Consider the following 57,671-nt stretch of genomic DNA (forward strand, 5'->3'; position numbering starts at 1 on the left):
TGAGAGTTAAACCCTCAAATACAGATTCAAATCCAGCCTCAAAACCCGACATCTCTATCTAGCCAGCCCCCGACGTTTCAATCTGGCCTCGACATTGGATGTAACCGCCAGGTAGTAATGTCATACCTGAGTCAATCCTTCAATTACAAAATCTCCCCACCCAAGCCTCACACAATAAAAATGTAAGCCACACGCGGCGCGTGACCAACTCGCTGTGTCCCTCTGTCCATCAGCGATCCCCACACATTGCCAATGCGGTGAGGCGTCGGCCCGAATCCCCAAACACATTACCGCCACCTTGCGTCCAGATTCATGTCAGTGCGTCAGCGCACTGACGGTAATGTTTGCCATGCGCCTAATGCGAAAAAAACCGCGAGTGAGATCCCCGGGAAAAACGAACAAGGAGGCATCAGTCCATGAAAACAGCAATACGGCGCATTCTCTCCGAATCAGGTGGTCTCGACGTACCCGTAGACTCACTCACAGACAAGTCCGACCTCTATGCGGCCGGGCTTTCATCGCTTGCGACCGTACATCTGATACTCGCGCTGGAAGCTGAATTTGGCATCGAATTTCCGGCGTGCGTGCTCACACGCCGGCTCTTTTCGAGTATCGACTCGCTCGCCACAGCAATCGGTCCATTGCAAGTAGCGAAGGCGTCGGCATGAACGGCCCGGTCCTGCATGAGACGATGACCCGCGGCGATACCCGTGCGCCTGTCATGGTTGTGCCCGCATCGGACTGGCGTGCGGCCGCCCAGCGCGTCGCCGCTGTCGCCGCGCAATTCGCGGATGCGGTGGATCGCGAGGCGCGCTTCCCAGCCGAAGCCGTCGCGGCCCTGCGTGACGAACGCCTGCTCTCGGCGATGGTGCCCGCCGCCTGCGGTGGCGCGGGCCTCGGCGTCGTCGAAATCGGAGCGATCTGCGAGATTCTCGCGCAGGCGTGCGCCTCGACGGCCATGATCTACGCCATGCATCAGATCGAGATCGCATGCATCGATAAACACGGCGGCGCTCTGGAATGGCAACGAGGCCTGCTCAGGCAGGTGGTCGAGCGTGAGTTGCTGCTGGCGTCGGCGACCTCCGAGGAAAATATCGGCGGTAGTCTGCGCACCAGTTCGTGTGCCGTCGAGATCGAAGGCGGGCGTTTTCGGCTGGAAAAACTGGCGCCGACGATTTCATACGGCGCCTACGCCGACGGCATTCTGGTCACGGCACGCCGTACGCCCGAGTCTGCTCCAGGCGATCAGGTGCTGGTCGTCGTGCTGAAGGATGACACGCAGCTCGAAAAGCGTGGCGCATGGGATTCGATGGGCATGCGCGGAACCTGCAGTGAAGGATTCCGTCTGATCGCCACGGGCCTCGTGCAACAGATCATCCCCACGCCGTTCGCCGATATTGCCGACCAGACCATGCTGCCGCTCTCGCACACGCTGTGGGCCGCGGTATGGACCGGCGTCGCCAGCGACGCGGTGAATCGGGCCAGCGCGTTTTTCCGTGCGCAGGCGCGTGCCAAACCCGGCTCCATTCCGGCGGCGGGCCCACGGCTGGCTGAGGCGGTGGCTCTGCTGCACATGATGCAGGCTCGCCTCACCACAGGCCTTGCGACCGCGCAGCGCGTCCATCAAGAGGTGGACGGCGACTGCCAGGCCGACATGCCACTCGCCGCGATCCTCGGTTTCGCCACCGACATGAACACGCTCAAGCTGAGTATCTCCACCACGGCGCTGCAAGTGGTACAGGAAGTACTCCTGATCTGTGGCATGGCCGGTTATAAAAACGGCACGCCTTACAGTGTGGGACGTCACCTTCGCGATCTGCACTCGGCGCCGCTCATGATCAGCAACGACCGCATCGTGCAAAACACCGCGAATCTGCTGCTCGCGCAGCGGCCGGTGTGACACGCGTGCATGGCTGCAACACTTGCTGGAGAAGTGCCCCGGTGGCACGGCGACGCGACACTGGGGCGATAGTTATACTTCACGCATTGCAAGGACGTCGCCGGACGCGCGTGACGCGTGGAACTCCCCTTCCCTGCGCCTCACGATCCCAAGAGAGTAAGCGTGCAGGAAACCGAGTGATGGCAGTTCAAAATTTCCGGTCCGCAAAACGGGAGCAACGCGCTGAGGAGGCTGCGCACTTTGCTTCTGCAAGTCTCTTGCCGAGCTTCTCCCTTGGCCTCTAGGGCGTCGTACTGTACCGGCTGATCGGCGGCCGCCCTTCTAGTTCGCGCAAGGTTGCGAAACAGCGGTTTCAGGGCTGCCATGAAAGGATGTGCCACCCGCGCCGCGTTGTGTGACTGCTCCCATCGCCGCACTGTGTCGATCGGTATATTGAATGCCTTGGCGAACTGCGCCTGAGTCTTTCCTAAAGCGAGACGAAACTTTCGCATCTCTTTCCCAGGCGGTTGATCCGGCTTGGTTAGCAAACCTGACTTTGAAACGACTATTTTTGCATGTTTCATTCGCTCTTTCTCCTGATGGTAGCGGGTTATGGCGCGAAGCCTTTAGGCAATTGACGACCGCCACAGCCTTCGGCGGTCGCGCCAACCGCCGTTAGCTATCCAAACCTTGCGCCGTGTCACTGGACTTTGACCCGTCCCGATGCGCTCGCTGCGGGCGCGCCCAGCAGCGGTGCAGAGGCATGCGGCGGGACCGCAGCGTCAGCCACGCGCACCACTTCGATGCTCCATGGCAACTCATGCAAGAGAAATCCTCCTGCGGTTGCAACTGCACCCGCAACGGCGAAGACCGCCCTTAACTGACCAAGACGGTGCACCGTGCGCCAAAACCACCCTTCTTTTTCTTCGCGTTCTTGCAACTCGAAAGGCGCGAAGACGATTTTTCGCATGGTCAATACATTCTGGTACCGCGTTAAGCGGCAGATCATGTAACGGCGGTCAAGTTCGATCGTTATCAGGATCGTCTCGCCGGACGCCAAGGCGTCTGGTGTCCGCTCGAGCTTGTGCCAACTGCTCCAATATTCGGAGGGAGTGAGCGTTGCAAGTTGACGTTGAAGTTCTGGTGCCCCAGGATCGAGCTTGGTGAAAAATCCTTGCGCTTCGGTCTGCATTTTTGCCTCCGGTTTCCGGAGCTTCGCCGGGTGACGTCGCGAGACCAAGGTATCAAAGCCTGGCAGGCGAATCACGACGGTTCGAGCAGGGTATCTGCGGACGATACGGATGCAATCGAACCCAAAACGTCGGCCATCGTTCGGGGGACGCTTTTTATCCGCTTTTGCGAAAGGTGGCGGCTATGGATGCTCGCTGGAAGCAGATCCCTGTATTCCAGATCGGAAATCGCCAGGACATTCAACCGTGGCAAACCGATCCAAGAAAAGTCCTGTTGAAAAGGCACAAGGTCGGGCTTGTCATGGTTCCTCCGGTCGATCTGGACGACTTCCTGTCTCCAGATCAAGTTGAGTCCTGCCCCACCCATTTCGTACATGGCTTGAAAGGCTCTGGGAAAACAAGTTTGTTGCTCGCCAAGCGGGCGTTACTCGATGGCGAGGTTGCCGCCAGAAAACTGCTTTGTGTTCCAAGTGGGTTTCCGTATGTTTTCTCGCCGTTCATGGATGCAACAACCATCAGCTTTTCCTCTTGGGAAGCGCTCGGCTTTCATACCAAAGAGGCGTGGAAATACGCATGGCTGATACTGCTCGGCGCCTACCTGCTCAATTCAGTGGACCGCGATTCGGAGCATCTGGATCCGCCGGCACCCCCGGTGTTGAGCGACAATTTGATCCGTATTCTTGGCGCATCGGCGTCAGACTCAAAACTCGATGAAAGAAGATGGGTTGCCTGTTTCAAGCATCTCATCGAGACCACGCGAGGTAACGCTGAGGACACTTTACGAAGAATCTACGAGACCGAAGTGCGTTCCCGCCTGAAGTCAGTCGTAGATAGATTTCAGCGCCCAATATTTATATTCGTGGACGGGATCGATGAAACGTTTTACGGCCCGGGCGGCTCCCCTCTTTTGAAACTTGCAAAAGACCGGGAAATGCAACGACATCTTCCTCAGGATGAACGCGGTACGGGACTGGATCCCAACATCCTCGCGCGTGAAATATGGGTAAATGCCCAGACTAGCCTGCTCGCAGTCTCGACCGAGTTCCTCGTTGAGTTTGACGGTTGGATAAATCTTATCGGCTCGATGCGATCTGAAGCGTATCTCGAAACGACACAGCAAGGTGCGCAAGGGGTGGGTCAGCGCTCAGACATCGTTCAGGCTATCACCTACACTCATGATCATCTTGAAGCCATATTTCGGGCCAATCTGCGGGCTACCATGAAAGTCCACAGCTACGACAAGCCTAGTCGCGATGACGAGATTGTCCGGTTTTTTGGAGTCTCCGAACTCCGCAACAGCGTTACGGGGATTGACGAATCAATCTTTCAATATGTCCGTCGGCACACTTTCGAGGAGCCTCGGGACTTGATGCTGATTGGCGGCCGACTTTCGCATCTGCCGGAAGATGCCCGCGGCGAATTTCAGGAAATTTCCGAAATTGTGATCGCCAGCACTTCAGTGATCCTCTATGACTATTTTAAATTCATGGATGAAGAGTGGGATCACGATTTCGAAAACATCGTGCTTCAGCACATTCCCCGGAACATTTTCACGGATAGTGACGCCAGGGAGCTGAAACAACGGTTCTCTCAGTCAGAGAATATCAATGCGCGGGATCCGTTGACATATCTGTATCGACGCGGACTGATCGGGGTCGTCTCTGAAAATCTGATCCAACGATTTCATAATCAGGTGCGGGTAAATGGCGCGGACAAACTGTCTGCTCCGAAATCGAGCATGTATTTGACTCACCCCGCGTTGGATCCGTTGATAGCCCGTTCGCGGGAAGTAGCCGGACTGGAGAAATTCCAGAACACGACCGGTATCGCGATTGGTAACCGGATTCCCTGGATTGCCGGAATGCGACTCAAGCGGATTCAGCTACATCTGGACGGAATGGCTGTCAGACTAACCATCGATGGGATGGACGTTTCTGAACCGGGGCGTGAGCGTGCGTTGCAAACATTTCATACGCTCTCAGATATTCCCACCGCTCTGTTTGTCGCCTGTCTGCGACAGATGGTCAAGCTTAGTCTGGACGAGCCGTTGATATCATCGGTCGTCGCCCAGATAAAGGAAATGGTGGCCGCGGGCGTGGTGACAAAGACACAACAGCGCAAAGGCCGAACCATCGAGACCGTGGAATACATCGAAGACCTGCTTCTGGACCCTGAAAGACAGCCCGCACCATTTGAAACGATCCGGAACCGGTTGAAGGAATACAACATTGACAATGTGAATCCACATCGATCAATGAAAACCAGGCGAATGGGCTTTCACGGGATAAACTGGAAAGATATTCACCTGATTTCGTTTGAAAAATGATCAATCGTCGCGTGCGCCGGTATGTGAACGCGACTCTCTGATCGAGGTGCCGCCCAAATCCGCTCCATCGGGTTTGGGCGCGAAGCTTCAAAGGCTGACGTACGCATCCCGCTCCGCAGCTAGGCCCCCAGTTCCTGGAAAGCATGACCATTGGCGTCGAGCTCCTTCAGAAGCCCTGGCGCCAGCTCGCTTTCCCATTCGTGTCCTTCGAATTGCCAGTCGCTGGCATCGGCGAGATCAGGCAACCCTGCTCCCTTGCGCACGTAGAGTCCGAGCGTCGGTTTCTTCAGGTTGATGTAGAAATCGAATTCCTGCATGTCGTGCACCTCACGCAAACCGGAAACCAGATCACTGCTTGCGCAGACGCGCTTCGATTTCACCGGCACTGAGTCCGGCCAGATCTTCGCTGATCTGCTCGAAGATCATGCGACGCGTATCCTCGCTCAAATCGGCGCGCACCATGCCCAGAAACCTGGGCTCGATAGCGAGCCGCAGGCGGTTGTAGCGTTGATGCAGCCGCCCTTTCTCGATGTACTCGCCCACGCGTTTGGCAAACTTCTCGCGGTCCTTCTCCGTTAGCATCGTCCCGGTGTATTCATCGTTGACGAGTTCTTCGACCGCCTGCAGGTCGAGCGTGAGTCCAGGCATCTGGAAAACGCGCGCTCGGCCACCGTCAGCCACCACCAGCCAGGTCACTTCGACCATCATGCACCTCCTGCAGGAAACGTTTCAACGCATGCATTCGCACCGCTGCGAATGCATGCGCGCCCTCCTCGCTCATCGTCGCCAGGCCTCGCTGAGGCTCCACGCCAGGCCTCGCCAATGCTTCGCTTCAATCAGCCAGACCGCTGAGAAACTTGCGGGCCGGCGCGAAGAACGTGACCCCGGCAACCGCTTTCGAAAAGTCGAGGATCCGGTCGTGCAGCGGCGGCGGATCACCGACGAACATCCGCTCCAGCATCCTGTCGATCACCCACAGATGACGGCAATAGCCGATGAAGTAGGTGCCATACTCGCCGCGGCCCGGCACGGCGAACGGCATGTTGTCGCGCAGGATGTCGTGTTCCCCGTCTGCATCCTCGATGGTGCAGAGCGTCTTGTGCGATTTCTGGCCTTCGGTCGCGTCGGGCAATTCGGTGTTGTCGAACTTGTTGCGGCCAATGATCCCCTGCTGCGTTTCCACGCTCTGCGCGCGCCAGGCCGAGAGGTCGTGCAGGTACTTCTGGATCACCACATAGCTGCCGCCGGCATAGGCGGGATCTTCGCTGCCTACGATGGTCGCTTCAGGCAGATCGAGCCCATCGGGATTCGCGGTGCCGTCGACGAATTCGAGCAGGTCTCGGCCATCGAAGTAACGAAACCCGGCCACGTCGTCGATGGCCGTCGCTGCATCGCCGAACGCCTCCAGCAGCAGCTTCTCGAACTCGACGATCACGCCCGTGGAATCGGCGCGGATGTGATACAGCAGATCGCCCGCCGTGGCCACCGCCGTGTGTTTCGCACCGCGTACCTCCTTGAACGGCGCGAGTTCGCGAGGCGCGGGTTTGCCGGTCAGCGGTCCCCACGCACGATGCGAGATGCCCACGTTGCAGGTGAACACGCCACCATTGGCGCGAATCCGGACATCCTTGACGAGATCGTCGGTGCTGCCCACCACGTCGCGCGCCGTGGCGAGCGACGCCTCATCGTCCTTGACCACGAGGATCAGGAACGCGGCGGCGGCCGAGAGCGGCGCATCGATGGATTGCGGCTCGGCATCGAGCGCCTGCTGCGCGGTGGCGATGGGCGAAGGGATCGGCGAAGGTGTTGGGCTCAAGATGTCTCCTGCGGCGCGCTAGGTCGCGACCTCTGTGGAATCCGTGCCTGAATCCGCGCCTGAATCCGTACGTGAATCGAGCGATTCGCGCAGTGCGTCGTCCACGGTTGTCAGCAGCACGAAGCGCAACTGGCTGCGTGCATCGGCGGGAATGTCCTCGAGGTCCGCCGCATTGCGCGCGGGCAGCAAGACCGTTTTGATGCCCGCACGCAACGCCGCGAGCACCTTTTCCTTGATGCCGCCCACCGGCAGCACGACGCCGCGCAGGCTGATCTCGCCCGTCATCGCGCAATCGCTGCGCACGGCTCGTCCCATCAGCAATGACGCAATTGCAATGAAGAGCGCCACGCCGGCACTGGGACCGTCTTTGGGAACCGCGCCGGCCGGCACGTGAACATGAATATCGCGCTTGTCGAAATTCACGCAGTCGATCTGCAAGGCTTCGCACTTCGACTTGACCAACGTGAGCGCGGCCTGCGCGCTTTCCTTCATCACGTCGCCCAACTGGCCCGTCAAGACCAGTCTGCCGCCGCCCGGCGAACTGCTGGCCTCGATGAACAGCAGCTCGCCGCCCACCGGCGTCCACGCGAGCCCGGTGACCACGCCCGGCAAACTGGTGCGCATGGCCACCTCGCTTTCGAAGCGATGATGTCCGAGTATCGACGGCAGGCGTTGCGGATCGATGCGTTCACGCGTCGCGGCATCTTCGGCGACACGCAGCGCCACATAACGAAACACCGAGCCGATCTGCCGTTCGAGGCTCCGCACCCCTGCCTCACGCGTGTAGTCGCGAATGATGGCGCGCAGGGCGTCGTCGCTCAACTCACACTGATCGGCGGTGAGTCCACATGCCTCCAGTTGCCGCGGAATCAGATAACGCTCGGCGATCTGAAACTTCTCGGCCTCGGTATAGCCCGGCAGATCCAGCACTTCGAGACGGTCGCGCAGCGGCCCAGGAATGCCTTCGAGTTGATTGGCTGTAGCGACGAACACGACCGCGGACAGGTCGAACGGCACGCCGAGGTAGTTGTCCCGGAAGGACGCGTTCTGTTCCGGATCCAGCACTTCGAGCATCGCCGCAGCCGGATCGCCATGCGTGCCATGGCCGAGCTTGTCGAGTTCGTCCAGCAGCATGACGCAGTTGCGCGCGCCCGCCTTGCGGACGGCCTGAACGATATTGCCCGGCATGGCGCCAATATAGGTACGCCGATGGCCGCGAATCTCCGATTCGTCATGCAGCCCCCCCAGGCTCACGCGCACGAAGGGGCGTTCGAGCGCCCGCGCGATGCTCTGCCCCAGTGAGGTCTTGCCCACGCCAGGTGGCCCGAGAAAGCAAAGAATGGGCGCCTTGCCGAGCGGATTGAGCTTCTTCACGCCGAGATATTCGAGGATGCGGCGCTTCACCTTGTCGAGGCCGAAGTGCGCTTCATCGAGAATCTGCCGTGCGCGGGCGATGTCGATGGGCGCTTCGGGCGGCAACGGCCACGGCAGTTCGGTCAGCCACTCGAGGTAACTCACGCTGATCGAGTATTCGGACGAGGCCTCCGGCATCCGCTCCAGCCGCGCGAGTTCCTTGCGCGCGTGCGTCTCGATCTCGCTCGGCATATGGGCCGCTGCGATCGCGTCGGTCAGCTTGCGGACTTCTTCGCCGGTTTCGCCGCTTTCGCCGAGTTCCTGCTGGATGGTCCGCAGTTGCTCGCGCAGCATCATCTCGCGTTGCCGGCGATCGAGCCGCCCTTGCGTCTGCTCGCCGATTTCGCGCGACAGACGCAGCACCTCGATACGTCCGGCAACCGCATCGAGCACCTTGTCGAGCCGCTTGCAGATATCGAGCGTTTCGAGGATGTCCTGCTTGCGTTCCGCTGGAATGTCGAGCAAACCAGCGATGGTATCGGCCAGCAACCCGGGCGCCTCGATGGCGTCCAGCGCCCTCACCAGTTCCGCTCCGGCATTGGGAAGCAGCCCGATCATTTCGCCGGCACGTTGTCTCAGGACCAACGCGCGCGCGTCGATGGCAGAGTCGTTGGGTGTCGGCTCGGGCAGCATTTCCACCTGGGCGGCGCGAAATCCAAGCCCATCTAGCGGCGCGATCAGGCGGAAGCGCTCCACGCCCTGGCAGATCAGATGATGTGCGCCGTCGTCCGCGCTCGTGACGTAGCGCAGCACGTTGGCGAGTGTGCCAATGCCATGCAGGCCATCGAAGGGTGGATCCTGAACCTGCGGATCGCGTTGCAATACGATCCCCAAAGGCTGCTGGCGTTTGACGGCCGCCTGCACATCTTCCTTGGACTGCCCACGGGTGGCCGTCAGCGGAATCACCATGCCGGGAAACAGCACCGCGTTGCGCACCGGCAGCAGGATCAGACCGTCCTTGGGCACGGCGGGCAGTGATCCGGCCGCGGCCCCAGGCGTGGCAGCAATCGCAGCGTCACGCGCCGATTCGTTGGCGGTCTCATTCGGAGACTCGACTGCGGGACCCGCAGAGCCCGACTGAGGGGCGTCGCTTTCGTCATCCGTGCTCATCTTGGTTCCTCGATTCGCCGGTGCGCGCCGGGCTCAGTCCAGTCTCTCGAAGTCCAGCAGCAGGCAACCGTGTTCGAAGTCGCGCCGTGCCAGGCGGTAGCGCCCGGCAGGAAGCTGGATGCGCCGCTCGAAGCGGCCATAGGGAATTTCCAGGCAATGGACCGCGCCACCGGCAAGCACGCGCGGCAAGGTCCGTTCGGCGGCCACGATCAGCGTGGCGCCGTCGAGATTCAGATCCACCTGTTCGGGAGGCACGCCGGGTAACGCCACCACGATCGTAAGCAGGCCGTCGTGCTCGAAGACCTCGATGGGCGGCTCCCAGAGCGGCACTCTCGCATGTTGGCCGGCCAGCCGGAAGAACTGCCGATGCAGCCGCGCCGCGCGTTCGAGCGTGTCGATGGCGGTGTCCCACATGATCGTATGGCGCGTGATTGACACGTACGGCTCCCTGCCCTGTTCGGTCAGCCCAACGCTGGCTGTCCATCCATCAAAGGCGATCAGTGCGCACCTGTCAAGTTGGGGAAGGCGAATGTAAAGTGGCGGGCGTGCGTACCCGTGGTTGCCGCTGCCCGAGTGCGCCGCGGACATTTTTCCGATTCGCAGTTTTAAGTCGAATTTGCAGGGCCATTTGCGTTTCGACGCATCGCGAACGCGGCAAAAATCATTCCCATCGGCCCATCGCGTTTGAGGTATGAACATTACCCGCGAGCTGGCGCGTGCGCGCCTGTGCCGCGTTTCAAAACCGGTGCACGAGGCCGACTCCAATGCCGCGCGTGTCGGCGCCGGCCGGGACCGTCAGGCCCGAATACGCGGTGCCTGAGAGCGTGTATTTCGCCTGATTCCTGTTCTGGATGAAGCCGGCCGCCGTGTAGAGTTCGGTTGCCTTGGACAGGGAGTATTCGTACAGCAGGCCTAGTTGCTGCGCGTTGTCACCATGTCCCGTTCGGTCGTACAGATAACCGTACATCACCGAGATCAGCGTGAAGGGCGACAACTGATACGAGTCCGAGATCTGGTAGACATCGTGCTGCATGTACTTCGGCGTGTTGGTGAGATTCTCCGTGTGATACGCGAGCCAGATACGGTTGGCGCCGATGGCATACGAAGCGCCCGCATTGAACACGTTCAGCACCGCGCCGGGACCGGCCGCGGCGCCGCCCGTTATCGTATAGCTCCCGCCTGCACCTACACTGGGCTCGTCACCTCGTTCGTAGCCGGCGGCCACATTCAGTGGCCCGTTGTTGTACTGGACGAGCGCGTTGTAAAAGCCAATGCCGTTGCCCGAGCCATTGGACGAATCGCGCAACGCCACCATGAATTTCGCATTCAGGCCGCCATATGTGGGCGTGTAATAGGAAATGCCATTGTTGGTGCGGATGATCAGCGCATTGAAGTTGTTCATGGGTGATGCAATGCTCTTGACCCAGGACGGGTCCATTGCGGCCTGGAGCACGTCGTATTGCGGCGTGTTCTGCAGGCCGAAGCGCACTTCACCAAAGCCGCCGGACAAGCCCAGATACGCGAGACGATTGAAGGCATCAGCCGGGTTGGTTGCGGCGCCTGTCTGCCCCGAGAACGCCTGCTCCAGTTGAAAGTTGACGTGCAGGCCGTCGCCGATATCTTCGCTGCCCTTGAAGCCGTAACGTGTCGCGAAGAGGCCGCCCGGCACCGCACGGATAGCCGAATTGCTGCCGCTCGAACTCTGATAAACGAAACCATTGTCGAGCACACCATACAGCGTGATGGTGGACTGCGCGAACGCGGGGCTCGCGGCGGCCCACGACAAAGCCGCACTGCACGCGAGAGTGCTGCATCTTTTCATCCGGGAAATCTCCATTTGCACGCGCATCGGTGTGCGGGTGCTTTTATAAATGCTTAGTATCGCTAACGTTTAATTAGCGAAATGCACAGTTGAGCGCGGCGTGCGAGTGACGTCACGGAGCCAGCAAACCGCGCCGCCCTGCTGTGCTACGTCTTGATGGAACAAGATTACTGGCGTGGACGATGCGGGGTCTATGGATAAAACATAGATTGAATGGGACTTTTTGCTTGCAGCGCGGTAACCACGGCAAGCAGCGCGTGCCACGTAAGGATTGACAATCCCCGATGGACTGGCGCACCTTGAACGCCCACCCCTCAAGGAGTTGTGTCGTGCGTCCAGTGACAATGCTTCTACTTGCGGTGCTTTTGCTGACCACGCTGCAAACGGCGTGGGCCACCGACGTCGGCTTTCAGGCCATCGCCGTTCCCGACGGCGACGAAAAGCCCCTGAGCGGCGGTGTCTGGTACCCCACCGACGCCGTGGCGTCGCCGCAGCCGCTTGGCCGGGCATCGCAAACGGTCGCGTTGAATGCGCCCATCGCGGGCCACGACCTGCCGCTCGTCGTCATATCACATGGTTCGGGCGGCTGGTACGGCGGTCACTACGATACCGCGCTCGCGTTGGCGCGGGCGGGCTTCGTCGTCGCGGCCGTGACGCATCGCGACGACAGTGCCGCTGATCACACCCGTGCGTCGCCGCTCTGGCAGCGTCCCGTGCAACTCAAGCGGCTCGCGGACTACATGCTCGCCGTCTGGCCACAGCATGCGTCGCTCGACGCAAGCCGGGTAGGCGTGTTCGGCTTCTCCGCAGGCGGATTCACCGCGCTGGTCGCGGCTGGCGGTGTGCCGGACCTGAGTCGCATCGGACCCTACTGTGTCGCGCACGCGGACACCGAGCCCTGCGTCGCGGTGCGCGCTGAGCCAGGGGTAATGGAACGGCTCGCCAGCGTGCCGGCGTCGATCTGGGTGCACGACGAGCGTATTCGTGCCGCTGTGGTTGCGGCTCCGGGTGTGGGCTTCGTCTTCACTCAGGAAGGACTTGCCAATGTCCACGTCCCCGTTCAATTATGGCGCGCGCAATCCGATCACGTGGAGCCCGCTCCCGACTACGCGGACGCTGTGCGCGCCGCGCTGCCTGCCGCACCGGAGTTTCACGTGGTGGACAACGCCGATCACTATGATTTTCTGCCGGCGTGTAGCGCCGCACTCGCGAGCGCGGTGCCGGAGATCTGCACGTCCCGTCCGGGTTTTGATCGCGTGACGTTTCATGCTGGGATGAATCGCGACATCGTCACCTTCTTCGAACGTACGCTTGGCAAATGACGGGTAGCGAAGAGAGCGTGCGTATCCGCACCACTCGCCTTACGGTCGAAATGATGAAGTTACGCAGGTGAGGAGGATGCGGTGACGACAGGCAGGCTCGCCGTCGTCACCGTCTGGGTTGACGTGCTGGGTTGACGTGATTCGGCCAGCGACCCGTCGCAAGCCGGCAAAGCCGTCGTGGTTGCCGCGCGAAGGCGGGTGCCCTTCTTTAGTGCCCTTCTTCGCGGATGCTCAGATTGTTCGACAAGGACGTAACGCCGCTAACCTTGCCCGCAATTTCCGGCGCCTTGGTTAGCTGGTCCGAGTCGGGCACGGTTCCGTCGAGCGTGACCACACCGCTCTTGGCGAGAATGCGCACGTCATCCACGTCGAGCTGCGCTTTTTCCAGCGCCCGGCGAACGTCGTGCGCCAGTTTCCGGTTCGCCTTGCGTTGCGTAGTCGCACTGTCCTGAGCATACGAGACCACTGGCGCCATGACGGCACCACCCAGGGCAATCGACAAAATGGATACACCTGTCAGGCGCTTGAGCAGAAGGTTCACGTTCAACTCCGTTAAAAAAGTGTTAGTCGACTTTTAGTTTCACTGCTTAACGTTGGTTCGAGAAAAACGCACTACAGCATCCGAACCGGATTGCGCCTGCACTGACACGCAGGTGTCAGTTCCCTTCCTGTTGCAGAGTGAGATCATTCTTCAGCGACGTCACACCCGGAACCTTTTGCGCGACCGAAGGAACCCGCGAAAGCTCGTTCTGGTCGTCTACTGTGCCGTCCAGGCTGACGACACCATCCTTCGCGCGGATGCGGACGTCATCCACGGCGATATGCGCCCTCTCCAGTGATTTACGTACCGAATGTGCGAGCGCCCGGTCGGCCTTCGGGCCGGAAGTGGTTTGGGCGGATACGGGGAAAGTGGCCGCAATGGTGCAGGCGATTAGTGCTGACTGGGCGAGTGTACGAAAAGGACGGTTCCAGCGTGAATCCATTTTTCGACTCCATTTTTAGGGTCAAGCAAGAATCAGATAAGCCGGAATAGCAGTGGGACCCGTGGCGATCTCATCTATTTCGACGATTCCGCAGATGAATCCCCATCTCCTCATCCCGACCCTGCACAATTTATACCGTGCACCCTTGAATCTCAACCTCAATCTGCATGATTGAGGTGTTTGTTTAACCCAGGATAGTCTTGGCAACTTCGCCTGGCAACTTCGACGATCCCATCACCTGGGCCGCCCCGGCATTGTGTAGGGCAAATAGAAGCTAAACCTCGACGCCCATAAGTCATCTACCTCATGCCCTTGCCACTCATTGCCCTCGCAGTTGCCGCGTTCGGAATCGGTACCGGCGAATTCGTCATCATGGGTTTGCTGCCCGACGTTGCGCGCGACCTCGCGGTGTCCATACCCGCGGCCGGCTTGCTGGTGTCGGCCTACGCGCTGGGTGTGACCATCGGCTCGCCGCTCGTCGCCATCGCGGTCGCGAATCTGCCGCGCAAAAAGGCCCTGTTGTGTCTGATCGCGATGTTCATTGCCGGCAACCTGTTGTGCGCGCTTGCACCGAACTACGCCGTGCTGATCGTGGCGCGCGTTCTCACCGCGTTTTCGCATGGCGCTTTCTTCGGCATCGGCTCGGTGGTGGCCGCGGGTCTGGTGGCAGCGGATCGCCGCGCGCAAGCCATCGCCCTCATGTTCACTGGCCTCACGCTGGCGAATGTACTCGGTGTGCCACTGGGCACCGCATTGGGGCAAGCGGCAGGCTGGCGCGCTACCTTCTGGGCCGTCACCGGCAGCGGCGTGCTGGCCGCGACCCTGCTGGCCGTTTTTCTTCCGGCGCGGATCGAGATGAAGAAGGCCAATCTGCTGCACGAGTTCAGCGTGTTGAAAAATCCGCAGGTGTTGATCGTGCTCGCCATCAGCGCGATGTCGTCGACCAGCCTGTTCTCGGTCTTCACCTACATCACGCCGATTCTCGAAGACGTGACCGGTTTCACACCGCACGCCGTTACGCTGGTGCTGCTGCTATTCGGCCTGGGACTGACGGTTGGCAGCACGCTCGGCGGAAAACTGGCGGACTGGCGTCTGATGCCTTCCATGCTGGCGTTCCTGCTCGCTATTGTCGTTGTCCTTATCATTTTCGCAGGCACCATGCGCGCCCCTATCCCTGCGATGGCGACGATTTTCGCCTGGGGCGTGCTGGCCTTCGGTATCGTGCCACCGCTGCAAATGCTGATCGTCGATCGCGCGAGCCACGCCCCCAATCTGGCGTCGACGCTCAATCAAGGCGCTTTCAACCTGGGTGATGCAAGCGGCGCATGGCTGGGCGGCATGGCGATTGGCGCGGGCGCACCGCTCACGACGTTGCCGTGGATCGGCGTCGGCGTCGCTGCCGCGACGCTTGTTTTGACGCTGTGGTCAGCGTCGCGAACGCATGCCACCTGACGTGCCACTCAATGTGCTACCAACGTTCCGCGAGGAATGGATCTTGCTCACGACGTGACAACAGCGGGAGAGCGCCACCATGATGAATACACAGACACACACCTCGCGCATCGTGCGTTTCAGCAAACGCCTCGCGTGGTTTGCGATTGCGTGGTCGAGCCTCTGGCTGGCTACGCCAGGCTGGGCCGACGACAACGCCGCTGCGTTGAAAGACAAGTATGAGACGCTGGCGCCACAACTCAAGTCGAACGCTTTTCATCGCCCCATCTATCTGGATTCGCAGGAAACCCAGAACTCGTTGCAGGGCGATATCTATGCCGTGGTCGACTATCCGTATGCGACCGTCAACGGTGCATTCAACGATCCGCAAAATGGCCCGGCCAACTGGTGTGAAGTGCTGATCCTGCATCTGAATACCAAGTACTGCCACGCCACCTCAGGCGCGAATGGCGCAGTCATCAGCATGAACGTGGGCAAGAAAACCGAACAGGAACTCAACGATACCTCGCGCGTCCAGTTCAACTACCGTTCGGTGACGACGCGTCCCGACTACTTCGAAGTGGATCTGAGCGCCGCGGAAGGACCGCTCAGTACGAAGGATTACCGCATCGTGCTGCAGGCCGTCGATCTCGGCAATGGACACACCTTCCTTCACCTCACCTACTCGTACGGATTCGGCATGGCCGGCCGCCTTGCGATGAAAACCTATCTGGCCACCATTGGCAGCGCGAAAGTGGGCTTTACGAAATCGCCGGGCGGCGATTACATAGGCGGCGTGCGTGGTCTCGTCGAGCGCAATACGATGCGCTATTACCTCGCCATCGATGCGTATCTGGGCTCGCTTGCCGTGCCCGCCGCGACACGCGTCGATCAACGCTTCGCAACGTGGTTCGATGCCACCGAACAATATCCCCGTCAGCTACACGAACTGGACCGGCAGGAATACCTGCAGATGAAGAAGAACGAGTATCAACGGATGCAGACGGCGCAATAGGCACGTCTCATGGCATGCAACGGAACGGCCTCCGTGTTGCTGGAGGCCGTTTTGACATGACGATTACTCAGGATGACTGAGTGGTTTCGAACATCTCTTTGCTTCAGAATGCCCCGGTCTGCGGCAGATCCCTGCGCGCCTCGGCCGTCAGCGAATTCGCGGCAAACAGACTTCTCACGCGTTCGTCACGCAAATAGAGCGCGCCCCATACGCAAGCGCCCAGCACCAGGCTGATGATCTGCGGCGGCGAGCCGATTTCGCCCAGCCGAAAGTGCGTGCAGATCGCGCCGCCCAGAAAGCCTGTCAGCAGGATCGCCCCCACCACCGCCGTTCTCGGGGTAGCGTAGGCAATCGTGCAGATCAGCAGGATCATGCCGAGCATGGGAGCCGTGGCGTCCGGAAAGCCGGTTGCGGCGAATTTCGCTTGCATGCTCGGGGGGAACATCAGGATGCTCACAGCGTCGGCGAGCAGCGCCAGAACGACCACGGCGCTGATGATGCGGCCCGTCCATTGGGCGGCTGAACCAGTTGAATCTCGATGCATGGCTTGCTCCTCGATCGTGTCTGAAAAGCGTGACGATAGGCGCGAAGAATGAGGTGAAAGTTACGAGGAGCATCATCGGCCAACTTTCGGTGATAGCACTCTGCGAAGCGTTGCGATGAGATTGAGATTTAGACGCCGCTCGTTATAGACTGCTGGCCAGCACCGGCCGCCCACTCTTCCCTTCAGGACGTGATTCATGTGCTCAACGCCGCGCACCGAAAAATACGCCAAGGAAGCACAGGAGATCGTGACGCCCTTCGTCCGCGGCGACCTCTTTTCTGGCGTCGTTCTGGTCGCGAAACAGGGCGAGGTAATCTTTCGCGAGGCTTTCGGTTTCGCCAATCGGGAATGGGCCATCCCGAACACGCCGGACACACGCTTTCGCATCGGTTCAATTACCAAACAGTTCACGGCAGCCGCCATTCTCCGCCTCGCGGACCGCGGCAAGCTGAGCGTTGCCGACCGCCTGGGCCAGTATCTTTCCTATGTGCCGGATAGTTGGCAAGACGTCACCCTCCATCAATTACTGACCCACACATCGGGCATTCCGTCCTATACGAATCTGCCGGATTTCTCGAGTCGCATTTCGCTGGAAGAACGGACCCCGAGAGCGGTCATGGAGCTGACCCGCGATCAACCACTAGAGTGTGTGCCAGGCGAGCAGTTTCGCTATAGCAATACCGGCTACACGTTACTCGGCAGCGTGTTGGAGAGCATCACGGGTCAAACCTATGCGGACTTCCTGCACGACGAATTCTTCGAGCCCCTTGGCATGCGCGACAGCGGCTACGAGCATACGACGCAGATCATCGAGCGTCGGGCGGACGGATATACCTGCGTCGACGGTCGGTGGCGACACGCGCGGTACATTGCCATGTCTTTGCCTTACGCCGCCGGTGGCCTCTATTCCACTGTGGACGACTTATATCGCTGGTCACAGGCCCTCATGAAAGGCGATGTCATCCGTCCCGACACGCTCGAAGCAATGCTGCGCGATCACGGACAGGGTTACGGCTATGGCTGGTTCATTGCGACCGCCGACGAGCGCCGCTTCATCCATCATGGCGGCGCCATAAACGGATTTCTGGGCACCCTTGACCTGCGCCCCGACGACGACCTGACGACCATCGTTCTTGCGAATCTGCAGGCTTGTGAGGTGCCGATGATTGCGACGCGCCTCGCGCGAGCGAGCCTTGGTCTGTATCAGCCACCTCGCGAGCTTGTGCTGGACACGTCGAAACTCGACGAATATGTGGGCGCTTTTCAAATTGGGCCAGGGCATTTTCTGGAAATGTCGCGCAGCGGGGACCAGATTCTGTGCGCTCATCTGACGGGCCGCCGGCCTCATACGCTAGCCTGTTCCGCACCCGACTTGTTCGTTTCGAAAACCAGCGACGTCGAAATGACCTTCAACCGCACGACAGAAGGAACGGTGTCGTCCGTCACGGTTCGCGAGCATGGCGCGACCTTCAACGGGCAACGGACCGACAAGGCAGTCGGACAGAAGCTGGATGAAACTGCGGTTGAAAACGATCTGGACATCGCTGCCGATCCTCCGGCCCTCTCCCAATATGTTGGACGCTATCGCCACCCGCGCATGCATTTCGAGGTGACGCTGTCTGGCGACCAGTTGTTGGTGCAAGCCACGAAGCAGCCGAAGCTGCGGGCTGTGTTCGAGAATGATCGAACTTTCGTGATTGAAGAAGCTCAAGCGAAGATTACCTTCGAGCACACGGACAGGAATGGCGTGTGGGCGCTGATGCTGCTGCAAGCTGGCGCACGCTTGCGCGCGTTCAAACTGTTTGATATGAGCGCCGCGTGATGGCTCGAGTGTTGAAGGCGCGCCATTCGTTCCCAGCCAATCTGGAGAGGTCCAATGCCGATTGCCATGTCCAGGTTGATGCTGTACGTCCATGATGTCGAATTGCTCAAGTCTTTCTATCAAACCCATTTCGGGTTCGGGGTGGCCGAACACATCGAAGGCGAATGGGCGGTGCTCAACGCTGGCGCGATGGAGATTGCTTTCCACAGAGTGGGTGAGCCGTATCGCGAGCTAGAACATCACTCCAATAGTTCGAACGCGAAAATGGTCTTCTCGGTCGAATCAGGGCTATTAGCGTTGCGCGAAAAGCTGGTGAGCGCGGGCGTGCAGATGCGCGGCCTGAAGCGCTATGACGGCTTTCCGCAATTGATGTGTGACGGAGAGGATCCCGAAGGAAACGTCTTTCAACTTTGTCAGGCTGATTAGAAGCGGAGCGATTTGCCGCAACCTTGCATTCGGCGCATGTTCTCTCCATACTTGCCGCACACAGCGCCAGTTTAATGCTGTGATTGATCGTTTTTTCAAAACAACGGCTTATTCAAATCAATCCTGACGGGAGATGCCGAAACAATGGAAAACAATCGCGGTAGCGCTATAACAGCATTAAAAAATGCCCCCGTCTTTGTTAAAACGGCAATTTCGCTCTACGCGCTCGCCGTTTTGCAATATCTCGTCGTGACGCTGGGTGGGTTGATCTTCATGATGCGGCCTGTTTCCAGGCCTGCCGTCCCACTCGACGCGCTCTTCGGCATTGCCGCCCTCCTCCTGGCGTTCGGCGTTCTGAAAGCGTTCCTGGCCTTCAAGTTATTCAGGCGTAAAAACTGGGCACGAATTGTCGTCGTGATTGTGTCGGCGCTGGTAGCGGCATTGCTGATCCAGGGCGCCATCGTCGTGTCCAAGGTCGATCCGCATGCCTCCTTCAATACGTTGACCCATAACTATGGGCTCGTTGCGGAAATAGCGGCCGCCTTGCTGTTATTGCTGCCGCAAAGCAAAGGCTGGTTCGTACCGAAGCGAGCCAGCGCCTGACAGAGGCCGCCAAGGTCATGCGCGGTTTCGCACCGCGCAGCATGCCGCAGTCGAAACGTTTCGATTCTGGCGCACAGCGTTTTTGCAAATATACAGTCGAAAGCCGCTTTTGAAGGTTTCTAATCTCAAACACTTCGTCATCCGAATCAAATCTGAAAGACAGCCGCCACGTGATCGATAAACGCCCGCACCACGGGCGGCAATCCGCGACGTGTCGTGAACACGAGGTGCACGATGCCGCTGGCGGTTTTCCAGTCCGGAAACACATGAACCAGTTCGCCATTGGCAAGCTGTTCGCGGCAGGTATGGTCTGGCAGCAGCGCCACGCCGAGCCCCGCCACCGCCGCATCCCGTAACGAAATATAGTCCGAGCAGGTCATGCGCGGCTCGCTGCGGTGCACGTGGGTGACGTCGTCCGGGCCGGTGAATTCCCAGGCAATCTCGCCCATCTGATCCGTGGTCGCCAGGGTGGGCAATGCAGAGAGCGCCGCAAGATCGTCGCCAGTGCAGCGCGCCGCCACGGTTGGCGACGCCACGAGTATTCGACTCGACGACCCTAACGTGCGCACGATCAACGACGCATCCGTATCCAGCCTCAAGCGCACGCGAATGGCAATGTCGATGCGTTCTTCGATCAGATCGACCGGCCGGTCCAAAGCCAGCACCTGGAGTTTCGCTTTCGGGTAGCGCGCGAGAAACGTGCTGTACGCGCCGGAAAGCACCGGCATCAAACCGAGGGGACAACTGCAGCGGATCACGCCACGCGGTTCGCCGAGCGCTTCGGAGACCGCCGAGTCGGCGCGCTGCACGTCCAGCATGATGGCCCGGCAGCGTTCATAGAACGTCTGGCCGATCTCCGTCACCCTGAAGCGGCGCGTCGAGCGCTCGATCAGCCGCACGCCGAGCCGCGCTTCCAGTGCGGCAATCCGGCGGCTGATGGTGGACTTCGGCGTGCGCAGCATACGGCTCGCCGCAGCAAAGCCGCCATGCCCGACAACCTCGGCAAACAGGATGTAGTCGTTGATATCCGCCATGCACGCCCTTCCATTGACTCATTTTTGGAACGATCAAACCCATTTTCGCAGTCTACCGCGTTGATTGGCCCATTGGCATCATCCTTTCAACGCGACGCAATCTGCACCGCGACACTCAAGGAGAGATGAAATGAGCGGCAAATTCGCAAACAAGGTAGTGGTGGTAACGGGCGGGACGAGCGGCATTGGCTATGCGACGGCAGCACGCTTCGCCGCAGAAGGCGCATGGGTGTACATCACCGGCCGCCGGCAAAACGAGCTGGACAAGGCGGTGACGGCACTCGGCCCGCGTGTGGTCGGGGTGCAGGGCGACATGTCCCGGCTCGCGGACATCGACCGGCTCTACGACGCCGTCCAGCAGAAACACGCGCAGATCGACGTGCTGTTCGCCAATGCCGGCGGCGGCTCCATGTTGCCGCTCGGCGCCATCACCGAAGAGCACTATGAAAGCACCTTTGGCAGCAACGTGAAGGGCGTGATTTTTACGGTGCAAAAAGCGGTTCCGCTGCTGCGCGACGGCGCCTCGGTCATTCTCACCGGCTCGACCACGGGCAGCATGGGCACGGCTGCGTTCAGCGTCTACAGCGCGTCCAAGGCCGCAGTGCGCAACCTCGCTCGGAGCTGGACGCTGGATCTGAAGGACCGTGGGATTCGCGTGAATGTCGTGAGCCCTGGACCGGCAAAGACGCCGGGCCTGGTCGAGCTGGCCGGTCCGGACAAGGATCAGCAACAAGGCCTGCTCGACGCGCTGGCCACGCAGGTGCCGCTGGGCCGCGTCGCCGAGGCGGACGAGATCGCCAGTGTCGTGCTGTTCCTCGCCTCCGACGAAGCGAGCTACGTGGCCGGCGCGGAAATTTTCGCGGACGGCGGCATGGCGCAGGTCTGAGCGTCGCTTAACAGGCTGGCCGGCTTGAGACGTGCAGGGTTCAGCGTTTCAAGCCGGTGGCCCGTCATGCGTCAGGAACGCGAAATCGCAGCCGTCATCGGCTTGCAGGATTTCGCGTTCATACAGCTTCGCGTAGCCGCGTTTCGCGGGCGCCACGCTTGACGCTGGCAGCGCCGCGCGACGCCGCTCCAGTTCCGCCTCGGACACCAGCAGTTCCAGCGCATGCCGCGCCACGCTCAGCCGGATGCGGTCGCCGTTCTGCACCAGCGCCAGCGGGCCACCTGAGGCAGCGTCCGGCGTGATATGCAACACGATCGTGCCGTACGCGGTGCCGCTCATGCGCGCGTCGGACATGCGCACCATGTCCTTCACCCCCGCTCGCGCGAGCTTGCCGGGAATCGGCAGATAACCGGCCTCGGGCATCGCCGACGCGCTGGTCGGCCCGGCGTTGCGCAGCACGAGAAAGTCCTCGGCGGTCACGTCGAGGTCGTCGCTGTCGATGCGATTCGCCAGGTCTTCGAGCGAATCGAACACCACCGCGCGCCCTTCCGTTTCGAACAGCTTCGGGTCGGCCGCCGAGCGCTTCATGATCGCGCCGCGCGGCGCGAGATTGCCGAACAGCGCAACGAGGCCACCGGTCTCGCGCACCGGGTCCTTGAATTCGCGCACCACGGAGTGGTCCACCCAGGTCACGTCGTGCAGACGGTCGCCCAGCGTTTCGCCCGTCACCATGCGGCAGTCCAGATGCAATAGATGCTTGATCTCACGCAGAATGGCGGGCACGCCACCCGCTGCATACAGGTCTTCCATATAGTGCTCGCCGGTGGGCTTGAGATTCACCAGCACCGGCGTGGTTTCGCTGAGTTCGTTCAGACGCCGCAGATCGAGCTTGAGGCCAAGCCGCCCCGCAATGGCGGCAAGATGGATTACCGCATTGGTCGATCCGCCAATGGCCAGCAACACGCGCAGCGCGTTTTCGACGGAGTGCGCCGTGATCACCTCGCTCGGCCGGATCGGATGGCTGATCAGTTGGAACGCGGCGCGGCCCGTGTCTTCGGCAATCCGCAGACGATCGGCGTCCACCGCCGGACAGGCGGCGCTGTTGGCCGGCATCATGCCGAGCGTTTCGGCGATGATCGCCATCGTGCTCGCCGTACCCATCACCGCGCAGGTGCCGGCCGTCGATGCCAGCCGCCGCTCCACGACCTTGATCTCCGCGGCGTCGATTTCGGTGGCACGAAAGCGCGCCCAGAAGCGGCGGCAGTCCGTGCACGCACCGAGCCGTTCGCCGCGATGACGGCTCGTCGACATCGGGCCCGCCACCAGTTGAATCGCGGGAATATCCGCCGACGCCGCGCCCATCAGTTGCGCGGGCACAGTCTTGTCGCAGCCGCCCAGCAGCACCACTGAATCCATCGGCTGCGCGCGGGTCATCTCTTCGACATCCATCGACATCAGGTTGCGAAACTTCAGGCTGGTCGGCGTGAGAAAGGTTTCGCCGAGCGAGATGGTCGGAAACTCGATCGGCAAGCCGCCTGCGGCCAGCACGCCGCGCTTCACCGCCTCGATCATCTCGGGAAAATGGCGATGGCAGTTGTTGAAGCCGCTCGCCGAATGCGCAATGCCGACAATCGGCCGGTCGAGCATCTCGCGGCTATAGCCCATCGAACTGGCAAAGGTGCGCCGCAGATAGACGCTGAACTCGCGGTCGCCGTAGTTCGTGAGGCCCCGCGCAAAGCCCACGGGTGTCGCTTTTGTTGACCTGATTTCGCCTTCGTCGCCGGTTTCTCTGCCCTTCCCACCCTTACCACGCTCATCACTTCGATCGCTCATCGTGCTCACTCACTGAAGTCGATACTTGATGTACTTCGGTTCGAGATAGTCGCGCATGCCCAATTGTCCGCCTTCCCGCCCGAGGCCGCTTTCCTTCGCGCCGCCAAACGGAATCTCCGCCGCCGCCAGCAGCATGTCGTTCACCCCTACCATACCCGATTCGAGCGCTTCGCTGGCGCGCATCGCGGTGCTGAGTGAATGCGTGAAGACGTAAGCGGCGAGCCCGAACGGTACGTTGTTGGCGCGTTCGATCACCTCGTCGAAGGCGGTAAAGGTCGCAATGGGCGCGACCGGCGCGAAGGGTTCGGTGGTCATGATGTCCGCGTGTTCCGGCACATCGGCGAGGATGGTGGGCTGAAAAAAGAAGCCGCTCTTGAACTGCCCCGGGATGCGGCCGCCTGCGCGCAATGTCGCGCCTTTGTTCACGGCGTCGTCGACCAGCGTGAGCGCGCGGGCACGGCCACGTTCATTGGCCATCGGTCCAAACTCGGTTTCGGCCTCGAGACCGTTGCCGATCCGCAGGCCGTTCGCCACCTCGCTCATGGCCTGTTCGAAAGCGGCCTTGACGTTTTGATGCACATAGAAGCGGCTCGGCGAGATGCACACCTGGCCGGCATTGCGAAACTTTGTACGCGCGCACAGCGTGCCTGCCGCCACCGGGTCTGCGTCCTCGAAGACGATTACGGGTGCATGGCCGCCCAGTTCCATGCTGACGCGCTTGATACCGTCCGCGCACAGACGCAGGATTTGCTTACCGACCGGCACCGAACCGGTCACGCTCACCTTGCGGATAATGGATGAGGCGATCAGGTGCGTCGAGATGGCGGGTGGATCGCCTGTCACGACATTCAGGATACCTGATGGTAAGCCAGCAGCCTGTGCCGCTTCGACGATCACGTAGGTCGCCGAGGGCGCTTCTTCGGATGGCTTGATCACGATCGAACAGCCCGCGGCCAGCGCCGGGGCGATTTTGCGCGCCGGTAACAGGCCGGGAAAATTCCACGCGGTGAACGCTGCCACCGGGCCGACCGGATCGAAGCGCACCTGCAGACGGCTCGCGGCGTCGCGCCCGTCGAGCGTGTGCCCGAACACGCGGCACGCCTCGCCCGCGTACCAGTCGAACTGATCGGCCATTGCGTTGAACTCGCCTTTGGATTCGGCGAGCGGCTTGCCGGTCTCCAACGTCATGCGGCGCGCGCCGTCCTCGGCGCGGCGGCGGATCTCGTCGGCCATTCTGCGCAACAGCGCCGCGCGATCCCAGCCGGACACCGCGCGCCAGACGCGAAAGCCACGTTGCAGTGCGGCGAGCGCATCATCGAGGTCTGCGCTGCTTGCGGACGGAATCTCGCCGAGCGGCGCGCCGTCGAAAGGATTGAGCACCGGCATCGTCGCACCGGAGCGCGCACCACGCCACTCGCCGTCGATAAACAAACCGTGGTTGCTGTACACGTTGGGGTCCTCGGGTTGATGGCTTCGAGCCAAGGGTTGCGCACGGCGCGCGCGGAGATCCACCACGTCGACGTGAAAACCTCACTCGCCATTAAAGCGTCTGGTCACCGTAGCGCTGCTCGACGTCCGCGACCCACGGTCCGACGTTCCAGCGCCCATACGCACCCATGCCGCCTTCGTCGGCCGCGCCCCAATACACGGGGACGTGCACCACCGACAGGCCGTCGTGACGATGCGCTTCATCCAGCGCGGCTTCCAGTTCCGCCGCCGTCCAGCCGCCGAATACGCCTTTCACGCCGCGGACGGCATTCGCCATCGCGACGAAGTCGATCTGCACATCGTCCTGCGTGCCGAAGTCGGGGCCATACTGCGCGACCTGCAAGGAGGAGATCGCCCCCATGCGGCGGTTGTCGAACAGCACCAGCATGCCCTTCACACCGTGCACCACGGCGTCGATCAGGATTTGCGGATTCATCATGAACGAGCCGTCGCCGCTAAACGCGATCATGTAGCGGCTGTGCCGCGCGAGCGCGCTGGCGAGCAGTCCGCTCGCGGCGAATCCCATGTACGAGGCCCCGCTCTCGGTGAAGGTATCGTCGGGACGGTCGTCCTCGACGATCTGAAAACCGTTGGCCTGCACGTCGCCCGCATCGAACAGCTTGATGGCGTCGATGCGCTTCGCAAACGCGGCCGCCGTGTGGATCGCGCTCGGTTGCGTCAGCACTTCCCTGCCCCAAGCATCGTCCATCAAGGTCACGCCGTTCACGCGGGCGTGCTTCAACGCATGCCACTCCAGCTTTCTCGCCACGCACGTGTCGAGCCAGTTTTGCGTCTCGCGATCTTTCTGCTGACCGCGGCGCTGCAAGGCCAGCAACAGCCCTTCGATGACCGCGCCAATGTCGCCGGTCAACGCCACTGTGTGGTTGTAGTGGTTCGCATCGTCGATGTCGCCGTTGATGTTCACCACCGCTTCTGCGAGCGGGTAGCCCGTTCCCGAACAGTCGGCCTGACACACCGCGCGTGAGCCGACCGCGATCAGCAGGGTGGCGTTTTCCATGGCGTGATTGCCCGACAGCGAGCCTTTGCTGCCGCCCACGTGCATGTTGCGTGGATGCGCATCGGGCAGCACGCCGAGCGCGTTGGGCGAGAGCACCACCACGGCGCCGGCGGCTTCAGCGAGGCGCGCGAGTTCGGCGCCGTAGCGGCGCGCGCCGCCCCCGGCCTTGATGACGATGCGCGCATGGCGCTCGATCAATTCACACGCGGCGTCGTAGGCGTCGTTACGCGCGGGAGCCAGCACGGGCATCAGCATGCGTTCGGGCAATGCGTCGATGCGCAGTTGCACGCGCCGTGGCTGCACGTTGATGGGCAGCATCAGAAAGAACGGTCCCGCGAAATACGGGCGATGCACGGTCTCCGTGCCGCGCCGCATTGCGTCGCGCAACGCCTGCGGGGTGTGCAGCGTGTAGGCGCCGCCCATCGTTTCGGTCAGGCGCAGAAACTGGTTTTGCCGATGCCCGGGAATCTGCTGCATGTTGTAGCCTTCGCCGTGCGTGGTCTCGTCGCCATAGATGTGATAGACCCCCACGCCATTCGACGCCGCCGCGAGCGACCCCGCAAAAGCCTGCAACGCGCCCGGCCCGATCGAAGTCACGACGGCCGGCGTTTCACCGAACACCCAGGCGAGCACCGTGGCCGCGTGCGTCATGGCGACTTCGTTGCGGCACTGGAAAAAGTGCGTCGCGCCCTGCTGCGTATAGATGCGCAGAATATTGCCGAGGTCAGTCGTGCCATGGCCGAGAATGCCGAGATATTTGCTGACGTGCTGGCGCAGCAGCGCAAGCACCAGCGCCTCGGAGACACTGACTTCGAGCGACGCGTTCAGCGTGCCCGCTGCAATCGCATTCATCAGGCCGCCGGCGCGGGCAATCGCACGGGCGCGCTCACGCACCTCGGCCGTCGCGGCGTCTTCCAGTGGCGCATCCTGGCGCGGCTCCACCGGAACCTCGGTGCTGGCGCTCGCGGCCGATTTGCGGGCGGTGTTCATGCGCGGCTCCGCTTGCCCGACATGATCATTTCGACAATCTCGCCCTGGGTGGTTTGCGCGGTCACCAGTTCACCCGCTTTCTGGCCGCGATACATCACGGCGATCCGGTCCGTGACGGCCAGTACGTCGCTCATGTTGTGCGTGATGTAGATCACCGCCACGCCCTGCTTCGCCAGCGAACGCGTCAGTTCGAGCACCTTGTTCTGCTCCGGCACGCTGAGCGCAGCGGTGGGCTCGTCGAGTATCACGAGATTCGCCTTCCAGCGAATGGCGCGCGCAATTGCCACCGCCTGGCGTTGCCCACCGGAGAGGCTGTCCACGGACACTTTCAGCGACGGGATATGAATGTCGAGCCGGTTCAGCGTCTCACGCGCATCGGCGTGCATCGCCTTGCTGCGCAGTACCTTGATGAGCTTCGGAATAAGTGTGGTGGTGATCTCGCGGCCAATGAAGAAATTGTCGGTGACGCCGAGATTGGGCACCATCGCGAGGTCCTGAAACACGGTTTCGATGCCGAGTTCATGCGCCACTTTCGGCGCGGAGATATCGACCGTCTGGCCCCGGCACAGTATCTCGCCGGAGCTCAACGCATGCACGCCGGCCAGTACCTTGACGAGCGTGGTCTTGCCGGCGCCGTTGTCGCCCAGCAGCCCGAGTACCTCGCCGGAATGAATGTCGAGGTCGACGTCGCGCAACGCCTGCACGCCGCCGAAGCGTTTGCCGACCCCGCGCAGTTGCATGAACGGCTGTGTCTGGGCTGTGCTCATGGCATCGAGTCCTGACGGCGCGCTATACGTCGAGCCGGGCGAGAAACGCGCGGCTCTCGTCGAGGATCTGCTGTTCGCTCAGATCGAATCCGTAGACCTGTGCCTCGTATTCGACCGACAGCGCACCGTCATAACCGATCTCACGCAGCCGTGCGATGAGCGCGTCGAAGTCGATGCCGCCCTTGCCGAGCGGTGGAAACGAAAAATCGGGAAAGTGGCCGGCGCCGTCTTTCATGTGCACATGGGCGATGCGGTCGCCGAAACGATCCACGATCTCGAGCGGATTCGCGCCCTGCACGGCGATATGGCTCGGGTCGAAATTGACCTTGAACGGCACGCCTGGCAGATCGGCGGCAAGCTGCGCGTAGTCATCCGCGCAATGAAACAGATGACCGGCAATCGCTTCGATGCCCACTTCCACATCCATCGGACGCGCGTGTTCGATGACTTCCGCCACCGCGTCGGCGAACCAGCGCCAGCCGTCGTCTTCACTGGTGCTCGCGGCAAGCGGTCCCGACAGAATGTGGACGTAACGCGTGTCCATATCCACCGCGAGCTTGCAGCAGCCTTTGACGAACCCGATCGCCTCGCGGCGCTGGCGCGCCTCGGGATGCAGCATGGCAATATGCGCGCCCACCGCAGCCACCCGCAGATTCGCGCGATGAATGGCGCTCAGCACATCGGCGCGCTCCTGCAGCGAGGTGGCGGGCGTGATATGCGCGGCGGCCCACGGCAGGGTTTCCGCGTTCAGTTCGATGCCTGCATAGCCCGCGTTTTTCACGTCACTCACGACTTCGGTGAGCGTGCGCTCTGGCAGCCCCACCGAATGAAATGCAGCGTACATGGTGTTCTCCTTCGACCGGCGGCGTCCATGCCGCCGGTTTCAAAGCGTCGTCCAGGGTAACGTCAATACGCGGGCAGATGAAACGGCGCATCCACCGGTAATGGCAGGTCCACCCAACGGCCTTCGTTCTTCGAAATGTAGGCGCCCTGCACCACTTCCTGCGCGCGCAGACCGTCCAGACCCGACGCGATTGGCGGCGTGCCCTCGCGAATGCTCCGGCAGAACGCCGCGAACTGCGCGGCATACGGGCTCTTGCGCGGCGGAAAAATCTTGATCCAGCCGCCTTCGAAGGTGTTCCACCACGCATCCGGGTAATGGGCTTCGCGCAGCACGTCCGGCAGATCGCGCGCATGACGTTCGGTGTAGATGGCGAGCGGCGCGGCATGAAACGGGTTGAGCGTTTCGCTCGCAATGTGGATGGTGCCTTCGGTGCCGTACAGGTCGGTGCCGTCGCCGATAGCCGGCGAGTAGCGATCCGACGACAGGCCACCGCGCGCGCCGCTGGCAAAGCGTGTCAGCAGCCAGACGTTGTCGTCGACCTTTTCGGGAAGCACGTGATGCGACAGTTCCGCGAACACGCCGGTGATCTCGCCGAGTAGATGACGCGCCAGGTCGATGCGGTGAATGGTCAGGTCGATGATGGTGGCCCCGCCCGACTGCGCAAGGTCGTAGCGGTAGCGCGATGCCGCCGGATACGCCGAGGCCTTCTCCGAATACACCGAACGAAACGCGTGCACGTCGCCGATAAAGCCGGAGTCGATCAGGTGTTTGGCAATCTGCACCTGCGACCAGCAGCGCTGGTTGAAGCCCACCTGCAGCACGACGCCGGCATCGTCGGCGGCCTTGACGATGCGCGCCGCGGACTGGATATCGAGCGCGAGCGGCTTTTCGCAGAGAATGTGCTTGCCCGCCTGCGCCGCTGCGACCGCCGCTTCCTCGTGACGATTGTTAGGTGTCGCAACGATCACCGCGTCGACCTCGCTGGAATCGAGCAGGCTCGCGAGCGTTTCGAAAGCGCGCCCGCCGCCGGATTCCGCAGCGAGCTTCGCGGCGCGTTCGTGGTTGGGATCGTAGATACCGACCACCTTCGCGAGCCCCGAATTCATCACGGTTGGAATGTGGCTCAGATGCATGATGGCACCCGCGCCAATCAAACCGATCCCCAGTTGCTTCTCATTGGCCATGATCATTCCCGAATGGATAAACAGGCTATTTGATGATGCGAATCTTGCCGCGCCGGATCGACACCAGCACGGACACAATCAGCACGGCGCCGGTCAGCACCGTCTGCACGTTGGTGGAGACACCGAGAATCACGAGGCCATTGGCGAGCGCCGTCATGACCAGACTGCCGACCACCGTGCCGACAATGGAGCCCATGCCGCCCGTCAACGGTGTGCCGCCGATCACCACCGCCGAGATGGCCATCAGCTCGAAACCGATGCCGGTGGTGGGACTGCCCGAACCGATCTGCGCAGTGAGGATGCCGCCGCCCATGCCCGCCATGAAGCCCGAGAGGATGAACATGGCGAGCTTCACCCCGCGGATCTGTACGCCGAGGATGCGGGTCTTTTCTTCATCGCCGCCGATCGCGAAGACGTAGCGGCCGAAGGTGGTGAACTTGAGCAGGAGGCCCGTAAGCACCGCAGCGATCAGCATGATCACGAACGGCACAGGCGGATTGCCGAGTGCGTTGTACGGATCGGTGAGCGAGATGGAGACCGGCGTGCCCTGGGTCAGCATCACGGTGGTGCCGCGCGCCATGGACAGCATGCCGAGCGTCACCACGAACGACGGGATGCGCCCCCACACGAACAGCGCGCCGTTCACCATGCCGATCACCGCGCCCACCAGCATGGCCACCACGAACGCCCATACGCCCAGTTGCGGTGTGAAGTACGCGGCGCACACGCCGGCCAGCGCCATCGACGAACCCACGCTCAGGTCGATGCTGCCGCCGATGATCACGAAGGTGAGACCGATCGCCACCACGCACAGCACCGCGCCGTTTTGCAGCACGGTGCCGAGATTGGCGAGCGTCAGAAAACGATCCGGCGCGAGCACTCCGAACACCAGCACCACCAGCACGAGCGCCAGATACGCGATGTAATGCGCGACGAATTCGCCGAAATCGAAGCGCTTGCGGTCCGGTGGCACAGCGGGCAAGGAGTGGTTCGTCGTGGCCATGAAGTTACTCTTTGATCTTCAACGGGAACGTCTGACTTTTTGCCTGCGGGTTGTAGGTCAGCGAATAGTCCTTCACGTTATAAGGCGGCTGCGAATCGATGAACTGCTGCTTGAATTTCGCAAACGACGCGGAATCGACGTCGAGCAGACTCAGGCGGATGTCCTTGTTGAGCGGATCGTGGCCGTTCACCTTGTCATAGGCGATCATCACGGCGAAGCCCAATTGCAGCCAGTGGCCACCCGTGGAGAAGATGTAGTCGGTTTTCTGCGAGATCAGATCGAGCGCCTGCGGCACGAGGTCCATGCCTGCGAGCTTGATCTCGTCGGAGCGGCCGGCCTGGCGAATCGCACGAAACGCGCCGAGGCACAGCGCGTCGTTGTAGCACCACACGCCGTCGATCTGGCCTTTGCCATGCGCGGAGAGCACGTTCTGCATGGCCTTGTAGCCGAGGTCTTCCGATTCCCCCACGCCCACGTACTGCACGAGTTCGACGCCCGGATGCTGCTTGATGGCTTCGTTCAGGCCTTTCTCGCGGCCTTCCGCCACCGACGAGCCAGGCAGACCGCCGAGGCCCACCAGCTTCTTCGAGCCGGCCGCAATCAGATGCTCGGCGATCGAGTGGCCCGCGTACACGTCGTCTGGGCCGATGAATGCCAGATACGGCGCGTCCTTGTTGTCCGCCGGGAAGCCAGGATAGCGGTCGACGATCATGATGGGCAGATTGGCGCGATTGGCGATACGGATCAGACCCGGTGCGCTCGCGGTGGATTGCGGCGTGACGACCAGCGCCTGCACGCCGCGCGAAACCAGTGACTGCACGTCGCTGATCTGCTTCTCTTCACGATTTTCCGCACCGACCACCACCAGTTTGGCGCCGAGTTGTGTCGCCACGTACTGCGCGAACGAAACCGCGCGGACCCAGAACGGATTGTCGAGCGTAGGGATCGACACGCCAATCGTGATGTCCTTCGACTGCGCCGAGGCCGGCGCTGCGTAGCTCATCACGCACGACAGCAACAGGGCCCCGAAAACGCGCAACAGCGCGCCACGCCTTGATACGCTGAACATGATTGTCTCCTGTCTTGGGATTCTGACACCCCATTTAGCTGCGTCTATTGGGTCCGAATGCCACCGGACGAGTTAAATATAGGAGCGCGTCTCACTATCGTCAACGTCGTTGCGCGTTTTAAACGCTAGCACTAACCCTGGTGATGCTGTTTTTAGCGGAAATACACGGATTGTTGCAGCGGCGAGTTGACAGCAGCCGTCAAATATCCGATAAATGGGCGTTCGCGTTGCGCTATACGCAACACGGAATCATTGGATGGCACAAGAACGGGTTACTCGCTATGATGACGAGCAACAGGCCGGCAAAGACAGGCATTCGAATCTGAGAGGCGAACAGTGGAAATTCGATCAGTTACCAAAGCCATCCGTTTGATGGAAGCGCTGGCGGACGCCGAGGGCCCCGTGGGCGTGACGGAATTGGCGCGCCAGGTGGACATGGACAAAAGCTCGGTCTCGCGCATGCTGCGCACGCTGGAGACGGCGGGCTACGTGTCGCAGGATCCCGTAAGCAAGAGCTATCTGCTCGGCTTGACGCTCGTCCACCTCGGGCAAAAGGTGCTGCGGCGCCTGAATCTGCGCAACGCGGCACGCGGTTCGCTCGAAGCGCTCGCCATGAAGTCGGGCGAGTGCGCGCATATCGCGGTGCTGGTGGGCGGACGTGCGCTGTATATCGACCAGGCGACGCCGGCACGCGGCGTGAGTATCGACGCACCGGTCGGTACGCTCGCACCGCTGCATTGCACGGCGCTCGGCAAATGCCTGCTGGCATTTCAACCGGCTCTCGCCATCGAGGCGCTGTTGCCTTCGTTGAATCTGGAAGCGTTCACGCGCCGCACGCTGACCGACATCGGCTCGATTACACGTGATCTGGAGCAGGTGCGCGAGCGGCAGGTGTCGTTCGACGACGAAGAGTTCAGCGTGGGTGTGCGCTGCATCGCCACGCCCGTGTTCAAGCACGATGGCACGGTGGCTGCGGCGATTGGCCTGTCCGGTCCGAGTCCGCGCGTCACTGATGAACGGCTGCGCGAATGGGAGACCATGCTGCGCGAGGAAGCAATGTCGGTCTCGATGCAGTTGGGTTGGGAACCGCCCGCGTCGATGCAACGCGCCAAGGTCGATGAGACCAGCTTGAACAATTGAAGGCACGGCGGGCGGCGCGCGGCCGCCCCTGTGCACTGGCGGTTTGAATCAAGCCGCCGTCGATCCGCTCACGCGCACTTCCGAGGTCGACAACGCGCCCTCCTCGATCAGCAAACCAATGCCGCCATTCTCATACGGCGTGGTTTCATCGCGTACCGAGAACACCGGCTGGCCGTCCACCGAACAGGTGATCTGCGGCCCGTTCAAGGTCACGCTCATCAAATACGGCTGTTCGAGGTGCCACGCAAAGGCCTGCTCGCCGAGCACGGTGCGCTTGTCATCGCGCACCTTGACGAGCCGCAGGAAGCCGTCACGTGACAGCAAGAGCGCGTAATAGCGGCGCAATCCCTGCACGCGAAACGCGAGGCCGCCCTTGTGTCCAAGGTGCACCGTGAGGCTCGACGAAACGGTGTAATCGCTCCATTGGCGCGTGCCGTGAATGATGATGCCTTCGCCCACGCTCTGCGAAATGCGGAACGCCGCGGGGAAATTCTTGCTGAAGATGCTCACGCTATTGATCCACGCGAGCCGCCAGAAATCGCCGGGTTCGTCAGGACGACGCAGCCGCAATTCCGGCGCGCCATCCACGCGCAGATAGTCGACCAGCACGGTGCCCTTCGCGCTCGGCGCCGTGGTGGTCAGATTGAAGCCGATCTGCTGGATTGGCTGGCCGCCGGTATCGGGCAAACGCCAGCGCAGCAGCGTGCTTTGTCCTGGCGAGAGCGTGTGCGGTTCGCTGTCGATGGCAGTGAGCGTGTCGCCCTTGCCATACACCTTCAGGCGCAGATTGACCGATACCGGCGCCGCATTGCCTGGCTCCGCGCTCACGCTCGCTTCGAGCCATTGACCGGAGTAGACCAGCGGCGTCGCCATCAACTCGTACACCGGCATTTGTGGCGTATTCGATGGCGAGAATGTAGGCGTCATTGCCGAGAGCCGCTGCCCTTGCGCGAGCGAAGCGAAACGCAGCGCCAGTTTGCCGCCACTGTTTTCGACGCTCAATCCTTCCGCGGAGGCCCCCGCCTCGAACCCCTGCACACTGCCTGGCAACGAGAAATGAAACAGCGCGCCGTTCTTCGGCGCATCCGGCGCGGGCATGCCGGCGAGCTGATAGCCGAAGCCGGCGATTTGATAAGCAATCCGAACCGCATCCGTGACCGCGTTACCGCCATCTGCTGAGGAAATCAGCATGCGGTCCGCAATCGGACCGCGCCAGTCAGGCCCGGCGTTCACGCCGTCCAGACCGAGCTTGATACCGAGCAGACAGCCCACGTTGCCCGAATTGCAGTCGGTGTCCCAACCCGAGGTGTTGACAATCGTGAGCGCCTTGTGCAGATCGTCCGGCGCATACAGCAGGCTCATGATGATGAGCGCGTGATTGGGCACCACATGGCAATTGCCCGGGAATTTGTCGTAGCCGTAGTGATCCTGGATGCGTTGACGGCAGTCGCGCCACTCCGGCAACTCGGCGTGCCAGCGGCGTACATCGCCAATCAGGCGGGCAATCAGACTATCTGCCGGGATGGCCGCGAGGCCGGTGTCGAGCAGATGCTCGATGTCGTTGGACACGAACGCTTCGGCCTCCATCGCGGCCAGCAACTTGGCCGCATGCACTGCTTCGCCGTCATGGCTCACGGTGGCGGCCTGTTCAGCAAGCTGCGCCGCGAGTTTGGGCTGGCCGGGCGCGACCATCGCCCAACCGTCGATGAAGATCTGCGCGCCGATCTGCTCCGCCACGGTTTGCCCGTTGACCTCGATCGAGCCGCTCGCGGGCGCCGGAATGCCGCGCTTCAGATTCAGCCACGCGGTATGTTCGCTCGAATTGCCGCTACCGCCCCACCACAGGATGGCGCGGTTTTCGACGATGTTGTTGAGCCACGTCTTGCCGATTTCTTCCGCCGAGAGTTCCGGCTTCACGCCGTGTTCGTCGAAGGCGCGCAAAAACGTGAAGGTGCCGGCGACATCGTCGTCCGTCACGACGAGCGGCACCCCGAGCCGGTCGTGCACGTAGTACTCGATCGTGCCGAGTTCCGCCATGATGCGCTGGTGCGTCCAGTTCTCGAACGGGCGGCCAAGAAAGACGCCAATCAGCTTGCCCAGCACGCCGGCATAGACGCGTTCCAGATAATCCTGCTGAAGAGAAGACATGAATCACACCTCCCAATACGGTACGGTTGACGAAGGTGAAAAGCGAAGTCGCTTGCGAGTCGTCCATTCAGGCACGCAGGCAAAGCACGCGTATTCATTCAGCCTTTCACCGATCCGCTTGCCATGCCTTCAATAAAGCGGCGTTGCATGACAAGGAAAAAAATCACCATCGGCGCGACGATCAGCAATGCGGTGGCCATGATTTCGCCCCAGTCGCTGCTGTACTGTCCGCCCATCGAATAGAAACGCACCACGGCGGTTTGCACGGGCTTTCCCTGCAAAAACGTGGTCGCGATCAGAAACTCATTCCATGTATTCATGCCGGTGATGACCGCGACAGTCAACAGACCCGGCGACACCAGCGGCAAGGTCACACGGCTGAACACCTGCCAGCGCGTGGCGCCGTCCATGATTGCGGCCTCTTCGATTTCTGCCGGAATGGCGAGGAAATACGTGCGCAGCAGAAAAATGGAAAACGGGCTGTAGATGGCCGTGTAGATCAGCGACGTCGCGACGATGTTGTCCAGCAGATTGAGCTTCGCAAAGCCGAAGTACAGCGGGAACAGATAGAGCTGGATGGGCAGCGTCGTGGTAGCCAGGAAATACGTGGCCACCCAGCGCGCGCCCCGCACTTTCTGGCGGGCCAGCGCATACGCGGCCATCGAACCCGTGGCGCAGATCAACACGATGGTGATGCTCGTCACTTTCACGCTATTGAGCAGCGAGTGCGCCATGTCCGCGTCGCGCCAGGCGTGCAGAAAATTGCGCCACTGCGGCACGTGCGGCAGCGCGAGCGGATTGGCGACGATTTCCGCGCTCGTCTTCAGCGCACTCACCACCATCAGGGCGAGCGGAAATAGCGCCACCGCCGCGCCGAGTGCAAGGATCACGTAGGTGATCGTCAAGGTCCCTTTGCCGATGGCGTGGTTCACGATTCAAGCTCCCGTTGCTGAACGCGAACATAGAAGATCGTCGCCACCAGTCCAAACAGACTGATGACCAGCGCCACCGCCGCGGCCGGTCCCATCGTGAAGTTGTAGAACGCGTAGCGATACGACAGGGTCGAGAGCACTTCGCTCGAAAACGCCGGACCGCCCTGCGTGAGCACGTAGACGAAGTCGAAGGCGAGAAACGACCAGATCACGGTCATGATCATCATCAGCACGATCGTGGGCCGGATGGCCGGCAACAGGATGTAGCGCATGAGCTGAAAATAGCCGGCGCCGTCGAGACGCGCTGCTTCGATCTGCGAAGGATCGACCTGACGAAACGCCGCAAAGAAGATCACCGCGAGAAAGCCCCACCAGTGCCACAGATCGACCGAGGCCACCGCCAGCAATGCCGTGGAAGGATGCGCGAGCGGATCGTCGAGATGCACGCCGAAAATATGCAGCCAGCCAATCAGGCCGCCATCCGGGTTGTAGATCATGCCCTGCCAGATGCGCGCAATCACCACCGTGGCGATAATGGCCGGCAGGAAATACACGATCTGGAAGAACGTGCGTCCGCGCCGCACCATCAGCAACAACGAGGCGGCCACGAGCCCCATGATGATCGGCACGGTCAGAAACAACGCGGTCCACTTGATGTTGTTGAGCAGCGCCGAAAAAAACACGGGATCGTCGAACATCGCGCGAAAATTGTCGAGCCCGGCGAAGGTGGGGTCCGAGGTGCCGTCCCACGTCACGAACGCCATGCCGAGGGTGAGCAATGCTGGAATCAGGATGATCAGCAGATTGATCAGCAACGCCGGAAAGAGAAACCACATAAAGTCAGCTCACAGCAGCATGGATATGGACGTGCGGACTTACGGTCTTACGGTCTTGCGTTCATGCGCGGCCGCCCGCAGACGGTCCGCGCAACGCTGGACGGTTCACTGTCCAGCCGAGGGTTCAGCTCAGGCTTCAACTCAGCGCGGCGGCAGCGGCGGCACCTTGCCTTCCTTCAGTTCCTTGGCGAAGGTGTCCTGCATGGTCTGCAGATACTGCGCAACGGTGATCTTGCCGAGCCACACCTGTTCGATGCCGCGAATCAGGTAATCGTCCGTTGCGGGCGGCCAGTAGGTCCACGTCGTGTAGCCGTAGTTGCCGTCGCGCACGCCCTTCGAAAACGACGTCACGGTATTGGCGAACAGCGGCGAGACGTTCTTCTCGAGCTTGCCGGCATCCACGGAAGTGAGCGGCAGATTCCAGTCACCCGGCCAGTCCTTGCTGATCTTGTCGTAGAACGCATCGGAGTACATATAGTTCAGGAACGCGGCGGCGCCATCCGGATTGGCCGTGCCCTTGTTGATGGACAGCGTGCTGCCAATGCCGATCTCGTAGGTCGGATACGGCACGCCGTCACGCAGGCTCGGCAACGCGACCACGCCGAGTTCCTGACCCGTCTGCGCGAACGCCTTGGTCATGAAGTCGAACGAGAAGGTGCCGTTGGGCGCCATGCCGGCTTCGCCCTTGGCGAGGCGCAACGCCTGCTGATCGCTCGACAGCGAGAAGTAGTCCTTGCCGAACCAGCCCTTCTGATACCAGTCGTTCAGAAGGCTGATGGCCTGCTGGAACACCGGCGCGGTCCACGGCAATTCGCCTTTTAGCGCCTTGTAGACGTTGTCCGGTCCAGCAAAGTGATTGAGCACGACCGTCACGTGCCATTCATTGGCCGGCCGCCAGTCGCCATTGCCGACGGAAAACGGCGTGATGCCCTTGGCCTGCATCGCGGCGGCGAGCTTGTTCAGATCGGCGAGCGTCTTCGGCGGCTGCCAGCCGTTCTTGTCGAACAAGGTCTTGTTGTAGTACAGCACCATCGTCTCGAAGGTGCGCGGCAACACGTAAATGTGGCCCTTGTAGATGCCGGCCTTGAGCGCCGGCGCGAGGATGCGTTGATCGAGGTGGTACTTCTGGATATACGGATCGAGCGGCAGCAGATGACCGGATTCGATCAGCGGCAGCGCGTAGGTGGGCCCAGGCGTCATCACGAGGTCAGGGCCGCGGCCCGCGAGCACGGCCATGCGGATCTGCTTGTCGCCGGAGCCGCCGGACTTCACATCCAGCGAGAGCGGACTGTTGGGATTGGCGGCGTTGAACGGGTCGATCAGGTCTTTCTGGAGGATGCGCTGCTGGTCCGGCGTGGCGCCGCGCTGATACCAGAGCGTGATCGGCTCGGCGGCGAACGCGGAGGTCATCGACGCCGGCAACAGAAAGGTCCCCAGCGCAGGCAACACCGTCGATAACAGCGTGCCGATCACCGCAAGGCGCCGCGACGCCGCGACACAAGATTTCATCACCGCTCTCCTCTTCATTGCCGTCCACTCCTTGCTAAGCTGGGTCGTTGCGGGATCGCTGCTGCGTGTCTGCTGGTCGTGCGTGCCTGGCGTCGTTGCTACAAGTGATGCGCTTGATACGGTTGATACGGTTGATACCTACCCTTACGCCGACTCGCGCCGCATGATCTCGAATGGCATTTCCCGGTGGCGACCGGGTGTGTCCTCGGGCAGTTCCGTGAGCCGCTGCAGCATCATGTGCGCGGCCACCTGCCCCTGGACGTTCTGAAACTGGTTGACGGTACTGAGCGCGGGCGTGAGCACGCGCGCGGCGAAGATATCGTCGAAGCCCATCACGGCGATATCGTCGGGAATGCGGTAGCCGGCTTCGCGGATCACCGACATCGCGCCAATCGCCATCAGGTCGTTGGCCGCAAAAATGGCCGTGGGACGCTCGGGACGTTGCAGCACTTCCTGGGTAGCGCGAATGCCGGCGTCCTCGTCGAAGCCGCTATACACGATGATGTCGGGCACCAGCCCGGCGCCCTGCATGGTGCGCCGGTAGCCCAGTGCACGGTTGTCCTGCGGACCGCCGGCGCCCGTGATCATGGCAATGCGGCGATGGCCGCGTTCGAGCAGATAGCGCGTGGCAGCGGTGGCGGCGGCCACGTTGTCGACGAACAGGTTGTCGATGGGCAGCGGTCCGCTCTTCTTGGCCGAGGTTTCGATACGCAGCACGCCGATGTTCGCGCGCGTGAGCGGCTCGAACTCAGTAGCCTTCAGATTGAAGAACACGCCGATGATGCCGTCCACACGGCCCTGCATGCCCCATTGCAGCACCCTGCGTTCACGCTCGGCGTCCGACTGCGTATTGAGCGCGATCACGTCGTAACCGGCGTCTTCCGCGGCGACCTGCACGCCGCGCACCAGCGCGGGATAAAACGGGTTGCCGATGTCGGGCACGACACATGCCAGCGTCATGGTGCGCTGTGTCTTCAATGCCTGCGCGAGCCGGTTTGGCATGTAGCCGAGTTCGCGCGCGGCATTGAAGACACGCTCGAGCGTTTCCCCCGGGAACGACTGGGTGGTCGAATTGCCAAGTATCAAAGACACGGTTGTTTGCGACACGTTGGCGAGTCGTGCGACCTCCCGCTGTGTCGCCCGTCTCGGTGGCATTGGCTTCATTTACGCAAGAATTCGGATTAGTAATTCGTATTAGTTGAAACATATCACTCGAAACATCGCCACGCAACAAGAAATCACTCAGAGGAAACCCGAAACGTGGGAGAGACAGCGGGACGGCGGAAGCTTTGGAACAAGGGACGGTTTTTGCTGATGTTTTTTGCGGCGCCGCTTGTAGCACTGCTTGCGGCGCTTCCTGAAGCATGGTTTGCGGCGTTTTTCGGCGCACTATCAAGACACTGCATGGTGGCACGGCACGAAGCGCATTCAGTGTGACGGCTCAACATGACACAGCCATTTTTTACGATTGGTCATTCGACGCATCCGCTGCCGGAGTTCGTCAGTCTGCTGAAAGGCGCGCAGATCGACACGCTGGTGGATGTGCGCAGCATTCCGCGTTCTCGCACCAATCCGCAATTCAATCAGGGCACGCTGCCGGATGCCCTTGCTCGGGAGCAGATTCGCTACGTGCATCTCGCCGCGCTGGGCGGGCGCCGCGGCGCAATCAAGGGCGAGACGCCATCGCCCAACGGTTACTGGACGCATTCTGCATTTCGCAACTACGCCGATTACGCCATGACCGCCGCCTTTCGTGAGGGCCTGGCAACATTGCTCGAGCTTGCAGAGCAAAGCCGCTGCGCGATCATGTGTTCCGAAGCCGTATGGTGGCGCTGCCATCGGCGTATCATCGCGGATTACCTGCTCTGCCGCGGCGAGACGGTGCTGCACATCATGGATGGACGCCACATCTCCCCGGCGACGCTGACACCGGGCGCACAGCCGCAAGCGGATCACAGCGTGATTTATCCGGCGGCGGTGGCGCCTTGAAACAGCGCGTCGAATGGCAGGCTGAGCCTGATGCATGCCACCTACACTTGCAAATAAAGCCCTGAAATACCGCCTTGAATCGAACCCGCGTGACACGAACGTCTCACCGCACTGCCACGCCCTGCCCCACATGACTGCCACGACGCTGATCCCACTCGATGCCCTGCTGCGCGATATCCGCGCCTGTACGATCTGCGCGCCGGTTTTGCCGCACACGCCTCGCCCCGTGGTCGTTGCTGCCGAGCAATCACGCATTCTGATCATCGGCCAGGCGCCGGGCGCGCGGGTGCATGCGTCGGGCGTGCCGTGGAGCGATGCGAGCGGCGCGCGTCTGCGCAACTGGCTCGAGGTCGACGAGGCAACCTTCTACGACGCGACCAGATTCGCCCTGGTGCCGATGGGCTTCTGTTTTCCGGGCCGGGGTCCCAGCGGTGATCTGCCGCCACGTCCCGAGTGCGCAGCGCATTGGCACCACGATCTGCTCGCGCAAATGCGTTCGGTGCGGCTTACGTTGCTGATCGGACAATACGCGCAGCGCTTTGGACTGGGTGCCGCGTTTGGCGCCTCTTCCACCGATACCCTGATGCGCTGGTGCGAGTTTGGGCCCACGGTGTTGCCCCTGCCGCATCCGTCGCCGCGCAACATTGCCTGGTTCAAACGCAATGCCTGGTTCGAAGCGGATATCTTGCCGACCCTGCGCGAACGGGTCCGTAGCGCGTTGTCCAGCGCGGCTTGAGCGTGAGAGCCTGACCGTGAGAGCCTGAGCGTCAGATCAAACGCGAAGCACGGCGCTCAACTGGCCAGCGCCACGCGCTCCGGTTCGTCCGTTTCGAACCAGTTCGGATTGCGCGCCGCGATCGGCCCGAGCGACACCAGAATTTCCCGCAGATGCGTACGCATCGCCTCTTCCGCAGCGCTCGCATCATGCGCGCGCAAGCCGGCCAGGATCTTCGCATGCTGCTTGATGATCAGTTCGAGCGGCGACACGTCGGGCAAACTCAGATAGCGCACGCGGTCCATCTGAGCCTTGATGTCCTGAATCGTGTTCCATGCCGCGATGCAATCAATGGATTGCGCGATCGAGTAGTGAAATGCCTCGTCCAGTGCGAGGAAGGCGGTGGTGTCGTTCAGCTTCGCCGCGCGTTTCTGGTCGCGGATATTGTCGGTCAGGAGTTGCAACTGTGCGTCCGTGATGGACTCCGCTGCTTTGCGCGCGACGGCGGTTTCGATGGCCTCGCGAATGAAGCGCCCTTCGCGCACCATGCGCGGTGAAATCCGCTTCACCAGCGTGCCGCGCTGCGGCAGCACCTGCAACACGCCCACCTCCACCAATTTGATGAACGCCTCACGCACGGGTTGCCGCGACACCTGAAACATATCGGAGACTTCCTTCTCCGAAAGCGGCGTGCCCGGCACCATCTGCCCGGCAAAAATGGCCTGACGCAGCGCGCGAAAAATCTGCTTGCTGATCGGCTCATGTGAATCGAACGACACCTGCGCCGTCAAATCCGGCAAGGCGACGCGCGGCGTGGCCACGCGCCCTACCCGCCGCTTTCCTGTGGGTGCGAGGATGGCCGATTCATCGGGCTCGTCGAGCAGCGGGGTAAGAGCGTCGTTCATCGGCGTCCGGTGGTCGATGCGGGCACGAGGCACGCGCCCGCAGGGTCAAGGGTAGGTGAAGCGCGATCCGCTAATCGCACCAAGGAGGATGCCTCAATCAAAATTCAGATGCACCTTCATGGATTGCGAGCGGTCGTGCGCGACTTCGAAGGCTTCGTTCGCTTCGGCCATCGCAAACGCGTGCGTCATGATCGGCCGCAGATCGACTTTACCCGAAGCGATTTCTTCCGCCGCCACCGCGTATTCGTCGGTAAAGCGGAACGAACCCTGATAGCGGATTTCCTTGGCCATCACGAAGTTGGCCGCAACCGGCGATTGCCCCGCCGGCAGATTGCCCACCTGGATTACCGTGCCGCCCGCGCGCACCGAACGCAATGCCGTGTCGAGCCCGGCGGGACTGCCGGAGGCCTCGATCACCACGTCGAAGGTGCCACGCTGTTCGGCCCACGTGTTGATCGTGGCGCCATCCACGGCGTTGACGGTCTGGTCGGCCCCGAGCGACTGCGCGATCTGCAGCGCCTTGTCGGACAGATCCATCGCCACCACGCGATGCGCACCGGCACGGCGCGCGACGGTCAAGAGAATGCAGCCAATCGGTCCGCAACCGATCAACAACACCTTCGCGCCGACCAGCGAGCCCGCCTGGCGCACCGCATGCAATGCCACCGCGAGCGGTTCGGCCATCGACGCCTGCGCGAAATCGACCCCCGCGGGCACCGGCACGCACTGACGCGCCGCCACCACGATGTATTGACGGAACATGCCCTGCGTATGCGGGAACGTCGAAGCGCTGCCCATGAAGCGCATGTTCAGGCAGTGATTCGGCATGCCGCTCACGCAGTATTTGCACACGCCGCAATTGAGGCCAGGATTCACCGCGACGCGTTGCCCGACCGAAAGACCCGTCACGTCCGCGCCGAACGAGTCCACTTCGCCGGCCACTTCATGGCCGAGCACGAACGGCTCGCGCACGGCGAAATCGCCGCTCTTGCCCTTGAAGTAGTACGACAGATCCGAGCCGCAGATGCCGCCTGCGCGCACCCGCACGCGCACCTGTCCCGCGCCGGGCTGGGGCGGTTCGACCTCGTCGATGCGGATCAGTTTGGGTTCGTGGAGGACGGCTGCAAGCATGTGAGACTCCGTTCAATAAAGGGCAAAAAAATTCCAGCTTAAGACGCTTCGAGATCACGCTCTGGCATGCCGGGGCACGCGGTTTCCCATGCGTGCCCGCGAACCGGCAAAGCGGCAAACCCGCGCATTACGCGAAAAGCGCCTGAAAACAGGGCAAAAAGACCGCTTACCAGTTCCACAGCGTCCCGTCTTCGAGACGCGCCACCGGCAGATACGCGGGGTCATACGGATAACGCGCGGCCAGGGTTTCGTCGATATCGACGCCATGCCCCGGTGCCTCGCCGGGATGCATCATCCCTTGATCGAAGCTCCATGCATGCGGGAACACTTCGAGCGCCTGCTCCGGGAAGCCCATGTATTCCTGCACGCCGAAGTTCGGCACCCACAGGTCGAAATGCAGCGCCGCGCCCATGCACACCGGCGACAGGTCCGAAGGACCATGACAGCCCGTGCGCACCTGATACAGCGCGGCAAAATCCGCAATGCGCCGCAGATGCGTGATGCCGCCCGCGTGCGTGAGGGTGGCGCGGATATAGTCGATCAACTGCTCTTCGATCAACTGCTTGCAGTCCCAGATGCTGTTGAACACTTCGCCCACCGCGATTGGCGTGACTGTGTGCTCGCGAATCAGCCGGAAACCCGCCTGATTCTCCGCCGGCGTTGGGTCTTCCATCCAGAAGAGGCGATACGGTTCGACGGATTTGCCGAGGCGCGCCGCTTCGATGGGCGTGAGCCGGTGATGCACGTCGTGCAGCAGATGAGTGTCGAAGCCAAATTTATCGCGCACCGCTTCGAAGAGCTTCGGCACGAAGTCCAGATACTTCTCCGTCGACCAGCTCTGTTCCTCAACCGCGCCCTTGGTGGCCGGCTCGTACATGCCGCTGCCCTTCGAGACGCCATACACCGAGCGCATGTTCGGCACGCCGCACTGAATACGGATGGCCTTGTAGCCTGCTTCGATGTGTTCTTCGTAACGGTCGAGCGCCTCCGGAATATCGCGGCCCGTGGCGTGGCCGTACACCATCACGCCCTCACGCGATGCACCGCCCAGCAGCCGGTACAGCGGCATGCCCGTGACCTTGCCGAGAATGTCCCACAGAGCCATGTCCACCGCGGCAATCGCCGTCATCGTCACTGGACCGCGGCGCCAGTAAGCGCCCTTGTAGAGGTACTGCCAGATGTCCTCGATACGACCCGCGTCGCGGCCAATCAAGGTCGGGCACACGTGATCCTTCAGATACGACGCCACCGCCAGCTCGCGGCCGTTCAGGGTTGCGTCGCCAATGCCGTGCACACCGTCATCCGTGACGATCTTCAGGGTAACGAAATTACGTCCTGGACAGGTGACGATAACGTCGGCGCGTACGATCTTCATAAATATTTTCCTTGCTGCCTGGATTGACTCAATCTGGTTGACTGCCGCTCTGCATCTCGACCAAGCGCTAGCGTCGGGCCGCGGGCGAGCCGCCTGCAATGGTCGTCACGCCGATAATCAGCGCGCCGTAGACAATAGCGCGCAAGCCCGCGCCGGTGCCGCTCGCATTGAGCAGCGCGTTGATCAGAAACAGGAAACACGCCGCGCCCCACACGCCCGTTGGACTGGCGCGGCCACCGGATACCTGGGTGCCGCCAATCACCACCACCGCCACGGAAAGCAGCATGTAGTCCGCGCCCATGTCGAGCGTCGCGCCGCCGGAAAACGCCGAGAGCAGCAACGCGCACAACGCGACCAGCACCGCGCAGGCCACGTAGGTGGCGCAACGCACCCACTCCACGCGTACGCCGGCCAGATTCGCGGCCCGCGCATTCTGTCCCACGGCCGAAAGACTGCGACCCTGTACGAGCCGGAACAGCACGATGCCGGTCAGCAATGTGACGAGCAAGGCGACGGAGGCGAGCCCCGACACGCCGGCCACCCGGCTCAGCGCAAAGTTCTCCAGCGCGGGCGGCGGCGCGGCGTTGCCGTGCCCCAGACTGATTGCTACGGATTGCAAAACAAAACTGGACGACAGCGTAGCGATGATCGGCGGAATGCGCAGCATCCGGATCAGCAGATAGTTGAAGAGGCCGATGCCCACGCCGATCCCGATTACGGTCACCACGCCGAGCCAGATCGCGCTGTCCGCGCCACCCATCACGCGCATCGAGACCACGCCGGAGAGCGCGATGGTCGCGGGAATGGACAGATCGATATTGCCCGGCCCGCTCGTCACCACCAGCATCTGGCCCAGCCCCACCAGCACGCTGAAGACCACGAAGGCGGAAGCCGCCGACAGCATGTTGCCGGCAATGCCGAGGCCCAACGCGAGGCTCGTGGCCACGCCGACCAGCACCGTACCGATCACCGACCACAGCCACGGAATGTCGCGCAGCGTGAGGGCCGACGCCTTCATCGAGGGTTTCATCGCTGTTTTCATCGCCGTGCTCCCTTGCCGCGAAATACCAGACGCAGCGACAACACTGCGATCAGAATCATGCCCTGCAGTCCGATTTGCCATTCCGGTGCGATCTGCAAAAACGACAGGAAGGACGACGCCAGCGTGAGCGTGATGGCGCCGAGCACCGCGCCGATTGCGGAGACGCGTCCACCGACGAACTCACCGCCGCCGAGAATCACGCCTGCCACCGACAACAGCGTGTAACGCAGCGCGATATTCGCATCCGCCGACGTGGCGAGGCCCAGTAGCGTCAATCCCGAACACACACCGAACACGCCGGCGCAGCCAAACAGGATGGCCTTCGAGCGGATCACCGACCAGCCGAAGCGCCGCATCGCGCCCGGGTTGCCGCCCACGCCGCGCAGCCCCACGCCGATCGGCGAGCGCATCAGCAGAAAGTGACTGGCGATGCCGATGGCCGCGGTCCACAGCAAGGGGGCGGGAATGACGGGCGACTGAAACCCCATCAAGGTCGAGAGCCAGCCTGGACTCGTGCCGCCAGGCGACGGCAACAGCAGCACCGCGAGGCCGTTCCAGATGAACGACAGACCGAGCGTGACCACCACCGACGACATGCGCCGGTATTCGATCAACGCGCCGATCAGTGCATACAGCGCGACGCAGCCCGCGAGCGCGGCCCAGCCGAGCAGCGGCGAGCGCACCAGCAGCGTGGCGCCGATGCACGATACGAGGCTCACGAACGAGCCGATCGAAAGATCGAGTTCGTTGGCGGTAATCACCGCAAGCTGCGACAGCGTGGCGAACACGATGGGCACGCCCAGGTTCAGCAGCATCACCGCGCCGAAATAGCTGAGCGTATTCGGCTGCACGATGATCATGGGAATCAGCACCGCGAACAGCGACACCACCGGCAACGCGGACCGTAGATCGAGCCGGCGCGCGTGCCCCTTGACTGCCTGATTCATGCTGTCACCTCATCGAAACTCGCTGCGAGCAGCGCTTCTTCCGTGCATGCGCTGCGATCGAGCACGCGCGTGACGCGGCCCGAGCGGAATACATAGGTCGTGTCGCAGTAAGCGAACTCGTCGTTTTCCGTCGTGTACCAGATGAAGGTGCGGCCCCTGGCGGCTTCCGCCTGCAACAGCGCATAGATTTCCACCTTGGTACCGATGTCGACGCCGCGCATCGGGTCATCCATCAGGACGAGATCGGCGTCGGATGCGAGCGCGCGGGCAAACAACACTTTCTGCTGATTGCCGCCGCTCAGCGAGAGGATGTTTTCCGTGGGGGCCGCGCCGCGAATGTTGATTTTTTTGGCCCACGTGTCGAACAGTTCGCGCAGCGCGTCACCGTTGATCCACGTTGCGCTGCCCTGGTTGTAGAGGCGGCGGATATCGAAGTTCTGCGCAATCGACCAGTCGATAAACACGCCGTCCGCGCGACGGTCGCCCGCCACGAACGCGACGGTCTGCTGCGAGCCGCGCTTGCGCGCCTGCGCGTAGATCTCATGCAGCAAGGCCGTCTGCCCCTGCCCCGCTAGTCCCGCAAAGCCGACAATCGTGCCGCGCGCCGCTTCGATATGGGTGCGCTTGCCCGGGCCCACCTTCCACTGCAGCTTCGCCGCCGTGCTGTTTGCCTGGGCCACGCGTTGCGCTGGCGCCGAGCCGCCTTCCACGAACTGGCCCATCGCGCGGATGATCTGTTCCTTGTCGAGGTTCTGTACCGCCAGCGTCGAGACCACCTTGCCGTCGCGCATCACCATCACGCGGTCGGCGCTCTTCAGCATCTCTTCCAGCATGTGGGTGATCAGAATACAGGTGACGCCCGCCGCCGCGCTCTGGCGGATATAGGCCAGCAACTGCTCGGCGGTGTACTTGTCGAGGCTCGACGTGGGCTCATCCAGAATCACCAGACGCACGGGCGTGTCGACGCACGCAAAGCCGCGCGCAATCTCCACCATCTGCTGCTGGGTGAGCGAGAGATCGCCCACCAGATCGGTGCCGCGCAGGCCGTGGCCGGGAAAGATGGCGTCGAGTTGCGCTTCGATGACAGCACGCGCGCGCTTGCGCCAGCCAAAGTGGCGCAACTGCGGGTGCACTGCGCGCATGTTTTCTTCAATCGTGAGATTCGGGCACAGCGACAGTTCCTGAAACACGCAGCGGATGCCGAGCGAGCGGGCTTCATCGGCATCGAAGCCACGTTCGTGCGTGGCCCCGTCGATCTGGAGCGAGCCGGCGGTGGCGCGGCGCGCGCCTGCCAGCACCGACATCAGCGTCGATTTGCCCGCGCCGTTGTGGCCGGCAATGGCCACGCATTCGCCCTTGTGGAAATCGAAATCGACGCCCTGCAATGCACGCACGCTGCCGAAGTTCACGTCGACAGCACGCGTGGATAACAGACGCTCCGGAACCGCTTCGACGCCCGCTACGTTGAGCACCGTGCTTTCAGAATGATTCATGGGACCAGCCGCACAGAGATGAGGATCTAACCAGCGACCCGCCGGCGCTGACTTCAACATGCGTTCAGCGTCGGCGGTTGGTAGTGTTGCTTTCGCCACGTTACTTCTTTGGCGATTCCACCATGTTCACGACCTGCTCACGCGTGAACACGTTGCTCGCCACGGTGCCCGGCGCCGTTGACGAGAGCACGTTCGAGAGCGAAGCCGGCGTGACGGTCAGCGTGGGCAGCGACATGTCGTGCGGCAGCTTGTTGCCCGCCAGAATCTGCTGCGCAGCCCAGAACGCGAAGGTGGACGAACCCGGGTCCGCCGCGATGGACATGGTCTGATACGAGTCGACGCCCTGCGATTTCCACCAGGCGAGTTCTTCCTGACGATTGCCTAGGATGATGGTCGGGATGTTGCGGCCTGCGGCGCGGAACGCCTGCGCCACACCGTAGCCGTCGCCGCCTTGCGTCACGACCGCGTCGACCTGCGGCAGCGACGGCAAGATGCCCGCCACTTCCTTCTGCGCCACGGTCTGCGTCCATGCGCCATACACCGAGCCGACGATCTTCATGCCGGGATATTTCTTGACCTCGTCCACGATGCCCTGGTGAATCTCGTCGTCCACCGAGACGCCCGCGAGACCGCGCACTTCGAGGATGTTGCCCTTGCCGTTGAGCTTCTTCGCCAGATAGTCGACCTGCACCGCGCCCATCTGGTGGAAATCCGCGGCAATGCGGTACGCGCACGGCTCGGTGACGATGCCGTCGAACGACACCACCACCACGCCCGCCGCGCAGGCCTGCTTGACGGCGCCGTTCAGCGCGGTCGGCGACGCGGCGTTGATGACGATGGCCTTGTAGCCCTGCAACACGAGATTCTGGATCTGCTGCGCCTGCTCGGTGGCCTGATTCTCGGCTGTGGTGAAGGCCGGTGCGTCCGCCACGAGCCCTGCCTTCTTGGCGCCGTCCGCGACCTGCGCCCAGCTCTTCAACTGCTGCTGACGAAAGGTGTTGCCGGCGTAGCTGTTCGACAACGCAATCTTGTCCTTCGAGGTATCGCCCGTCGCCACGGCCGCGCTGGCGGCGCCGCTTACCGCGATCAGCATGACGCTGGCGAGTCCCGATACAAATGTCCTGTTGAGTTGCACAATCGTCTCCTGATCTTCGAAGTTGAGCGGCGCTGACGGCGCCGGGTGGCGTGACCGGAATGAGCTACCGGTTTTTATTGGGATGAACGAATGGTAGGCTATACCCTACTACCATACAAGTAGGTGTTTTCCATATGGAGGCGCAATGACGGGTGCAACTCTGGTGTTCGTGGGCGGCCTGAACCAGGACGTGCCGCACTTCGACGCCGCGCATGGCAAAGGGATTTCGGTGTTTGCCTTCGACGAGCAGACCGGCAAGCTGACGTGGTTATCCGACACGACGGCAGTGCCGAACCCCACTTATCTCACGGTGGTCCCCGGGCGCCGCATGCTGTACGCCACGAGTGAGATGTACGGCCGGGAGGAAGGCTGGATCAGCGCGTTTCGCATTGATCCGGCGAGCGGAACGCTCAGCGAAGTGGGCAGCCGGCAAAGCACGCGCGGCAGTTTGAGCGCGCATTGCAACACTGACCGCGAGGGCCGCTGCGCAATGGTTGCGAACTATTCACATGAAACCGTGGGCGAGTTGCCCGGCAAGCATGTGGTGAGCTTTGCCTTGCAGCCGGACGGCAGCCTGACACCGGCGGTCAGCGAAGCGGTGCATACCGGCAAGGGGCCGCGCGCGGACCGCCAGGGCGTGCCGCATCCGCATTGTGTGATGCCGAGCCCGGACAACCGTTTTGTGCTCGTGCCGGATCTGGGCACGGACCAGATCGTCACTTACCGGCTGGATGCCGCGAGCGGCCGCCTCGAACGCACGCAGCACGAAGCGCTACAGATGGCGCCCGGCTCGGGGCCGCGGCATCTCGCGTTTCATCCGGATGGTACGAAGGCCTATGTGATCAACGAACTGAGCAACACCGTGTGTGCCCTCGGTTACGACGCTGCGCACGGCACGCTGCGTCTGTTGCAGACGTTCGATGGACTCGCTGCGGACGCACCGTTGAGTTACGGTGCGGGGCTGCTGGTGTCAGCCGATGGGCGCTTTCTGTATGCCACTTTTCGTGGCGACGACAGCGTGATGACCTACGCGCTCGATTCGCGCGACGGCACGTTAAGCGGAGCCACGCGGCACGCGAGCGGCGGCAAGACGCCACGCAGTTTCGCCATGACGCCGTCTGGCGCGTTCATGCTGGTGGCTAACCAGGACAGTGACGTGCTCGTATCCTGGCGGCTAGACCCGGTGAGCGGCGCGCCGGTGGAGCAAGCGGACACGGTGGCGGTCGGTACGCCGATGTGTGTGCAGGCAGTGACTTTTGCATGAGTGGTTTGCCTGACCCATGCGCGTGACGGGTTGGCATGACGGCTTTGCGTGACGCGGGCTTCCTTTCTGTCTGCAAAGCCACCTGCCCTTCGCTGCTGTCACGCACGTGCTATCAAGCCTACGCCCTCACTCGCCCCATTGCTGCAGCTTCTGCACACTCTCGCGTAACTCGCGCTCCAGTTGCGCGAACAGTTCAGCGGCCGGCATGCTGCGCGACAACGCCGCGGCCTGCCCGGCCCACTGCGCGCCGTAGCCAAACTCGCCCTTCGCCTTCGCCGCGGCGTGCAGTGCCTTGCCGGCGTCATACGCGATCGGATAGGCCGGGGATTGCGGCGCGCCGGCGGAGTCACCGAGTTGCGTGAAGCGGTTCACCATGCTGCGCGCCACGCGTCCCGAGATGGCCGCCGTGAAGGTGGTGTGCTGCGCCGCGTCGCCGAGGAGTGCCCGCCGGTAGCCTTCGTCGATCGAGGTCTCCGGGCACGCCACGAAGGCCGTGCCGAGTTGCGCCGCCTGCGCGCCGAGCGCCAGCACGGCGGCGATGCCCGCACCATCCATGATGCCGCCCGAAGCGATCACCGGCAGGTCGAAGCGCTCGACCAGCAGACGCGTCAGCGCAAAGGTGCCGAGCCGCTCGTCGGGCGCCTCGGAATCGAACACCCCGCGATGGCCGCCCGCCTCGATGCCCTGCGCCACGATGGCGTCGAGTCCTGCTTCCACAATCTGTTCGGCTTCCTGAACATTCGTGGCTGCACCGAACAGCGTGATGCCGGCCTGCTTAAGCGCGCTGATCACGTCCGCTGACGGCATGCCGAAATGGAAGCTGACCACCGCCGGCTTCTCGTCGAGAAACACCTGAAGCATCTCGGCGTCCACGACGAAGCTGGTGTAAATCTCCGCGAGCGCGGCAGGCGGCGTCGCACCGTAGCGCTCGAATTGCGGCGCGAGCCAGCTCAGCCACTGGCGCTCCACCGCTTCATCCTGGGTAGCGGGCTGATGGCAAAACACGTTGATGTTGAACGGCTTGGCGGTCAGCGCGCGCGTCTCGCGGATCACCTTGCGCGCGCCCTCCGGCTTCATCGCGCCCACGCCCAGTGAGCCAAGTCCGCCCGCATTCGAGACGGCGGCTGCCAGCGCGGGCGTCGTCACGCCGGCCATCGGCGCCTGAATGATGGGCTTCGCAATGCCGAGCCGGCGCAGCAGCGCGCGATTGTCGGTCTGATGGGTCATGTCGCATCCTTTTCAAGTACCGGGGATGGCAAAGCGGGCGTGCCATCGCTCAGTTTTTCCAGCAGAAAGTCAACGAAACTGCGCACCCGCGACGACAGATGCCGGGCATGCGGGTACAGCAGGATGAAGGGTCGTGAGGTGCCGCCGTGCGGCTTGAGCAGTTCCTTGAGCGTGCCGTCGGCGAGATCCTGCTCAACCACGAAGCGGTAGGTCTGGAAGATGCCTGCGTCGTGACGCGCGAGCGTCGCGCCGGCCAGCACGTCGCCGGATACGCCGGAACTGCCGTGCGTCAGCACCTCGACGGTTTCACCGTCCTGCACGAACTGCCACGGGACATGGCGGCCGTTGCTAGGCAGTTCGAACTGAATGCATTCATGCTTGAGCAGATCTTCGGGCGTATTGGGCTTGCCGTTCTTGCGCAGATAAGCCGGTGATGCGACCACCACCAACTCCGCATCTTCGAGTTTGCGCGCGATCAGCCCGGAATCCTGCGGCGCGCGGCCGCGAATGGCGAGGTCGAAGCCCTCGTCTGCGAAGTCGATATTGCGGTTGCTCAGATGGGTTTCGACGCTGACCTGCGGATAGCGCGCGCGAAACTCCGCCAGCAGCGGCAGCACGCGGTAGTGGCCATACGGGGTGGGCATGCTGATGCGCAGCACGCCAGCGGGTGTGACCTGCTGGCCGGTGGCCTCGCGTTCCGCGTTGGTGAGTTGGCGCAGGGCCGCCTGACACTGTTCGAAGTAGCGGCGGCCTGGATCGGTAAGACGGATTTGCCGCGTGGTGCGAACGAACAGCCGCACGCCGAGGCGTTTTTCGAGGCGCGCCACGGCTCGGCTGACTGCCGCGGGTGTGACGCTTGCCGCCGTCGCGGCCAGGGTGAAACTGCCGAGTTCCGCGGCGAGGCAGAACAGTTCGATACTGCCGAGAAGGAGGTCGTCGAATTGACGCTGCATGGTCGCCCGATGACATGAGATCACTGTCGCTGGCACGGCTGCCGATGTTCCGCGGCGTCACGAATCGTCGCGAACCCTCACGAATCGTCACGCCGCCGAGGGCAGCCGCCGCCTGGTCAGCGCAGCGTCCGTCTTGCGGTGGACGCTGCACTGGTGCGATCTTCATGGCGAGGCGCGTGAGCCGTCAAGGTGCCGATCGGTAAAACATAGTTGACACTATGGAACAGATCGCGGAACCGCTCACCGCGCGCTACGGCTCCCAACCGCGGACTTACTTGGCCGTCGGCATCGCAAACTCAGCGCCCTTCTCGGTGCTTTCGGGCCAGCGTTGCATGATGGACTTCTGCTTCGTGTAGAAGCGCACGCCCTCTTCGCCATACGCATGCGTGTCGCCGAACAGGCTGCGCTTCCAGCCGCCAAAGCCGTGCCATGCCATCGGCACCGGAATCGGCACGTTGATGCCCACCATGCCCACTTCGATGCGGCGGCCAAACTCGCGCGCCACGTGGCCGTCCCGTGTATAGCAGGCCACGCCGTTGCCGAACTCGTGCGCGTTGATGAGATCCACGGCTTCCGTGAAGTCTTTCACGCGCACACAGGCCAGCACCGGGCCGAAAATCTCTTCCTTGTAGATGCGCATTTCCGGCGTGACGTGGTCGAACAGCGTGCCGCCCGTGAAGAAGCCGTCTTCGTGACCGGGCACCTTCAGGCCGCGGCCGTCCACCACCAGCTTTGCGCCTTCCTGCACGCCCTGCGCGATATAGCCTTCAATGCGTTCCAGCGCCTGGCGCGTGACGATCGGGCCCATCTCGGCGTCGGGTTCCATGCCGTTCTTGATGACCAGAGTGCGCGCGCGTTCAGCGAGTTTGGGCATGATCTTGTCCGCCACGTCGCCCACCAGCACGGCCACGGAAATCGCCATGCAGCGCTCGCCCGCCGAACCGTAGCCCGCGCCGACGAGGGCGTCGATGGCCTGATCGAGGTCGGCATCCGGCATCACCACCATATGGTTCTTCGCGCCGCCCAGCGCCTGTACGCGCTTGCCGTTCTTTGCGCCGGTTTCGTAGATGTAGTTGGCAATCGGCGTCGAGCCGACGAAGCTCACCGCCTTCACGTCCGGATGAGCCAGCAGTGCATCCACCACCACCTTGTCACCCTGCACGACGTTGAACACGCCGTCGGGCAAGCCGGCCTGCTTCAGCAGATCGGCCATGAACAGCGAAGCGGACGGGTCGCGCTCGCTTGGCTTGAGAATGAAGGTATTGCCGGCGGCGATCGCCACCGGGAACATCCAGCACGGCACCATGCACGGGAAATTGAACGGCGTGATGCCCGCGACGACGCCCAGCGCCTGACGCGTGGTCCAGTTGTCGATGCCCGTGGAAACCTGCTCGGTGTAGTCGCCCTTGAGCAGTTGCGGAATGCCGCAGGCGAATTCGATCACGTCGATGCCGCGCGAAACTTCGCCCTGCGCATCCGAGAACACCTTGCCATGCTCGGCCGTGATGATGGCGGCGAGTTCGTCGCGGTGCTTGTTCATCAACTCGAGAAAGCGCAGCAGCACACGTGCGCGGCGAATGGGCGGCGTATTGCTCCACGCAGGAAACGCGGCCTTGGCGCTCGCCACGGCCGCTGCGACGTCTTCTGCCTCGCCCAGCAACAGCTTGCGGGGCCGCGCGCCGGTGGCCGGATTGAAGACGGGCTGATTGCGGGTGCCGGTGCCGTTCTCGCGCTTGCCGTTGATGAAGTGGCTCACGTCCGCGCTGTCGTCGAAGGGTTGCATGTCGTCTCCTGGTGGGTAAATCGTCGATGCACAGAGTCTAAGAGTCCATGAGCGGTCTGCAAAGGCGCTATCATTGAACTCATTGTTTCCTGTGATGAACAATCAATGTATGGAAATCGAGAAAATTGCCGGCCTCTGGACCCATCTGCACTGGCTCACGGTGCTGGCCGATCAGGGCAGCTACACGGCCGCGGCCACGCGCCTTGGCGTCAGCAAGGCGGCCATGAGCCAGCGTATCTCCGAACTGGAGCGCGCTGCGGGCATTTCGTTGGTGCAGCGCACCACGCGTAGCGTGCGGCTGACCGAGGCGGGCCAGCGTCTGGTCGAGGATACGCGCAATCAGTACGAACAGATCGCCACCAGCTTTGCGAGCGTCAGTGAACTGGCCGGCGTGGCGCGTGGCCTGATCCGGATTACGGCGCCGGTGGCGTTTGGCCGTCAGCAGTTGCTGCCGAGACTGCCCGCGTTTCTGCGCACCCATCCGGAAGTGCGGGTGCAGCTCGAAGTCTCCGACCGGCTCACCTCGCTTGCCACCGAAGGTTTCGATCTGGCCATCCGGCACAGCGCCGAAGCGCCGGATACGCACGTGGCCTGGAAGCTGTGCGATACGCAGTCGGTGCTGGTGGCGACGCGCGCCTATCTGCGCAAGCGCGGCACGCCGCTCGTGCCGGAGGATCTCGCCGCGCATGAGTGCCTGTTCTACCCGCGCAACTCGGGGGCGGCGACCTGGTCGTTCGAACGCAAAAGCCCGCGCAGAACCACGGCCGCGCCGGTGACGCTGCCCATCAACGGACAATTTTCGGCCAACAACAGCGAGACCTTGCGCGACGCCGCGCTCGACGATATGGGCATTGCCCTCGTGCCGGATTTCACCGCGCAGGCTGCCGTGCAGGCCGGCAAGCTCGTGGTGGTGTTGCCGCAGTGGCGCGTGACGGGGCCGTTCGCCGACCGGCTGCATGTGCTGCGGCCGTATGCGTCGCACGTGCCACGTGCCGTGAGCCTGTTCGTCGGCTATCTGCGCGAGAGCTACGCGCAGGGCTTTCCGCTGTAGCTTCAGGCGGTTCTCTGGTTTGCTGGTGTAATTTTCCGCTGCGGCTTCATGCTGTAGCGCCGCGCCGCAAAGCGGGCCAAAGCGGGTTAAGGCGGACCGCCGCAGCCTGAAGCGAGCCCACGCGCCGCCGCAATGCAGCGGGTCGCGTTAGACTCGCAAAGGCAATTTCGCCCCCTCAATCTTGATGCCGTATGGACCGAATCGATGCGATGAAGGTGTTCGTCGCCACGCTGGACGAAGGCAGCCTGGCGGGCGCTGCGCGCCGCCTCGGCCGCTCGCCGGCGGCAGTGAGCCGGGCGCTGGCTTTCCTCGAGGAACACACCGGCACCGCCCTGCTGCACCGGACCACCCGCACCATCAAGCTGAGCGAGGCGGGCGAGCGCTACGCCGCGGCCTGCCGGCGCGTGCTGACCGAACTTGAAGAAGCCGATCTGCTGGTGGTGGACGAGAAGTCCGCACCGCGCGGCCTCCTGACCATCACCGCGCCGGTCGCCGCCGGTGAGGACGTGCTGCGACCCATCCTCGTCGATTTCACCGAGCGCTATCCCGAGGTGTCGATTCGTCTGCAGTTGCTCGACCGGCCCGTGAGCCTGATCGACGAAGGCATCGACGTGGCGCTGCGCATCGCCCATTTGCCGGATTCATCGCTGATCGCGGTGCCGGTGGGAGAAGTCCGGCGGGTGGTCGCCGCTGCGCCGCGCTATCTGGCTGCGCATCCGCCCATCACCACGCCGGCCGATCTCGCCGCGCATCGCATCATCTCCATGACGCATTTCGGCCTCGATTCGTGGAGCTTCCCGCCAGGCGGCCGCACCAGCGTGCCGCTCGTCGTGCAGTTCACGCCCGGCTTTATCGTCAATACGATCCGCGCCGCCGTGGCCGAAGCGGTGGAGGCGCGCGGCGTCACGCGGATGTTTTCCTATCACGTTGCCGAGGCGGTCGAGGCCGGCACGCTCCAGATCATCCTGAGCGACAGCGAGCACGCACCCCTCCCCGTGCATCTGCTTACGCCACAGGGACGCCTCTCCGTGCCGAAGGTGCGCGCTTTCATCGACTTCGCGACACCGCGTCTGCGCGAACATTTCGGCCGCTTCCAGCAGATGACCCGTAGTGATCCACACGGCGATTGAATCGCCCAGCGGAAGAATGTCTTCCACTTCAAGCCGATTCTCTCTTTAATCGGTTCAATCTAGACTCGTACCCTGAAGAGTGTGAAACCGGCGAGCGGCGGCCACGCCTTGATTCTGTTTGTGATCGGCGCTCGCGGTCGATCTGTTTGCTGCATAGAGGATGCGTTGAGGAAAAGATGAGTCGAACCAGTGAGTCCCTGTTGCAGGCCCCGGCTATCGGCAAGCCGCGTCTGTTGAGCTACGCCGAGCGCAACGAGGATCACTGGCGACGCAATCTGGCCGTGTGCGTGTTCGGCTCGTTCACGACGCTGGTGAGTTTGAGCATGCTGCTGCCGTTTCTGCCGCTGTATGTCCGGCAGCTCGGCGTGGAAGCGCCAGGCGCGGTGATCCAGTGGTCGGGTATCGCCTTCGGCGCGACCTTCCTCGGCACCGGCCTGACCGCGCCGTTGTGGGGGCGGCTTGCCGATCGCTACGGACGCAAGGCGATGCTGGTGCGCGCGGCCGTGGGCATGGCCATCGTGATGTCGCTGATCGGCGTGGTGCATTCGGTGCATCAACTGGTGGCGCTGCGCTTGCTGGCCGGTCTCGTCGGTGGCTATTCGTCGGCTTCAACCGTGATGGTCGGCTCGCAGGCGCCGCGTGAGCGGGCCGGCTGGGCGCTCGGCGTGCTCTCGACGGGCGCGCTTGCCGGCAATCTCATCGGCCCGCTGGTGGGTGGCTTCCTGCCCGGCTGGATCGGCATTCGCGGCACCTTTTTCGCGGGCGGCGCAATGATCGCGGTAGCGGCCTTGCTGACCATCTTCGTAGTCAAGGAAGACTTCAGTCCGGCCGATCAGGCGCTGCATCGTGCCGCCAGCAAAGCCTCCGTCACGACGCGCAAAACGAACTACGCCGTGGTGGCCGCGCTGCTCGTCACGGCGATGATGGTGCTGCTCGCCAACATGTCTATCGAGCCGATCATCACCGTGTATATCGGCAGTCTCGGCGTGCATGCCGATCATCTCACGCGCGTGGCCGGTCTCGTGATGGCCTGCTCGGCGTTCGGCAGCATGTTCACGGCGGCACGGCTCGGCGCGCTGGCTGACCGGATCGGCAGCTGGAACGTGATCATCGGCTGCCTCGTGCTCACGGGGCTCGTGATGATCCCG

52 protein-coding genes (1 of these 52 running past the window's edge) are annotated in these 57,671 nt (G+C 62.3%); 17 read left to right on the forward strand and 35 right to left on the reverse strand.

Annotated features, from left to right (window positions below; translation table 11 throughout):
- The first annotated feature begins 416 nt into the window (after window positions 1-416).
- Both D0B32_RS08390 and D0B32_RS08395 read left to right on the forward strand, forming a co-directional pair.
- Window positions 417-668, forward strand: coding sequence for an acyl carrier protein (locus tag D0B32_RS08390; protein ID WP_117333521.1), 252 nt, complete (start codon window positions 417-419; stop codon window positions 666-668).
- Window positions 669-691: 23 nt separating this feature from the next.
- Entirely contained in the window at window positions 692-1,900 is a 1,209-nt protein-coding gene (locus tag D0B32_RS08395) for an acyl-CoA dehydrogenase family protein (RefSeq protein WP_259294966.1), read from the forward strand.
- Between the two features lie 140 nt (window positions 1,901-2,040).
- Here the strand turns inward: D0B32_RS08395 and D0B32_RS08400 are convergent, their stop codons facing one another.
- Together D0B32_RS08400 and D0B32_RS08405 are read right to left on the reverse strand one after the other, a co-directional pair.
- Complete coding sequence (locus tag D0B32_RS08400) at window positions 2,041-2,463, reverse strand: DNA-binding transcriptional regulator (protein WP_117333523.1); 423 nt, start codon at window positions 2,461-2,463, stop codon at window positions 2,041-2,043.
- Window positions 2,464-2,579: 116 nt separating this feature from the next.
- On the reverse strand, window positions 2,580-3,071 hold the full coding sequence (locus tag D0B32_RS08405; RefSeq protein WP_117333524.1) for a hypothetical protein: 492 nt from the start codon (window positions 3,069-3,071) through the stop codon (window positions 2,580-2,582).
- Window positions 3,072-3,253: 182 nt separating this feature from the next.
- Here D0B32_RS08405 and D0B32_RS08410 point away from each other — a divergent pair, with 182 nt between their 5' ends.
- Window positions 3,254-5,395, forward strand: coding sequence for a hypothetical protein (locus tag D0B32_RS08410; RefSeq protein WP_117333525.1), 2,142 nt, complete (start codon window positions 3,254-3,256; stop codon window positions 5,393-5,395).
- Window positions 5,396-5,514: 119 nt separating this feature from the next.
- Here D0B32_RS08410 and D0B32_RS08415 read toward each other — a convergent pair whose 3' ends face one another.
- From D0B32_RS08415 to D0B32_RS08440, 6 genes are all read right to left on the reverse strand, one after another.
- Window positions 5,515-5,775: a hypothetical protein gene (locus tag D0B32_RS08415; protein ID WP_259294937.1), complete on the reverse strand. Its 261-nt coding sequence runs from the start codon at window positions 5,773-5,775 to the stop codon at window positions 5,515-5,517.
- Complete coding sequence (locus D0B32_RS08420; RefSeq protein WP_259294938.1) at window positions 5,744-6,103, reverse strand: host attachment protein; 360 nt, start codon at window positions 6,101-6,103, stop codon at window positions 5,744-5,746. The genes D0B32_RS08415 and D0B32_RS08420 overlap by 32 nt, the downstream gene beginning before the upstream one ends.
- Before the next feature lie 124 nt (window positions 6,104-6,227).
- Window positions 6,228-7,211, reverse strand: a complete 984-nt coding sequence (locus tag D0B32_RS08425) for a Dyp-type peroxidase (RefSeq protein ID WP_259294939.1) — start codon at window positions 7,209-7,211, stop codon at window positions 6,228-6,230.
- A gap of 18 nt (window positions 7,212-7,229) precedes the next feature.
- On the reverse strand, window positions 7,230-9,734 hold the full coding sequence (gene lon, locus D0B32_RS08430) for an endopeptidase La (RefSeq protein WP_117333527.1): 2,505 nt from the start codon (window positions 9,732-9,734) through the stop codon (window positions 7,230-7,232).
- A 33-nt stretch (window positions 9,735-9,767) separates the two neighbouring features.
- Window positions 9,768-10,172 (reverse strand): Hsp20/alpha crystallin family protein, encoded by a 405-nt coding sequence (locus tag D0B32_RS08435; RefSeq protein ID WP_259294940.1) that lies wholly within the window; start codon window positions 10,170-10,172, stop codon window positions 9,768-9,770.
- A gap of 298 nt (window positions 10,173-10,470) precedes the next feature.
- Window positions 10,471-11,556, reverse strand: coding sequence for a porin (locus D0B32_RS08440; RefSeq protein ID WP_117333528.1), 1,086 nt, complete (start codon window positions 11,554-11,556; stop codon window positions 10,471-10,473).
- 329 nt (window positions 11,557-11,885) lie between these two features.
- Here D0B32_RS08440 and D0B32_RS08445 point away from each other — a divergent pair, with 329 nt between their 5' ends.
- A complete protein-coding gene (locus tag D0B32_RS08445) occupies window positions 11,886-12,878 on the forward strand; it encodes a dienelactone hydrolase (protein WP_259294941.1) in 993 nt (330 codons plus the stop codon).
- Between the two features lie 208 nt (window positions 12,879-13,086).
- Here the strand turns inward: D0B32_RS08445 and D0B32_RS08450 are convergent, their stop codons facing one another.
- Entirely contained in the window at window positions 13,087-13,419 is a 333-nt protein-coding gene (locus tag D0B32_RS08450; protein ID WP_117333530.1) for a BON domain-containing protein, read from the reverse strand.
- Between the two features lie 115 nt (window positions 13,420-13,534).
- Window positions 13,535-13,861 (reverse strand): BON domain-containing protein, encoded by a 327-nt coding sequence (locus tag D0B32_RS08455; RefSeq protein WP_117333531.1) that lies wholly within the window; start codon window positions 13,859-13,861, stop codon window positions 13,535-13,537.
- A 306-nt stretch (window positions 13,862-14,167) separates the two neighbouring features.
- Between D0B32_RS08455 and D0B32_RS08460 the strand changes: the two genes are divergently transcribed.
- Together D0B32_RS08460 and D0B32_RS08465 are read left to right on the forward strand one after the other, a co-directional pair.
- Window positions 14,168-15,313 (forward strand): MFS transporter, encoded by a 1,146-nt coding sequence (locus tag D0B32_RS08460; protein ID WP_117333532.1) that lies wholly within the window; start codon window positions 14,168-14,170, stop codon window positions 15,311-15,313.
- Window positions 15,314-15,395: 82 nt separating this feature from the next.
- Complete coding sequence (locus D0B32_RS08465; protein ID WP_117334128.1) at window positions 15,396-16,307, forward strand: hypothetical protein; 912 nt, start codon at window positions 15,396-15,398, stop codon at window positions 16,305-16,307.
- Window positions 16,308-16,410: 103 nt separating this feature from the next.
- On the opposite strand, the gene D0B32_RS08470 is transcribed toward D0B32_RS08465, so the two are convergent.
- Window positions 16,411-16,851, reverse strand: a complete 441-nt coding sequence (locus D0B32_RS08470) for a DoxX family protein (RefSeq protein WP_117333533.1) — start codon at window positions 16,849-16,851, stop codon at window positions 16,411-16,413.
- A 196-nt stretch (window positions 16,852-17,047) separates the two neighbouring features.
- Here D0B32_RS08470 and D0B32_RS08475 point away from each other — a divergent pair, with 196 nt between their 5' ends.
- From D0B32_RS08475 to D0B32_RS08485, 3 genes are all read left to right on the forward strand, one after another.
- Window positions 17,048-18,673, forward strand: coding sequence for a serine hydrolase (locus D0B32_RS08475; RefSeq protein WP_117333534.1), 1,626 nt, complete (start codon window positions 17,048-17,050; stop codon window positions 18,671-18,673).
- Window positions 18,674-18,727: 54 nt separating this feature from the next.
- Complete coding sequence (locus tag D0B32_RS08480; protein WP_117333535.1) at window positions 18,728-19,099, forward strand: VOC family protein; 372 nt, start codon at window positions 18,728-18,730, stop codon at window positions 19,097-19,099.
- Window positions 19,100-19,243: 144 nt separating this feature from the next.
- Window positions 19,244-19,702, forward strand: a complete 459-nt coding sequence (locus tag D0B32_RS08485) for a hypothetical protein (RefSeq protein ID WP_117333536.1) — start codon at window positions 19,244-19,246, stop codon at window positions 19,700-19,702.
- Between the two features lie 146 nt (window positions 19,703-19,848).
- Here D0B32_RS08485 and D0B32_RS08490 read toward each other — a convergent pair whose 3' ends face one another.
- Complete coding sequence (locus tag D0B32_RS08490) at window positions 19,849-20,736, reverse strand: LysR substrate-binding domain-containing protein (protein ID WP_117333537.1); 888 nt, start codon at window positions 20,734-20,736, stop codon at window positions 19,849-19,851.
- A 130-nt stretch (window positions 20,737-20,866) separates the two neighbouring features.
- Between D0B32_RS08490 and D0B32_RS08495 the strand changes: the two genes are divergently transcribed.
- Window positions 20,867-21,622, forward strand: coding sequence for an SDR family oxidoreductase (locus D0B32_RS08495; protein WP_117333538.1), 756 nt, complete (start codon window positions 20,867-20,869; stop codon window positions 21,620-21,622).
- A 48-nt stretch (window positions 21,623-21,670) separates the two neighbouring features.
- Here the strand turns inward: D0B32_RS08495 and D0B32_RS08500 are convergent, their stop codons facing one another.
- The 8 genes from D0B32_RS08500 to D0B32_RS08535 form a co-directional block, all read right to left on the reverse strand.
- Window positions 21,671-23,455: a dihydroxy-acid dehydratase gene (locus D0B32_RS08500; RefSeq protein WP_117333539.1), complete on the reverse strand. Its 1,785-nt coding sequence runs from the start codon at window positions 23,453-23,455 to the stop codon at window positions 21,671-21,673.
- A gap of 9 nt (window positions 23,456-23,464) precedes the next feature.
- Complete coding sequence (locus D0B32_RS08505; RefSeq protein WP_117333540.1) at window positions 23,465-24,904, reverse strand: NAD-dependent succinate-semialdehyde dehydrogenase; 1,440 nt, start codon at window positions 24,902-24,904, stop codon at window positions 23,465-23,467.
- 91 nt (window positions 24,905-24,995) lie between these two features.
- Window positions 24,996-26,951 carry a thiamine pyrophosphate-dependent enzyme gene (locus D0B32_RS08510; RefSeq protein WP_117333541.1) on the reverse strand — a complete coding sequence of 652 codons (1,956 nt, stop codon included), beginning with the start codon at window positions 26,949-26,951 and terminating at the stop codon, window positions 24,996-24,998.
- A complete protein-coding gene (locus D0B32_RS08515; RefSeq protein ID WP_117333542.1) occupies window positions 26,948-27,718 on the reverse strand; it encodes an ATP-binding cassette domain-containing protein in 771 nt (256 codons plus the stop codon). The genes D0B32_RS08510 and D0B32_RS08515 overlap by 4 nt, the downstream gene beginning before the upstream one ends.
- 22 nt (window positions 27,719-27,740) lie before the next feature.
- Window positions 27,741-28,562 carry a sugar phosphate isomerase/epimerase gene (locus tag D0B32_RS08520; RefSeq protein WP_117333543.1) on the reverse strand — a complete coding sequence of 274 codons (822 nt, stop codon included), beginning with the start codon at window positions 28,560-28,562 and terminating at the stop codon, window positions 27,741-27,743.
- A 62-nt stretch (window positions 28,563-28,624) separates the two neighbouring features.
- The gene (locus tag D0B32_RS08525) at window positions 28,625-29,746 is read right to left on the reverse strand and encodes a Gfo/Idh/MocA family protein (RefSeq protein ID WP_181969761.1); all 1,122 of its coding nucleotides are present in this window, start codon (window positions 29,744-29,746) and stop codon (window positions 28,625-28,627) included.
- Window positions 29,747-29,771: 25 nt separating this feature from the next.
- Window positions 29,772-30,749: an ABC transporter permease gene (locus D0B32_RS08530; RefSeq protein WP_117333545.1), complete on the reverse strand. Its 978-nt coding sequence runs from the start codon at window positions 30,747-30,749 to the stop codon at window positions 29,772-29,774.
- A gap of 4 nt (window positions 30,750-30,753) precedes the next feature.
- Window positions 30,754-31,818: an ABC transporter substrate-binding protein gene (locus tag D0B32_RS08535; protein WP_117333546.1), complete on the reverse strand. Its 1,065-nt coding sequence runs from the start codon at window positions 31,816-31,818 to the stop codon at window positions 30,754-30,756.
- A 336-nt stretch (window positions 31,819-32,154) separates the two neighbouring features.
- On the opposite strand from D0B32_RS08535, the gene D0B32_RS08540 reads away from it, so the two are divergent.
- Window positions 32,155-32,958 carry an IclR family transcriptional regulator gene (locus tag D0B32_RS08540; RefSeq protein ID WP_147329507.1) on the forward strand — a complete coding sequence of 268 codons (804 nt, stop codon included), beginning with the start codon at window positions 32,155-32,157 and terminating at the stop codon, window positions 32,956-32,958.
- A gap of 48 nt (window positions 32,959-33,006) precedes the next feature.
- Here the strand turns inward: D0B32_RS08540 and D0B32_RS08545 are convergent, their stop codons facing one another.
- From D0B32_RS08545 to D0B32_RS08565, 5 genes are all read right to left on the reverse strand, one after another.
- Entirely contained in the window at window positions 33,007-35,106 is a 2,100-nt protein-coding gene (locus D0B32_RS08545) for an ADP-ribosylglycohydrolase family protein (RefSeq protein WP_117333548.1), read from the reverse strand.
- Between the two features lie 98 nt (window positions 35,107-35,204).
- On the reverse strand, window positions 35,205-36,038 hold the full coding sequence (locus tag D0B32_RS08550; protein WP_220444927.1) for a carbohydrate ABC transporter permease: 834 nt from the start codon (window positions 36,036-36,038) through the stop codon (window positions 35,205-35,207).
- On the reverse strand, window positions 36,035-36,874 hold the full coding sequence (locus tag D0B32_RS08555) for a carbohydrate ABC transporter permease (RefSeq protein ID WP_117333549.1): 840 nt from the start codon (window positions 36,872-36,874) through the stop codon (window positions 36,035-36,037). Before D0B32_RS08555 ends, D0B32_RS08550 begins: the two co-directional genes overlap by 4 nt.
- A gap of 141 nt (window positions 36,875-37,015) precedes the next feature.
- Window positions 37,016-38,383, reverse strand: coding sequence for an ABC transporter substrate-binding protein (locus D0B32_RS08560; protein WP_220444928.1), 1,368 nt, complete (start codon window positions 38,381-38,383; stop codon window positions 37,016-37,018).
- Window positions 38,384-38,527: 144 nt separating this feature from the next.
- Window positions 38,528-39,547 carry a LacI family DNA-binding transcriptional regulator gene (locus D0B32_RS08565; RefSeq protein ID WP_310591186.1) on the reverse strand — a complete coding sequence of 340 codons (1,020 nt, stop codon included), beginning with the start codon at window positions 39,545-39,547 and terminating at the stop codon, window positions 38,528-38,530.
- Window positions 39,548-39,829: 282 nt separating this feature from the next.
- Between D0B32_RS08565 and D0B32_RS08570 the strand changes: the two genes are divergently transcribed.
- Window positions 39,830-40,372 (forward strand): DUF488 family protein, encoded by a 543-nt coding sequence (locus D0B32_RS08570; RefSeq protein ID WP_117333551.1) that lies wholly within the window; start codon window positions 39,830-39,832, stop codon window positions 40,370-40,372.
- Between the two features lie 130 nt (window positions 40,373-40,502).
- Window positions 40,503-41,108, forward strand: coding sequence for a uracil-DNA glycosylase family protein (locus tag D0B32_RS08575; protein ID WP_117333552.1), 606 nt, complete (start codon window positions 40,503-40,505; stop codon window positions 41,106-41,108).
- Between the two features lie 56 nt (window positions 41,109-41,164).
- Here D0B32_RS08575 and D0B32_RS08580 read toward each other — a convergent pair whose 3' ends face one another.
- The 7 genes from D0B32_RS08580 to D0B32_RS08610 form a co-directional block, all read right to left on the reverse strand.
- Window positions 41,165-41,992 (reverse strand): GntR family transcriptional regulator, encoded by an 828-nt coding sequence (locus tag D0B32_RS08580; RefSeq protein ID WP_117333553.1) that lies wholly within the window; start codon window positions 41,990-41,992, stop codon window positions 41,165-41,167.
- 93 nt (window positions 41,993-42,085) lie between these two features.
- Entirely contained in the window at window positions 42,086-43,123 is a 1,038-nt protein-coding gene (locus D0B32_RS08585; protein WP_117333554.1) for an L-idonate 5-dehydrogenase, read from the reverse strand.
- A 166-nt stretch (window positions 43,124-43,289) separates the two neighbouring features.
- On the reverse strand, window positions 43,290-44,498 hold the full coding sequence (gene manD / locus D0B32_RS08590; RefSeq protein WP_117333555.1) for a D-mannonate dehydratase ManD: 1,209 nt from the start codon (window positions 44,496-44,498) through the stop codon (window positions 43,290-43,292).
- A gap of 67 nt (window positions 44,499-44,565) precedes the next feature.
- Window positions 44,566-45,540, reverse strand: a complete 975-nt coding sequence (locus tag D0B32_RS08595) for an ABC transporter permease (protein WP_259294942.1) — start codon at window positions 45,538-45,540, stop codon at window positions 44,566-44,568.
- Window positions 45,537-46,487 (reverse strand): ABC transporter permease, encoded by a 951-nt coding sequence (locus D0B32_RS08600; protein ID WP_117333556.1) that lies wholly within the window; start codon window positions 46,485-46,487, stop codon window positions 45,537-45,539. The genes D0B32_RS08595 and D0B32_RS08600 overlap by 4 nt, the downstream gene beginning before the upstream one ends.
- Window positions 46,484-47,980 carry an ATP-binding cassette domain-containing protein gene (locus D0B32_RS08605; RefSeq protein WP_117333557.1) on the reverse strand — a complete coding sequence of 499 codons (1,497 nt, stop codon included), beginning with the start codon at window positions 47,978-47,980 and terminating at the stop codon, window positions 46,484-46,486. Before D0B32_RS08605 ends, D0B32_RS08600 begins: the two co-directional genes overlap by 4 nt.
- A 100-nt stretch (window positions 47,981-48,080) precedes the next feature.
- Window positions 48,081-49,073: an ABC transporter substrate-binding protein gene (locus D0B32_RS08610; protein WP_117334132.1), complete on the reverse strand. Its 993-nt coding sequence runs from the start codon at window positions 49,071-49,073 to the stop codon at window positions 48,081-48,083.
- 187 nt (window positions 49,074-49,260) lie between these two features.
- Between D0B32_RS08610 and D0B32_RS08615 the strand changes: the two genes are divergently transcribed.
- Window positions 49,261-50,379 carry a lactonase family protein gene (locus D0B32_RS08615; RefSeq protein WP_117333558.1) on the forward strand — a complete coding sequence of 373 codons (1,119 nt, stop codon included), beginning with the start codon at window positions 49,261-49,263 and terminating at the stop codon, window positions 50,377-50,379.
- A 126-nt stretch (window positions 50,380-50,505) separates the two neighbouring features.
- Here the strand turns inward: D0B32_RS08615 and D0B32_RS08620 are convergent, their stop codons facing one another.
- From D0B32_RS08620 to D0B32_RS08630, 3 genes are all read right to left on the reverse strand, one after another.
- On the reverse strand, window positions 50,506-51,606 hold the full coding sequence (locus tag D0B32_RS08620; protein WP_117333559.1) for a nitronate monooxygenase family protein: 1,101 nt from the start codon (window positions 51,604-51,606) through the stop codon (window positions 50,506-50,508).
- On the reverse strand, window positions 51,603-52,559 hold the full coding sequence (locus D0B32_RS08625; protein WP_117333560.1) for a LysR family transcriptional regulator: 957 nt from the start codon (window positions 52,557-52,559) through the stop codon (window positions 51,603-51,605). Before D0B32_RS08625 ends, D0B32_RS08620 begins: the two co-directional genes overlap by 4 nt.
- A gap of 271 nt (window positions 52,560-52,830) precedes the next feature.
- Entirely contained in the window at window positions 52,831-54,342 is a 1,512-nt protein-coding gene (locus D0B32_RS08630; RefSeq protein WP_117333561.1) for a CoA-acylating methylmalonate-semialdehyde dehydrogenase, read from the reverse strand.
- Between the two features lie 109 nt (window positions 54,343-54,451).
- Here D0B32_RS08630 and D0B32_RS08635 point away from each other — a divergent pair, with 109 nt between their 5' ends.
- The 3 genes from D0B32_RS08635 to D0B32_RS08645 form a co-directional block, all read left to right on the forward strand.
- The gene (locus D0B32_RS08635) at window positions 54,452-55,393 is read left to right on the forward strand and encodes a LysR family transcriptional regulator (RefSeq protein ID WP_117334133.1); all 942 of its coding nucleotides are present in this window, start codon (window positions 54,452-54,454) and stop codon (window positions 55,391-55,393) included.
- 191 nt (window positions 55,394-55,584) lie between these two features.
- Complete coding sequence (locus D0B32_RS08640; RefSeq protein WP_117333562.1) at window positions 55,585-56,523, forward strand: LysR family transcriptional regulator; 939 nt, start codon at window positions 55,585-55,587, stop codon at window positions 56,521-56,523.
- A 176-nt stretch (window positions 56,524-56,699) separates the two neighbouring features.
- On the forward strand, window positions 56,700-57,671 hold the 5' portion of the coding sequence (locus tag D0B32_RS08645; protein WP_117333563.1) for an MFS transporter. It continues 291 nt past the right edge of the window; 972 of the gene's 1,263 nt are visible here — the first part of the coding sequence; its start codon is at window positions 56,700-56,702; the stop codon falls past the right edge of the window.

The organism is Paraburkholderia sp. DHOC27 (genome assembly GCF_003429005.1).
In the GTDB taxonomy this organism is placed as follows: Bacteria; Pseudomonadota; Gammaproteobacteria; order Burkholderiales; family Burkholderiaceae; genus Paraburkholderia.

Bases quoted from the DNA above. Each gene is read 5' to 3' on its own strand.
- lon (WP_117333527.1), bottom strand. From the start codon at position 9,734: ATGAGCACGGATGACGAAAGCGACGCCCCTCAGTCGGGCTCTGCGGGT.
- D0B32_RS08405 (WP_117333524.1), bottom strand. From the start codon at position 3,071: ATGCAGACCGAAGCGCAAGGATTTTTCACCAAGCTCGATCCTGGGGCA.
- D0B32_RS08605 (WP_117333557.1), bottom strand. From the start codon at position 47,980: ATGAATCATTCTGAAAGCACGGTGCTCAACGTAGCGGGCGTCGAAGCG.
- D0B32_RS08640 (WP_117333562.1), top strand. From the start codon at position 55,585: ATGGACCGAATCGATGCGATGAAGGTGTTCGTCGCCACGCTGGACGAA.
- D0B32_RS08500 (WP_117333539.1), bottom strand. From the start codon at position 23,455: ATGAGCGATCGAAGTGATGAGCGTGGTAAGGGTGGGAAGGGCAGAGAA.
- D0B32_RS08455 (WP_117333531.1), bottom strand. From the start codon at position 13,861: ATGGATTCACGCTGGAACCGTCCTTTTCGTACACTCGCCCAGTCAGCA.
- D0B32_RS08495 (WP_117333538.1), top strand. From the start codon at position 20,867: ATGAGCGGCAAATTCGCAAACAAGGTAGTGGTGGTAACGGGCGGGACG.
- D0B32_RS08480 (WP_117333535.1), top strand. From the start codon at position 18,728: ATGCCGATTGCCATGTCCAGGTTGATGCTGTACGTCCATGATGTCGAA.
- D0B32_RS08545 (WP_117333548.1), bottom strand. From the start codon at position 35,106: ATGTCTTCTCTTCAGCAGGATTATCTGGAACGCGTCTATGCCGGCGTG.
- D0B32_RS08460 (WP_117333532.1), top strand. From the start codon at position 14,168: ATGCCCTTGCCACTCATTGCCCTCGCAGTTGCCGCGTTCGGAATCGGT.
- D0B32_RS08530 (WP_117333545.1), bottom strand. From the start codon at position 30,749: ATGGCCACGACGAACCACTCCTTGCCCGCTGTGCCACCGGACCGCAAG.
- D0B32_RS08525 (WP_181969761.1), bottom strand. From the start codon at position 29,746: ATGGCCAATGAGAAGCAACTGGGGATCGGTTTGATTGGCGCGGGTGCC.
- D0B32_RS08585 (WP_117333554.1), bottom strand. From the start codon at position 43,123: ATGCTTGCAGCCGTCCTCCACGAACCCAAACTGATCCGCATCGACGAG.
- D0B32_RS08625 (WP_117333560.1), bottom strand. From the start codon at position 52,559: ATGCAGCGTCAATTCGACGACCTCCTTCTCGGCAGTATCGAACTGTTC.
- D0B32_RS08615 (WP_117333558.1), top strand. From the start codon at position 49,261: ATGACGGGTGCAACTCTGGTGTTCGTGGGCGGCCTGAACCAGGACGTG.
- D0B32_RS08475 (WP_117333534.1), top strand. From the start codon at position 17,048: ATGTGCTCAACGCCGCGCACCGAAAAATACGCCAAGGAAGCACAGGAG.
- D0B32_RS08510 (WP_117333541.1), bottom strand. From the start codon at position 26,951: ATGAACACCGCCCGCAAATCGGCCGCGAGCGCCAGCACCGAGGTTCCG.
- D0B32_RS08390 (WP_117333521.1), top strand. From the start codon at position 417: ATGAAAACAGCAATACGGCGCATTCTCTCCGAATCAGGTGGTCTCGAC.
- D0B32_RS08440 (WP_117333528.1), bottom strand. From the start codon at position 11,556: ATGAAAAGATGCAGCACTCTCGCGTGCAGTGCGGCTTTGTCGTGGGCC.
- D0B32_RS08410 (WP_117333525.1), top strand. From the start codon at position 3,254: ATGGATGCTCGCTGGAAGCAGATCCCTGTATTCCAGATCGGAAATCGC.
- D0B32_RS08515 (WP_117333542.1), bottom strand. From the start codon at position 27,718: ATGAGCACAGCCCAGACACAGCCGTTCATGCAACTGCGCGGGGTCGGC.
- D0B32_RS08575 (WP_117333552.1), top strand. From the start codon at position 40,503: ATGACTGCCACGACGCTGATCCCACTCGATGCCCTGCTGCGCGATATC.
- D0B32_RS08580 (WP_117333553.1), bottom strand. From the start codon at position 41,992: ATGAACGACGCTCTTACCCCGCTGCTCGACGAGCCCGATGAATCGGCC.
- D0B32_RS08395 (WP_259294966.1), top strand. From the start codon at position 692: ATGACCCGCGGCGATACCCGTGCGCCTGTCATGGTTGTGCCCGCATCG.
- D0B32_RS08630 (WP_117333561.1), bottom strand. From the start codon at position 54,342: ATGCAACCCTTCGACGACAGCGCGGACGTGAGCCACTTCATCAACGGC.
- D0B32_RS08490 (WP_117333537.1), bottom strand. From the start codon at position 20,736: ATGGCGGATATCAACGACTACATCCTGTTTGCCGAGGTTGTCGGGCAT.
- manD (WP_117333555.1), bottom strand. From the start codon at position 44,498: ATGAAGATCGTACGCGCCGACGTTATCGTCACCTGTCCAGGACGTAAT.
- D0B32_RS08565 (WP_310591186.1), bottom strand. From the start codon at position 39,547: ATGAAGCCAATGCCACCGAGACGGGCGACACAGCGGGAGGTCGCACGA.
- D0B32_RS08560 (WP_220444928.1), bottom strand. From the start codon at position 38,383: ATGAAATCTTGTGTCGCGGCGTCGCGGCGCCTTGCGGTGATCGGCACG.
- D0B32_RS08400 (WP_117333523.1), bottom strand. From the start codon at position 2,463: ATGAAACATGCAAAAATAGTCGTTTCAAAGTCAGGTTTGCTAACCAAG.
- D0B32_RS08620 (WP_117333559.1), bottom strand. From the start codon at position 51,606: ATGACCCATCAGACCGACAATCGCGCGCTGCTGCGCCGGCTCGGCATT.
- D0B32_RS08635 (WP_117334133.1), top strand. From the start codon at position 54,452: ATGGAAATCGAGAAAATTGCCGGCCTCTGGACCCATCTGCACTGGCTC.
- D0B32_RS08595 (WP_259294942.1), bottom strand. From the start codon at position 45,540: ATGAAAACAGCGATGAAACCCTCGATGAAGGCGTCGGCCCTCACGCTG.
- D0B32_RS08570 (WP_117333551.1), top strand. From the start codon at position 39,830: ATGACACAGCCATTTTTTACGATTGGTCATTCGACGCATCCGCTGCCG.
- D0B32_RS08485 (WP_117333536.1), top strand. From the start codon at position 19,244: ATGGAAAACAATCGCGGTAGCGCTATAACAGCATTAAAAAATGCCCCC.
- D0B32_RS08420 (WP_259294938.1), bottom strand. From the start codon at position 6,103: ATGATGGTCGAAGTGACCTGGCTGGTGGTGGCTGACGGTGGCCGAGCG.
- D0B32_RS08465 (WP_117334128.1), top strand. From the start codon at position 15,396: ATGAATACACAGACACACACCTCGCGCATCGTGCGTTTCAGCAAACGC.
- D0B32_RS08520 (WP_117333543.1), bottom strand. From the start codon at position 28,562: ATGTACGCTGCATTTCATTCGGTGGGGCTGCCAGAGCGCACGCTCACC.
- D0B32_RS08555 (WP_117333549.1), bottom strand. From the start codon at position 36,874: ATGTGGTTTCTCTTTCCGGCGTTGCTGATCAATCTGCTGATCATCCTG.
- D0B32_RS08470 (WP_117333533.1), bottom strand. From the start codon at position 16,851: ATGCATCGAGATTCAACTGGTTCAGCCGCCCAATGGACGGGCCGCATC.
- D0B32_RS08535 (WP_117333546.1), bottom strand. From the start codon at position 31,818: ATGTTCAGCGTATCAAGGCGTGGCGCGCTGTTGCGCGTTTTCGGGGCC.
- D0B32_RS08600 (WP_117333556.1), bottom strand. From the start codon at position 46,487: ATGAATCAGGCAGTCAAGGGGCACGCGCGCCGGCTCGATCTACGGTCC.
- D0B32_RS08610 (WP_117334132.1), bottom strand. From the start codon at position 49,073: ATGCTGATCGCGGTAAGCGGCGCCGCCAGCGCGGCCGTGGCGACGGGC.